Annotated in this window: 50 protein-coding genes and 1 pseudogene (1 of these 51 cut by a window edge); 34 read left to right on the top strand and 17 right to left on the bottom strand. The window is 60.3% G+C overall.

The features are described 5' to 3' along the window. The 7 genes and pseudogenes from AQUI_RS30235 to preA form a co-directional block, all read left to right on the top strand. Positions 1–223, top strand: a pseudogene (locus AQUI_RS30235) (IS5 family transposase) (it extends 734 nt beyond the left edge of the window). A 78-nt stretch (positions 224–301) separates the two neighbouring features. Then, complete coding sequence (locus tag AQUI_RS0120830; RefSeq protein ID WP_027259236.1) at positions 302–1,177, top strand: hypothetical protein; 876 nt, start codon at positions 302–304, stop codon at positions 1,175–1,177. 24 nt (positions 1,178–1,201) lie between these two features. Next, positions 1,202–1,603: an Ig-like domain-containing protein gene (locus AQUI_RS0120825; RefSeq protein WP_084294486.1), complete on the top strand. Its 402-nt coding sequence runs from the start codon at positions 1,202–1,204 to the stop codon at positions 1,601–1,603. 145 nt (positions 1,604–1,748) lie between these two features. Beyond that, positions 1,749–2,147, top strand: a complete 399-nt coding sequence (locus AQUI_RS0120820; protein WP_027259234.1) for a RidA family protein — start codon at positions 1,749–1,751, stop codon at positions 2,145–2,147. 88 nt (positions 2,148–2,235) lie between these two features. Further along, positions 2,236–2,874, top strand: a complete 639-nt coding sequence (locus tag AQUI_RS0120815) for a cupin domain-containing protein (protein ID WP_027259233.1) — start codon at positions 2,236–2,238, stop codon at positions 2,872–2,874. A 156-nt stretch (positions 2,875–3,030) separates the two neighbouring features. Then, positions 3,031–4,365 carry an NAD(P)-dependent oxidoreductase gene (locus tag AQUI_RS0120810; protein WP_027259232.1) on the top strand — a complete coding sequence of 445 codons (1,335 nt, stop codon included), beginning with the start codon at positions 3,031–3,033 and terminating at the stop codon, positions 4,363–4,365. A 52-nt stretch (positions 4,366–4,417) separates the two neighbouring features. Then, positions 4,418–5,722 carry an NAD-dependent dihydropyrimidine dehydrogenase subunit PreA gene (gene preA, locus AQUI_RS0120805; protein WP_027259231.1) on the top strand — a complete coding sequence of 435 codons (1,305 nt, stop codon included), beginning with the start codon at positions 4,418–4,420 and terminating at the stop codon, positions 5,720–5,722. Between the two features lie 187 nt (positions 5,723–5,909). Here the strand turns inward: preA and AQUI_RS0120800 are convergent, their stop codons facing one another. Further along, on the bottom strand, positions 5,910–6,524 hold the full coding sequence (locus AQUI_RS0120800) for a TetR family transcriptional regulator C-terminal domain-containing protein (protein ID WP_027259230.1): 615 nt from the start codon (positions 6,522–6,524) through the stop codon (positions 5,910–5,912). A 268-nt stretch (positions 6,525–6,792) separates the two neighbouring features. Between AQUI_RS0120800 and AQUI_RS0120795 the strand changes: the two genes are divergently transcribed. From AQUI_RS0120795 to AQUI_RS28550, 7 genes are all read left to right on the top strand, one after another. Then, positions 6,793–8,043, top strand: a complete 1,251-nt coding sequence (locus AQUI_RS0120795) for a Zn-dependent hydrolase (RefSeq protein ID WP_027259229.1) — start codon at positions 6,793–6,795, stop codon at positions 8,041–8,043. A 114-nt stretch (positions 8,044–8,157) separates the two neighbouring features. Next, positions 8,158–9,612, top strand: a complete 1,455-nt coding sequence (gene hydA, locus AQUI_RS0120790) for a dihydropyrimidinase (RefSeq protein WP_027259228.1) — start codon at positions 8,158–8,160, stop codon at positions 9,610–9,612. A 61-nt stretch (positions 9,613–9,673) separates the two neighbouring features. Further along, positions 9,674–10,513 (top strand): ABC transporter ATP-binding protein, encoded by an 840-nt coding sequence (locus AQUI_RS0120785; protein WP_027259227.1) that lies wholly within the window; start codon positions 9,674–9,676, stop codon positions 10,511–10,513. A 147-nt stretch (positions 10,514–10,660) separates the two neighbouring features. Further along, positions 10,661–11,578, top strand: a complete 918-nt coding sequence (locus AQUI_RS0120780) for an ABC transporter permease (protein WP_027259226.1) — start codon at positions 10,661–10,663, stop codon at positions 11,576–11,578. 85 nt (positions 11,579–11,663) lie between these two features. Next, the gene (locus tag AQUI_RS0120775) at positions 11,664–12,509 is read left to right on the top strand and encodes an ABC transporter permease (protein ID WP_027259225.1); all 846 of its coding nucleotides are present in this window, start codon (positions 11,664–11,666) and stop codon (positions 12,507–12,509) included. Positions 12,510–12,656: 147 nt separating this feature from the next. Beyond that, positions 12,657–13,643, top strand: coding sequence for an ABC transporter substrate-binding protein (locus tag AQUI_RS0120770; RefSeq protein ID WP_027259224.1), 987 nt, complete (start codon positions 12,657–12,659; stop codon positions 13,641–13,643). Between the two features lie 320 nt (positions 13,644–13,963). Next, positions 13,964–14,764 carry an ATP-binding protein gene (locus AQUI_RS28550; RefSeq protein ID WP_245596955.1) on the top strand — a complete coding sequence of 267 codons (801 nt, stop codon included), beginning with the start codon at positions 13,964–13,966 and terminating at the stop codon, positions 14,762–14,764. A 25-nt stretch (positions 14,765–14,789) separates the two neighbouring features. Here the strand turns inward: AQUI_RS28550 and AQUI_RS0120760 are convergent, their stop codons facing one another. The 8 genes from AQUI_RS0120760 to acs all read right to left on the bottom strand — a co-directional run bounded on the left by AQUI_RS0120760 (position 14,790) and on the right by acs (position 24,211). Further along, positions 14,790–15,290, bottom strand: coding sequence for a flavin reductase family protein (locus tag AQUI_RS0120760; protein ID WP_027259223.1), 501 nt, complete (start codon positions 15,288–15,290; stop codon positions 14,790–14,792). 60 nt (positions 15,291–15,350) lie between these two features. Then, the gene (locus AQUI_RS0120755; RefSeq protein WP_027259222.1) at positions 15,351–16,760 is read right to left on the bottom strand and encodes a 3'-5' exonuclease; all 1,410 of its coding nucleotides are present in this window, start codon (positions 16,758–16,760) and stop codon (positions 15,351–15,353) included. 2 nt (positions 16,761–16,762) lie between these two features. Beyond that, on the bottom strand, positions 16,763–17,281 hold the full coding sequence (locus tag AQUI_RS0120750; RefSeq protein WP_027259221.1) for a hypothetical protein: 519 nt from the start codon (positions 17,279–17,281) through the stop codon (positions 16,763–16,765). A gap of 88 nt (positions 17,282–17,369) precedes the next feature. Beyond that, the gene (locus tag AQUI_RS0120745; protein WP_027259220.1) at positions 17,370–19,193 is read right to left on the bottom strand and encodes a DUF294 nucleotidyltransferase-like domain-containing protein; all 1,824 of its coding nucleotides are present in this window, start codon (positions 19,191–19,193) and stop codon (positions 17,370–17,372) included. Positions 19,194–19,297: 104 nt separating this feature from the next. After that, positions 19,298–21,082, bottom strand: coding sequence for a sodium:solute symporter family protein (locus tag AQUI_RS0120740; protein ID WP_027259219.1), 1,785 nt, complete (start codon positions 21,080–21,082; stop codon positions 19,298–19,300). A 1-nt stretch (position 21,083) separates the two neighbouring features. Next, the gene (locus AQUI_RS0120735; protein ID WP_027259218.1) at positions 21,084–21,368 is read right to left on the bottom strand and encodes a DUF4212 domain-containing protein; all 285 of its coding nucleotides are present in this window, start codon (positions 21,366–21,368) and stop codon (positions 21,084–21,086) included. 190 nt (positions 21,369–21,558) lie between these two features. Further along, the gene (locus AQUI_RS0120730) at positions 21,559–22,242 is read right to left on the bottom strand and encodes an adenylate kinase (RefSeq protein ID WP_027259217.1); all 684 of its coding nucleotides are present in this window, start codon (positions 22,240–22,242) and stop codon (positions 21,559–21,561) included. A 7-nt stretch (positions 22,243–22,249) separates the two neighbouring features. Next, on the bottom strand, positions 22,250–24,211 hold the full coding sequence (gene acs / locus AQUI_RS0120725) for an acetate--CoA ligase (RefSeq protein WP_027259216.1): 1,962 nt from the start codon (positions 24,209–24,211) through the stop codon (positions 22,250–22,252). Positions 24,212–24,700: 489 nt separating this feature from the next. On the opposite strand from acs, the gene AQUI_RS0120720 reads away from it, so the two are divergent. The 7 genes from AQUI_RS0120720 to AQUI_RS30945 all read left to right on the top strand — a co-directional run bounded on the left by AQUI_RS0120720 (position 24,701) and on the right by AQUI_RS30945 (position 33,705). Further along, positions 24,701–25,717, top strand: a complete 1,017-nt coding sequence (locus AQUI_RS0120720) for a C4-dicarboxylate TRAP transporter substrate-binding protein (protein ID WP_027259215.1) — start codon at positions 24,701–24,703, stop codon at positions 25,715–25,717. A gap of 82 nt (positions 25,718–25,799) precedes the next feature. Continuing rightward, complete coding sequence (locus AQUI_RS0120715) at positions 25,800–26,465, top strand: TRAP transporter small permease subunit (RefSeq protein WP_027259214.1); 666 nt, start codon at positions 25,800–25,802, stop codon at positions 26,463–26,465. Positions 26,466–26,470: 5 nt separating this feature from the next. After that, a complete protein-coding gene (locus tag AQUI_RS0120710) occupies positions 26,471–27,874 on the top strand; it encodes a TRAP transporter large permease (protein ID WP_027259213.1) in 1,404 nt (467 codons plus the stop codon). A gap of 241 nt (positions 27,875–28,115) precedes the next feature. Further along, entirely contained in the window at positions 28,116–28,340 is a 225-nt protein-coding gene (locus AQUI_RS31330; protein WP_169730819.1) for a hypothetical protein, read from the top strand. An 884-nt stretch (positions 28,341–29,224) separates the two neighbouring features. Further along, positions 29,225–30,157: an IS5 family transposase gene (locus tag AQUI_RS0120700; protein WP_027259212.1), complete on the top strand. Its 933-nt coding sequence runs from the start codon at positions 29,225–29,227 to the stop codon at positions 30,155–30,157. A gap of 49 nt (positions 30,158–30,206) precedes the next feature. Further along, complete coding sequence (locus AQUI_RS0120695; protein WP_027259211.1) at positions 30,207–33,272, top strand: type I restriction endonuclease subunit R; 3,066 nt, start codon at positions 30,207–30,209, stop codon at positions 33,270–33,272. 181 nt (positions 33,273–33,453) lie between these two features. Beyond that, complete coding sequence (locus tag AQUI_RS30945; protein WP_027259210.1) at positions 33,454–33,705, top strand: hypothetical protein; 252 nt, start codon at positions 33,454–33,456, stop codon at positions 33,703–33,705. 249 nt (positions 33,706–33,954) lie between these two features. Here AQUI_RS30945 and AQUI_RS28545 read toward each other — a convergent pair whose 3' ends face one another. Both AQUI_RS28545 and AQUI_RS28540 read right to left on the bottom strand, forming a co-directional pair. Further along, positions 33,955–34,239 carry a pyocin activator PrtN family protein gene (locus tag AQUI_RS28545; protein ID WP_051371952.1) on the bottom strand — a complete coding sequence of 95 codons (285 nt, stop codon included), beginning with the start codon at positions 34,237–34,239 and terminating at the stop codon, positions 33,955–33,957. Between the two features lie 109 nt (positions 34,240–34,348). Then, a complete protein-coding gene (locus tag AQUI_RS28540) occupies positions 34,349–35,611 on the bottom strand; it encodes a tyrosine-type recombinase/integrase (RefSeq protein WP_245596954.1) in 1,263 nt (420 codons plus the stop codon). A gap of 277 nt (positions 35,612–35,888) precedes the next feature. Between AQUI_RS28540 and dusA the strand changes: the two genes are divergently transcribed. The 3 genes from dusA to AQUI_RS0120665 all read left to right on the top strand — a co-directional run bounded on the left by dusA (position 35,889) and on the right by AQUI_RS0120665 (position 38,633). Further along, a complete protein-coding gene (gene dusA / locus AQUI_RS0120675) occupies positions 35,889–36,884 on the top strand; it encodes a tRNA dihydrouridine(20/20a) synthase DusA (protein ID WP_027259209.1) in 996 nt (331 codons plus the stop codon). Positions 36,885–36,970: 86 nt separating this feature from the next. Beyond that, complete coding sequence (locus AQUI_RS0120670; RefSeq protein WP_027259208.1) at positions 36,971–37,825, top strand: sulfite exporter TauE/SafE family protein; 855 nt, start codon at positions 36,971–36,973, stop codon at positions 37,823–37,825. Between the two features lie 10 nt (positions 37,826–37,835). Continuing rightward, the gene (locus tag AQUI_RS0120665; RefSeq protein WP_027259207.1) at positions 37,836–38,633 is read left to right on the top strand and encodes a hypothetical protein; all 798 of its coding nucleotides are present in this window, start codon (positions 37,836–37,838) and stop codon (positions 38,631–38,633) included. A gap of 24 nt (positions 38,634–38,657) precedes the next feature. Here the strand turns inward: AQUI_RS0120665 and AQUI_RS0120660 are convergent, their stop codons facing one another. From AQUI_RS0120660 to ccmI, 4 genes are all read right to left on the bottom strand, one after another. After that, positions 38,658–39,059: a rhodanese-like domain-containing protein gene (locus AQUI_RS0120660; protein WP_027259206.1), complete on the bottom strand. Its 402-nt coding sequence runs from the start codon at positions 39,057–39,059 to the stop codon at positions 38,658–38,660. A 370-nt stretch (positions 39,060–39,429) separates the two neighbouring features. Next, on the bottom strand, positions 39,430–39,663 hold the full coding sequence (locus AQUI_RS0120650; protein WP_027259205.1) for a DUF1289 domain-containing protein: 234 nt from the start codon (positions 39,661–39,663) through the stop codon (positions 39,430–39,432). Between the two features lie 3 nt (positions 39,664–39,666). Then, positions 39,667–40,140: a Holliday junction resolvase RuvX gene (gene ruvX, locus AQUI_RS0120645; protein WP_027259204.1), complete on the bottom strand. Its 474-nt coding sequence runs from the start codon at positions 40,138–40,140 to the stop codon at positions 39,667–39,669. Next, positions 40,137–41,375 carry a c-type cytochrome biogenesis protein CcmI gene (gene ccmI / locus AQUI_RS0120640; RefSeq protein ID WP_027259203.1) on the bottom strand — a complete coding sequence of 413 codons (1,239 nt, stop codon included), beginning with the start codon at positions 41,373–41,375 and terminating at the stop codon, positions 40,137–40,139. The genes ruvX and ccmI overlap by 4 nt, the downstream gene beginning before the upstream one ends. A gap of 198 nt (positions 41,376–41,573) precedes the next feature. Here ccmI and AQUI_RS0120635 point away from each other — a divergent pair, with 198 nt between their 5' ends. The 8 genes from AQUI_RS0120635 to rarD all read left to right on the top strand — a co-directional run bounded on the left by AQUI_RS0120635 (position 41,574) and on the right by rarD (position 49,845). Next, positions 41,574–42,818: a sarcosine oxidase subunit beta family protein gene (locus AQUI_RS0120635; RefSeq protein WP_027259202.1), complete on the top strand. Its 1,245-nt coding sequence runs from the start codon at positions 41,574–41,576 to the stop codon at positions 42,816–42,818. A gap of 85 nt (positions 42,819–42,903) precedes the next feature. Then, positions 42,904–43,245: a sarcosine oxidase subunit delta gene (locus AQUI_RS0120630; protein ID WP_027259201.1), complete on the top strand. Its 342-nt coding sequence runs from the start codon at positions 42,904–42,906 to the stop codon at positions 43,243–43,245. A 49-nt stretch (positions 43,246–43,294) separates the two neighbouring features. Beyond that, a complete protein-coding gene (locus tag AQUI_RS0120625) occupies positions 43,295–46,327 on the top strand; it encodes a sarcosine oxidase subunit alpha family protein (protein ID WP_027259200.1) in 3,033 nt (1,010 codons plus the stop codon). Further along, positions 46,320–46,886, top strand: coding sequence for a sarcosine oxidase subunit gamma (locus tag AQUI_RS0120620; protein WP_027259199.1), 567 nt, complete (start codon positions 46,320–46,322; stop codon positions 46,884–46,886). Before AQUI_RS0120625 ends, AQUI_RS0120620 begins: the two co-directional genes overlap by 8 nt. A 190-nt stretch (positions 46,887–47,076) precedes the next feature. Continuing rightward, a complete protein-coding gene (locus AQUI_RS31585; RefSeq protein ID WP_027259198.1) occupies positions 47,077–47,520 on the top strand; it encodes a hypothetical protein in 444 nt (147 codons plus the stop codon). 132 nt (positions 47,521–47,652) lie between these two features. Further along, complete coding sequence (locus AQUI_RS29455; RefSeq protein ID WP_051371951.1) at positions 47,653–48,075, top strand: hypothetical protein; 423 nt, start codon at positions 47,653–47,655, stop codon at positions 48,073–48,075. Between the two features lie 146 nt (positions 48,076–48,221). After that, a complete protein-coding gene (locus AQUI_RS0120605) occupies positions 48,222–48,821 on the top strand; it encodes a superoxide dismutase (RefSeq protein ID WP_027259197.1) in 600 nt (199 codons plus the stop codon). 112 nt (positions 48,822–48,933) lie between these two features. Beyond that, entirely contained in the window at positions 48,934–49,845 is a 912-nt protein-coding gene (gene rarD / locus AQUI_RS0120600) for an EamA family transporter RarD (protein WP_027259196.1), read from the top strand. Here rarD and AQUI_RS0120595 read toward each other — a convergent pair. Then, positions 49,782–50,333: an LOG family protein gene (locus AQUI_RS0120595; RefSeq protein ID WP_027259195.1), complete on the bottom strand. Its 552-nt coding sequence runs from the start codon at positions 50,331–50,333 to the stop codon at positions 49,782–49,784. The two genes, rarD and AQUI_RS0120595, sit on opposite strands and share 64 nt — an antisense overlap. A gap of 124 nt (positions 50,334–50,457) precedes the next feature. Between AQUI_RS0120595 and AQUI_RS0120590 the strand changes: the two genes are divergently transcribed. Together AQUI_RS0120590 and AQUI_RS0120585 are read left to right on the top strand one after the other, a co-directional pair. Continuing rightward, the gene (locus AQUI_RS0120590; protein ID WP_027259194.1) at positions 50,458–52,125 is read left to right on the top strand and encodes a LysM peptidoglycan-binding domain-containing protein; all 1,668 of its coding nucleotides are present in this window, start codon (positions 50,458–50,460) and stop codon (positions 52,123–52,125) included. Between the two features lie 97 nt (positions 52,126–52,222). Continuing rightward, positions 52,223–54,052: an ABCB family ABC transporter ATP-binding protein/permease gene (locus AQUI_RS0120585; protein ID WP_027259193.1), complete on the top strand. Its 1,830-nt coding sequence runs from the start codon at positions 52,223–52,225 to the stop codon at positions 54,050–54,052. Between the two features lie 97 nt (positions 54,053–54,149). Here the strand turns inward: AQUI_RS0120585 and AQUI_RS0120580 are convergent, their stop codons facing one another. Next, positions 54,150–56,321 (bottom strand): methyl-accepting chemotaxis protein, encoded by a 2,172-nt coding sequence (locus AQUI_RS0120580; RefSeq protein WP_027259192.1) that lies wholly within the window; start codon positions 56,319–56,321, stop codon positions 54,150–54,152. Positions 56,322–56,849: the final 528 nt, after the last annotated feature.

The following is a 56,849-nucleotide window of genomic DNA, read 5'->3' as shown; positions in this document are numbered from 1 at the left end:
AGGGAAGCGTTAAAAGACAAAGGAGCGCGGCTGTATCCCCGGTCGAAAGCAGCGCAAGAAGCCTGTGAAATACGGCAAACGCCGCTACAAGCGGCGCAACCGTATCGAGATCATGTCCGGCAGGCTCAAGGAATGCAGGCGCGCCGCAACACGCTGCGACTGGTGCCCCGAGGTATTCCTGTCAGCAATCGCCCTCGCGGCGTTAGTCATTTACTGGTTATGAATCCTGACCCTAGGGGACAGTTTCACTGATGGTTATCAGGTCGATCCCGAAGTCACGGTTCTCAGCAATGGCAATGTTGTGATCGGGTGGGGCAGCAACTACGACGCCGATGATGCCAAGAATGAGTTTCCGATCCGTATTTTTGACAAAGAAGGCAACGCAGTAACTCAGGAATTGGTGGTCAATGAAGCTGCTGATGAAACTGTCAAGGACGCGGACATAACCGCACTGAAAGGCGACGGCTTCGTCGCAGTTTGGACGACTTCTGCTCAGGAGACCGATTTTCGCATAGCTTTGTATGACAACAATGGCAGCAAAATCGGGGACGAGGTTGTTTACAATCTGCCTGATATAGGTGCCCCCAGCGTTCCTTCGGTGATCGCTCTTGAAAGCGGCGGGTATGCAGTTGCTTGGTCTCAGCCAGATTATGAGCCTTATTACCGTTCCGGAGGTTCAAAGACGATCAAGGTTCAATTGTTCGATGAAACCGGCAACACCACTGCTGCCGAAGTTGATGTCACGAAGCCCGCAGGCCAACTGGACAGTTTCCCGGAAATAACGGAAGGGCCAGACGGGCAGTTGCTTGTTGTTTGGAAGTTCTATGACCCTGATGTTTCCGGCAGTACTGCCTATTTTGCAAAAATCATCGACCAGGAGGGAAAGGTTCTGGTCGATGAATTCCAGGTCCATCAGGATGCGGCCGGCGGGTCCGGCGACAGTCCTCCAAAAGTTGCGTGGCTTGATGATAGCAATTTCGTTGTGGTCTGGGGCGCACCGGGAGACAGTGAACCGGCAGGGGGTGCATGGGGCAGGCATCCAGGTGTTTGGGCGCGGGTTTTCAGTTCAGAAGGCGAGCCGCAAGGTGATGAATTCGTGGTCAACCAGCAAACCAAGGATACACAAAGCTATTACGAAATCGAGGCACTTGAGGGTGGACGGTTCATCATCACCTAGGGGGATAACCACAATGATGACTCGGTGCAGTACAGTGTGTCCGAAGGCGATGGCTCCCCCGTCGAACTGCCTTATGGTTTTGAAGATGAAGTCGCTGAAATTGCAGTGCTTGATCTGCTGGCCAATGACACCGATCCGGATGCAGATGCTCTGACGTTTACTCTTGCTGCCAGTTCCCGTGAATACGGTGCTGTGGTGTCCTGTGATGCGGAAACTGATACCCTGTTTTACGATCCGACCGCTGCCGGTGGCATCCAATCGCTCTCTGAGGGCGAGGTGCTGGAAGATAGCTTTACCTACACGATCTCCGATGGGCAGGGCGGCACTTCCGAGGCGACAGTGACCATCCTGGTCGGCGGCCTTGATGAGGCTGATGCAGGGGCAGTCCCACTGTTTGCACAGGAAGATTACGGCGTGCTGCTCTAAATGGGACCTTGGCTGTGCGGGCGTTCGCCCGTGCGGCCAATGACCGCTGGGTGATGAACTTCAACGTAATAAGTTTTAAGCTTGAAATAAATGTCGTGGCAGCGGTATGGTCGCTGGCAGGCCGCATCAGCAAAGGAGCCCCGTCATGCCAGCCATCAGCGTGCATCCCGAAGGGTGGAAGCCCGCCAAAGGTTATGCCAACGGTATGATGGCCGAGGGCAAGCTGCTTTTTGTCGGCGGCCAGATCGGCTGGACCGCGGATCAGGTGTTTGTGGCACAGGATTTTATTGGTCAGATGAGCCAGGCACTGCAGAATATTCTGGAGGTGGTCGAAGCCGCAGGCGGATCAGCGCAGGATATCACCCGGCTCACTTGGTTTGTGACCGACAAGGCCGAATATCTCGCCCATCAGGCAGAAGTCGGTAAAGCCTACCGTGCGGTGATGGGCTATCACTTTCCGGCGATGACCATGGTGGTTGTCTCCGCTCTGGTCGAAGATGAGGCCAAAGTGGAAATCGAAGCCACGGCGGTACTGCCCGCTTAACTCGAAGCGCCACACGGTTTCGTGAGCGCTCTTCCCATGGACCGTGCCGGACGCCACATTCAAAGGCGCAGAGCCAGGGGAGAGCGACATGCGGATCAACGCCGATTTCACCAAACGCGCAGCGGTGCATTTTGATGAAACACCTTGGGTGGCAAGCCCGGCGCCTGGGGTGGAGCGGAAAATGCTGGACCGCATTGGCGAGGAGGTAGCCCGCGCCACCACCATCGTACGGTTCGCACCGGGGTCTGCCTTTGCACCGCATGTGCATGACGGCGGTGAGGAATTTTTGGTGCTGGACGGCGTGTTCCAGGACGAACACGGGGACTTCCCCGAAGGCTCCTACATCCGGAACCCGCCGACCACCAGCCACACGCCTGCTGCGGCCGAAGGGGCGGTTATCCTGGTGAAGCTGCACCAGTTCGATCCAGCCGATCGAACCGAAGTGAAAACCCGCGTCTCCGGCAATGCAGCGCAGCAAGAGCTGTTCCAGGACAGTGTTGAAACGGTGGCCTTGCAAATCTGGGCGCCGGGGCAGGCGATCAGCCTGGAAGCCACTGGCGGCGTGGAGGTATTTGTGGTGCATGGCAGCTTTAGCGAAAACGATGAAGCGTTCACGCGCTGGGACTGGCTTCGGCTGCCGCCGGGCTGCCGTTTTGAGGCCATGGCTGGCGCAGAAGGTGCACATGTCTGGGTGAAAACCGGCCATCTTACGCAAATGACTGCCTAAGCCGGCATCGCTTTTTTCCCTGAAATCAAATCTTTGAATGCCGTTCCTGCAGGAACGGCATTTTTTTTCGCCAAGTAAAAATTTTACCAGTTGATAAAAAATCAGACTGTGGCAGTCTAATAGGCAAGAAGAATGTAATAATCAGGGAGACACCCAATGGCGACCAGCCATCAGGCATCCGGCATTCAGGTAGCGCGTTTGGACGCCGCCGGGATCGCCGAGAATTTCTCGGACCTGCACCCAGCCTATGACGCGCATGAGGCAGCCGTAGCGGCAGATCGCTGCTATTTCTGCTATGACGCGCCGTGCATGACCGCATGTCCTACATCCATCGACATTCCCCAATTCATCCGCGAGATCCAGGCAGGCCACCCTGAAAGTGCCGCCCGCACCATTCTGGAGCAGAACATCCTCGGCGGCATGTGCGCCCGGGTCTGCCCGACAGAGACATTGTGTGAAGAGGTCTGTGTACGCGAAACCGCAGAGGGCAAGCCGGTTGAGATCGGCCGTCTGCAGCGCTACGCCACTGACACTCTGATGGAGATGGGGGGGCATCCCTTCAGCCGCGCCGAGGCGACCGGCAAGACGGTTGCCGTCGTCGGTGCTGGGCCTGCGGGTCTCTCGGCGGCACACCGGCTGGCCATGCTGGGCCATGACGTTGTTCTTTACGATGCCAAGTCCAAGGCGGGCGGCCTGAACGAATTCGGCATCGCGGCCTATAAATCCACCAACGACTTTGCCGCGCGCGAGGTCGAGTGGCTGCTGCAAATCGGCGGCATTACAATGGATTATGGCAAGAAGCTGGGGGCGGAGCTGTCACTGGACGGGCTGGCGTCCGGCTATGACGCCGTGTTCCTCTCCATCGGTCTGGCCGGGGTCAACGCCCTGCGCGCCCCGGGTGAGGAAAAGGATGGCGTGCGGGACGCGGTGGAATTCATTGCCGAGCTGCGCCAGGCGGAGGATCTGACCGCGCTGCCCGTGGGCCGCAATGTGGTGGTGATCGGCGGCGGCATGACTGCGGTGGACGCCGCTGTGCAATCGAAACTGCTGGGCGCCGAAAACGTCACCATAGCCTACCGCCGCGGGCGCGAGGATATGGGTGCCAGCCGGTTCGAGCAGGATCTGGCCGCCTCGAAAGGCGTCAAACTGATGTTCAATGTGATGCCCAAGGCGGTACACGGCAATGGGGCTGCTGCCGAGATCGAACTGGAGTATACTGCGGTTGCCGGCGGCAAAGTATCCGGCACCGGCGAGACCGTGCGGCTGGTGGCTGATCAGGTGTTCAAGGCCATTGGCCAGACACTGGAGGGCCAGCCCGATGCGCTGGAGCTTGAGGGCCGCAAGATCAAGGTCAGTGACACGGGCCGCACCTCGATGGCCGGGGTCTGGGCCGGGGGCGACTGCGCCTCTGGCGGCGAGGACCTCACCGTGACTGCCGTGGCCGAAGGCCGCGACGCTGCAATGGACATTCACTCCAGCCTGATGGGCTGAGCCAGTCAGGACCGGGAAACCGTTCCAAGCTAGCCTTAAGAGGAGAGATCAAATGGCTGATCTGACAACAGAATTTCTGGGGATCAAATCCCCCAACCCGTTCTGGCTGGCCTCAGCGCCGCCGACCGATAAGGAATACAACGTCCGCCGCGCATTCGAGGCCGGCTGGGGCGGCGTGGTCTGGAAGACCCTTGGGGCCGAAGGCCCGCCGGTGGTCAATGTGAACGGCCCGCGATATGGCGCGATCTGGGGCGCCGATCGCCGCCTGCTGGGACTCAACAACATTGAACTGATCACTGACCGCCCCCTGCAGACCAACCTTGAGGAAATCACCAGGGTCAAGAAGGACTACCCGGACCGCGCCATCATCGTCTCGATCATGGTGCCGTGCGAGGAGCAGGCCTGGAAAGATATCCTGCCGCAAGTCGAGGCCACCGGCGCCGACGGGATCGAGCTGAACTTCGGCTGTCCGCACGGTATGGCAGAACGCGGCATGGGTTCCGCTGTGGGGCAAGTGCCGGAATACATCCAGATGGTCACCGAGTGGTGCAAGAAATACTACTCTAAACCTGTAATCGTGAAGCTGACCCCGAATATCGCAGACATCCGTCAGCCGGCGCGGGCGGCAAATGCGGGCAATGCCGATGCGGTCAGCCTGATCAACACCATTAATTCGATCACCTCGGTCGATCTTGACAGCATGGCGCCGGAGCCGACCATTGGCGGTAAGGGCACCCATGGCGGCTATTGCGGCCCGGCGGTGAAACCGATTGCGCTGAACATGGTGGCTGAGATTGCCCGCGATGCGCAAACCCGCGACCTGCCGATTTCGGCGATTGGCGGCGTTACCACTTGGCGCGATGCAGCTGAGTTCATGGCGATGGGGGCCGGCAACGTGCAGGTTTGCACCGCGGCGATGACCTATGGTTTCAATGTGGTCAAGGAAATGATCTCGGGCCTGTCCACCTGGATGGACGAGAAGGGTTACACCTCCACCCAGGACTTCATCGGCATGGCGGTTCCGAATGTGACTGACTGGCAGTACCTGGACCTGAATTTTGTGACCAAGGCCAAGATCAATCAGGACGATTGCATCAGTTGCGGCCGCTGTTTTGCGGCCTGCGAGGACACCTCGCATCAAGCGATTGCGATGAGCGAGGACCGGGTGTTCACGGTGAAGGACGACGAATGCGTCGCCTGCAATCTTTGCGTGAATGTCTGCCCGGTTGAAGGCTGCATCACCATGGAAGAAGTGGCCGCGGGTCAGATTGACGAGCGCACCGGCGAGGTGGTCTCGGACGATTACGCCAACTGGACAACACATCCGAACAACCCGGCAGCTACGGCTGCGGAGTAATCCGCCGCCTGGGCCCGGCCCCGGGTGTCCTCCCGCCCGTCGTCGGCCTCCTGCCGGAGGCGCTCCTCCCGTTGGGCCCGGCACCGCGCAAGGCGCGGTGCCGGGCCCAACGCCGTTCAATAAGCATCAGCAAGGCTGATGTATTTTGCGGGGGCGGGAGCGCTTTGCTGCCGTTGGCATTCCGGGGTCAGCTTTGCGGTGTAAGCATCCGCCGATACAAGGTTTCCAGGTATTGCGGCGCTGCATCGAAAGGGTCTTCATCCCCCATCAAAGTGCGTACCTGGGCATCGAAATCGGCGTAATGCTGGGTTAGCGACCAGATCGAAAACAACAGATGTTTGGGATGCGCACGGTTGATCCGGCCGGCATCCATCCAGCCTTGCAGAAGCTGTGCTTTTTCCTCCACCAGTCCGTTCAAGTCGCTGGCGATCACGTCGTGCAGCCGGGGTGCCCCCTGTACAATCTCATTGGCATAAAGCCGGCTTTCGCGCGGAAAATCCCGGCTCATCTGCAGCTTGCGCTGCACATAGGCGAGGATCTCCTCCAGCGGCTCGCCGTCGGGGTCCAGCGCCCGCAGCGGGTCCAGCCAGGTGTCCAGCAGCCCGGCCATCAGTTCGTTGAAAATCGCTTCCTTGGAGGGGAAGTAATACAGCAGGTTCGGCTTGCTGAGTCCTGCCGCTTTGGCGATCTGGTCCACGGTGGAGCCTCGGAAGCCGTGGCTGGAAAACACATCCAGCGCGGCCTCCAGTATGGCGGCGCGATTCTTTTTCTGAATTCGGGTTGGCGCGCGGTCTGCAGGCATGTCCGTCCCTGTCTGTTTCTGCCGCCTTCTGCCAGCTGAAGCGCGGAATTTCACCTGTTTCCGGCAAAAGAGCCGATTTTTTCAAGGGCTGTGCGGCAATTTCTTGACTGATAGTGAACCCGTGATAGCGTGAGTTTGACCAGTTGGTCAAATCATTGGCCGGAATCGAAAGAACCGGCGCTCTGAACCGGCCAGCACTCAAAGCCACCTAAACGGCGCAAAGCCGATTGAAGCCTGCAAAGACGGGCGCACAGGGAAGGAAGCTGAGATGACGTCGCTTGGACAGAATCTGAAGATCAATGGCGACCGTTTGTGGGACAGCCTGATGGAAATGGCCCGGATCGGTCCCGGTGTCGCAGGCGGCAACAACCGCCAGACGCTGACAGACGAAGATGGCGAGGGCCGCGCTCTGTTCCAGAAATGGTGCGAGGATGCCGACTGCACCATGGGGCTGGATCAGATGGGCAATATGTTTGCCCGCAGGGAAGGTACCGATCCGGATGCCCTGCCGGTCTATGTGGGCTCGCATCTGGACACCCAGCCGACGGGCGGCAAGTATGACGGCGTGCTGGGGGTGCTGGCCGGACTGGAGCTGATCCGTTCGCTCAACGATATGAACATCAAGACCAAGCATCCGATCGTGGCCACGAATTTCACCAATGAGGAGGGCACGCGCTATGCGCCTGCGATGCTGTCCTCCGGCGTGTTTGCGGGCATTCACACGCAGGACTGGGCTTACGGCCGCGAAGATGCCGAAGGCAAGAAATTCGGGGATGAGCTGAAACGCATCGGCTGGCGCGGCGAAGAAGAGACCGGTGCCCGCAAGATGCACGCCTTCTTTGAACTGCACATCGAACAGGGACCGATCCTGGAAGCCGAAGGCAAGGATATCGGTGTGGTGACCCACGGCCAGGGCCTTAGCTGGACCCAGGTGACGGTGACAGGCAAGGATGCGCATACCGGCTCCACCCCGATGCCGATGCGCCGCAACGCGGGGCTGGCAATGGCGCGGATCCTGGAAACCGTGGATGAAATCGCCTGGGGCCACGCGCCTCATGCTGTCGGGGCCGCGGGCCATATCGACGTCTATCCGAACTCGCGCAATGTGATCCCGGGCAGGGTGGTTTTCACCGTTGATTTCCGCAGCCCCGAGTTGGACGTGATCACCGACATGGAAAATCAGCTGCGCGAAAAAGGCACCCGGATTGCTGAGGCGATGGGCGTTGAAATCGCGTTCGAGAAGGTGGGCGGCTTTGATCCCGTTACCTTTGACGCAGGCTGTGTCACTGCTGTGCGCAGTGCGGCAGAGCGGCTGGGGTATTCGCATATCGATATCATTTCTGGCGCGGGCCACGATGCCTGCTGGATCAACCGGGTGGCGCCGACCGCGATGGTCATGTGCCCCTGCGTTGATGGTCTGAGCCACAACGAGGCCGAGGAGATCAGCAAGGAATGGGCCGAGGCTGGCGCCAACGTGCTGTTCCATGCGGTGGTCGAGACAGCGGAAATCGTTTCGTAGCTGGGGGCCAGCCCCCAGACCCCCGGGATATTTCCGGCCAGATGAACAAGGGAACTTGTTCTTCGAGAATAAGTGGAGGCGTGAAAATACGCCCCGATTCAGGGAGTTATAGTCATGAGTAAAGTCATCAGAAACGGCACCATCGTGACCGCCGATCTGACCTACAAGGCCGATGTGCTGATCGAAAACGGGGTGATAACCCAGATCGGCCAGAGCCTCAAAGGCGATGAGGAACTGGACGCCACCGGCTGTTTTGTGATGCCGGGCGGGATCGATCCGCATACACATCTGGAGATGCCCTTCATGGGGACCTATTCTTCGGATGATTTTGAGAGCGGCACCCGTGCCGGGCTCGCGGGCGGCACCACCATGGTGGTGGATTTTGCACTGCCCAATCCGGGTGAGAGCCTGCTGGATGCACTGAAACGCTGGGACAACAAATCGACCCGCGCCAATTGCGATTACTCCTTCCACATGGCTGTGACATGGTGGGGTGAGCAGGTCTTTGACGACATCAAGACCGTGATCCAGGAGCGCGGCATCAATACCTTCAAGCACTTCATGGCCTATAAGGGCGCGCTGATGGTGAATGATGACGAGCTGTATTCCTCATTCCAGCGGCTGGCAGAGCTGGGGGGCATTGCCATGGTGCATGCGGAAAACGGCGATGTGGTGGCGGAGCTGTCGGCCAAGCTGCTGGCACAAGGCAATACCGGCCCTGAGGCGCACGCCTATTCCCGCCCGCCGCAGGTCGAGGGTGAGGCCACCAACCGCGCCATCATGATTGCCGACATGGCGGGCGTGCCGCTGTATGTGGTGCATACTTCCTGCGAGGACAGCCATGAGGCCATCCGCCGTGCCCGGATGCAGGGCAAGCGGGTCTGGGGCGAGCCGCTGATTCAGCATCTGACCCTGGATGAGAGCGAGTATTTCAACAAGGATTGGGACCATGCCGCCCGCCGGGTGATGTCGCCGCCGTTCCGCAACAAACAGCATCAGGACAGCCTGTGGGCTGGTTTGCAGTCTGGCTCATTGTCGGTTGTTGCGACGGACCACTGCGCCTTTACCACTGAACAGAAACGCACTGGGGTTGGCGATTTCACCAAGATCCCGAACGGCACCGGCGGGCTGGAGGACCGGATGCCGATGCTGTGGACCCATGGCGTTGAAACGGGCCGGATCACCCCGAATGAATTTGTTGCGGTAACGTCAACAAACATTGCCAAGATCCTGAATTGTTACCCGAAAAAGGGTGCAGTTCTGGTAGGCGCAGATGCCGACCTGGTGGTCTGGGACCCGACAAAGACCAAGACGATCTCCGCCGCCAGCCAGCAGTCCTCGATCGACTACAACGTGTTCGAGGGGCATGAGGTGAAGGGCCTGCCGCGCTTTACGCTGACCCGCGGCCATGTGGCGGTGCATGACGGCGAGATCAAGTGCCAGGAGGGCCATGGCAAGTTTGTCTCGCGGGAGGCTAACACCACGGTCAACAAGGCGCTGTCGACTTGGAAAGAGCTGACCGCGCCGCGCCCGGTGGAACGCACCGGCATCCCGGCAACAGGTGTTTAAATTCAGGAGCGGGCTGCCGGTATCGGCGGCCCGTTTTCCTGTGTGAAATCAAGGCGAAGATATGAATATGGAAACGACCACCCAGGCAATCCGACCCGAGGCCGCCGCTTCCGACCCAGCCTCTGTTGAAACCGTGATTGAGGCCCGGAACCTGGATCTGACGTTTCAGACCAACGATGGCCCTGTGCATGCGCTGAAGGACATCAGTCTGGAGATCAACAGGGGCGATTTTGTCTCCTTCATCGGTCCCTCCGGCTGCGGCAAGACCACGTTTTTGCGTTGTATCGCGGCGCTGGAAACACCCACCGGCGGCAGCTTGTCCGTCAATGGTATGACCCCGGATGAGGCACGCCGCAACCGGGCTTATGGCTATGTGTTCCAGGCCGCGGGGCTGTACCCGTGGCGAAGCATTGCCAAGAACATCAAGCTGCCGCTGGAGATCATGGGATACTCCCGGGCGGAGCAGGAAAAGCGCGTTAATCAAGTCCTGGAACTTGTTGAATTGTCAGGCTTTGGCGGCAAGTTCCCCTGGCAGCTGTCGGGCGGGATGCAGCAGCGGGCCAGCATTGCGCGGGCGCTTGCATTTGATGCTGATATCCTCTTGATGGATGAACCTTTCGGGGCACTGGACGAGATCGTGCGTGACCATCTGAACGAGCAGCTGCTGAAGCTGTGGGCCCGGACCAACAAGACCATTGGCTTTGTTACTCATTCGATTCCTGAAGCGGTGTATCTGTCGACCAAGATCGTGGTGATGTCGCCGCGGCCGGGCCGTATCCATGATGTGATTGATAGCACCCTGCCGAAAGAACGGCCTCTGGATATCCGTGACAGTCCGGAGTTCATCGAAATAGCGCATCGGGTGCGCGAAGGGCTGCGGGCGGGTCATGGCGATGACTGATATCAACCTGCAAAATACGGCGGCATCTGACACGCAGTCCCTGAACACCGCTTGTACACTGACGGGCGCATCATTCACGGCATCGGAATATTCAAATTTACCGGTCAATTTCCTGTGCAGAAAATTGGTGCGGCGCGGGGGCGGATCATGAAAAGCCTTCTTGCTGTCCTCACCGTGCTCGCTGCCATCATCGCCTTCTGGTACGCCGCTTGCGTCCCGATGAATATCAAAGGTGTGCTTGATCAGGCAGAGCGGGCAGGGGCCGTGGTCACACCGGCTGCCGCCAAGGAGCGCCGGTACATGAGTGAAATCGGGCTGGTGGCGAAGAACACATTTGCTATTGGCGAAACCTGGGTGCAGGAGCGTCCGCGCTTGCCGGCCCCGCATCAGGTGGCGGTGGAGCTGTGGCAGACCACGGTGGAAAAGAAGGTCACCTCGAAACGCAGCCTGATCTATCATGCGCAGGTGACGCTGAGCGCCACGCTTCTGGGCTTTGCCATTGGCACCGGCCTGGGCATCCTGCTTGCGGTGGGGATCGTGCATAGCCGGGTGATGGATATGTCGGTGATGCCCTGGGCGATTGTCAGCCAGACCATCCCGATCATCGCTCTGGCACCGATGATCATCGTGGTGCTGTATTCCATCGGGGTGCAGGGGATTATCCCGAAGGCGGTTATCTCAGCCTACCTCAGCTTCTTCCCGGTGGTTGTCGGCATGGTGAAGGGCCTTCGGGCGCCGGATGCGATGCAGCTGGACCTTTTGAAAACCTATAACGCCAATACAAATCAGGGGTTTTGGAAGCTGCGGCTGCCGTCCTCGATGCCGTATCTGTTCGCCTCGCTGAAGATCGGCATTGCCGCCTCGCTGGTGGGGGCCATCGTGGGAGAGCTGCCGACCGGCGCGGTTGCGGGGCTTGGCGCGCGGCTGCTGGCCGGCAGCTACTACGGGCAGACCGTGCAGATCTGGTCGGCGCTGTTTGCCGCGGCGATCCTGGCGGCTTTACTGGTGGCATTGCTCGGGCTGATCGAGCGGCTGGTTCTGAAACGCATGGGGGTAAGCGCATGATCAAGCGATGGACAGAGGGCTCTGCCCTCGCCGCTGCGCGGCTCACCCGGGATGTTTCAGGCCAGAAGAACAAGGGGAGGCTGTCATGGTGATGGTTGTTCTAGCCGTGCTAGTCTGGTGTTTGGGGTGGTGGCTGAACAGCCGTCTGGCAAACAGTCCGGCCGCGAAAACCCGCGCTGTGCAGCTGTTGGTGCCCGCGACCTTCGGCATCACCGTTCTGGTGGTCTGGGAGCTGCTGGTGCGCGGACTGGCGGTGTCTTTGGTGATCCTGCCGGCTCCCTCCGTAATCGCGGTGCGCTTTGCCTCCAGCATCCCAATTCTGTGGGCGGATTTTGCCCAGACCATCCTGAAGGGTGCTCTTGGTGGTTACCTGATTGGCTGCGGCGCAGCGTTTCTGACCGCGACCCTGGTGGACCGCAGCGATTTTCTGCGGCGGGGTCTGCTGCCGGTTGGGAATTTCATTGCAGCGTTGCCGATTGTCGGCACCGCACCGATTCTGGTGATGTGGTTCGGGTTCGACTGGCATTCTAAAGCCGCTGTTGTGGTGGTTATGGTGTTCTTTCCGATGCTGGTGAATACGGTGGCGGGCCTGCGCGAGACCTCCGCCATGCAGCGCGATCTGATGCAGACCTATGCGGCAACCTATTGGCAGGCCTTTTTCAAGCTGCGTCTGCCGGCGGCGCTGCCGTTTGTGTTCAACGGCCTCAAGATCTCCACCACCCTGGCGCTTATAGGTGCGATTGTGGCGGAGTTCTTTGGCTCGCCCACCGTCGGCATGGGCTTCCGCATCTCCACCAGTGTCGGCCAGCTGGCACTGGATATGGTCTGGGCGGAGATCGTGGTGGCCGCGCTCGCCGGGTCGGCCTTTTACGGGCTGGTGGCGCTGATCGAAAAAAGCTTCACCTTCTGGCACCCGTCGCAGCGGGGCTGAAGATTGGGCCGTCCCGCCAGATGCGGGGCGGTTTTGCGGAAATCTTGCGCGGGGTGCCGTCAACGGCCGGCCTCATAAAGAAAAAACTTTGAACGAATGGTCAAACCCGGGCAAGCTTCAAGTCATAATCAATAGGGAGAACGAGACATGAAACATCTGATGACGGCGGCAGCGCTGGCACTGGGCGCTGCGGGGGCAGCGCAGGCGGCGGATGATGTGACGCTGCAGCTGAAATGGGTGACGCAGGCACAGTTTGCGGGTTATTACGTGGCGCTGGACAAGGGGTTCTATGAGGAAGAAGACCTGAATGTCACCATCTTGCCCGGCGGGCCGGATATTGCCCCGACCCAGGTGATTGCCGGCGGCGGTGCAGATGTGACGGTGGAATGGATGCCCGCGGCGCTGGCAGCACGGGAAAAAGGCCTGCCGCTGGTCAATATCGCCCAGCCGTTCAAGTCTTCCGGCATGATGCTGACCTGCTGGAAGGACACTGGAATCGCAGAGCCTGCCGATCTGGCCAACCGCACCCTGGGCGTGTGGTTCTTTGGCAATGAGTTCCCGTTTATGAGCTGGATGAGCCAGTTGGGAATTTCCACCGAAGGTAAAGGCGAGGCTGGTGTTGAAGTTCTGAAGCAGGGCTTCAACGTTGATCCGCTGCTGCAGCGCCAGGCCGACTGCATCTCGACCATGACCTATAATGAATACTGGCAGGTCATTGATGCCGGTGTTGGTGCCGACGAGCTGATCACGTTTAAATACGAGGACCAGGGTGTGGCGACGCTGGAAGACGGTCTGTATGTACTGGAAGAAAACCTGAGCGATGAGGCCTTCACCGGCAAGATGGAGCGCTTTGTGCGCGCCTCGATGAGGGGCTGGAAATACGCTGAGGAGCATCCGGATGAGGCGGCAGAGATCGTGCTCGACAATGATGCCTCCGGCGCGCAGACCGAGACCCACCAGAAACGGATGATGGGTGAAATTGCCAAACTGACTGCAGGCAGCAACGGCGCGCTGGATCCGGCGGATTATGAGCGGACAGTGTCAACGCTGATGGGCGGCGGCTCGGATCCGGTGATCACCAAGGCCCCGGAAGGCGCCTGGACCCATGCCATCACCGATGCGGCGCTGAACTAAGCAGGGCATAGTCATCGGAGATCCGCCGGGTCCTGGACACCGGCGGATCTTCTGCGTGATTTCAGAGAAGTATTGTTAAAAATTCAACAATTCGGCGGCAATTAAAAATTACACCCTTGGGGTGTGTGTTTTTGTGTTAGCGTTGCCTTATGGGAGAGATGCGTGCTCATATCCCTGATCGGCAAAGGCAATCCGGATATCCGCCGCAATACTTGTGCCTTTGTCCTCAGCCAGACGACACTGCGTGCCATGCACGGTACGCAGCGCACGGACGGCCTGCGTTGCTGGATGTCGCCAGCAGAAGTTGCGAACTGCCGCTGATGGATCTCTGTCAGGCAGCGCACCAGCGGAAGCTGGAGACCGGGCGGGCGCAGATGCTGCTGCTTTACGAGGTAGAACCAATTGGGCTGGAGGTGGCGGCGCCCCGGCAGGGCGACGTGATCCCGGTTTCGGTCTGCTGTCTCCAGCAGATCACCCACACCGATCTGCTGCACGCATTGGCCTGCGGTTTTGATGTCATCCACATGCAGGCCTGCGCCAGCTCTGCCGGCAGGCAGCATCAGCAGCAGGAGGTGGAATTGGTGCAGGTGCTGGGCGGGCTGGGCCGGATATTGCTGTTTGACGGGGCTGAGACCTTGGCGCGGCGGCTGGGGACAGGCGTTTTTCCGTTTCCTTCGGTTGCACCGGACATATTGGCGGTGGGTAGCCGCAGGGACACCGCAAGGGCCAGCGCCGCGGCTCTGCTGCCGGCCAGTGCGGACCATGTCGCCTTGCCGGAACAGGCGCCATACGGCTCCGTCAGCTTGGATGAAGACCTGTGCAATCAGTGCAGCAGCTGTGTCTGGGTCTGCCCGTCGGATGCCTTGAGCCTGACGGAAGACGGCGGCGCGCTGAGTTTTGTGGAATCCTTGTGTTTTCAATGCGGCTTGTGCATTTCGATCTGTCCGCAGCGGGCGCTCAGCATGGAACCGGGTATGGATTTGTCCGCATCAGCCGTGCTGCCGCACCTGCTGGCGGGGCAAGATGCGGAAGATGCAGGTACCCCGGGTTTGGTAGAGGAGATTGCCGTTCTGGGCAGCGCGAGTGCAGCAGTGCAAGCCTTGGGGCAAGCCCGGGGCTAGGCGGCTTGGCCAAAAACTGCGCCGTTCAGCTTTGCTCCAGGAACCCGCCATATTGGCCGCGCTTGAAGATCAGGCCTTTGCCGGGGCGGGTGGTGACGCTGGCCACTTCGCCGATGATGATGGTGTGATCGCCTGCCAGATGGGCGGCAAAGCGGCGGCAGTCAAACCGGGCAATCACCCCGTCCAGCGCCGGCGCCCCCTGGCCGTTGGACTGCCATGCTGCGGTGCTGAAGTCCTCGCCGCGGGCCGCAAAATGCTTGGCCAGGCCCAGCTGATCCTCCGCCATCACGTGAATGGCGAAATTCTCTGCCATGACAAAGGAATCATGGCGCAGAGAGGCTTTCGCCGGGCACCACAGCAATAACGGCGGATCCAGTGACACGGAAGTAAAGCTATTGACGGTAATGGCCAGAGGGCCGCGCGCTGTCATGGTGGTGACAACCGTCACCCCGGTGCCAAAGCAGCCGAGCGCATCGCGGTAGTCCCGGGCGGTCTCCGGCCCGGGGATAAAGCTGGTTTCGGCCATGTCGCGCGCCTTTTATCCGTTCCGGGCAGTGACCTGCCACGCATGGGCGTGATTGTCTACCTAGTTCATGTCTTCGATGAGGCGTCCGTGTTTGCGGGTCTCCTCCAGCGCCGCGCCAAAGGTGGCAAGCCCGCGCGCTTCCAGCATGGGCAGCATCTTGCAGAACACCTCTGCCGTGGCGCGCGCGTCGCCCATGGCAGTGTGGCGCAAGGCGGGCGGGATGGTGACGTCCAGCCTTTCGCAAAGCGCGTCCAGCGTGTGGTTTTGCGAGGCGCCGAACAGAACTGCGCTCAGCAGCACGGTGTCCAGCACCGGCTGGTCCCAGATGACGCCGGTGCGTTTGGAATGGCGGTGCAGAAAGGCCATGTCGAAGGGCGCGTTATGGGCAACAATGACTGCGTCCGAGGCAAAGCGGTGGAAGGCGCGGGCGGCCACGGCTATATCCGGCGCACCCTGCACCATGGCATCGTTGATGCCATGCACCCGTGCCGAAGCGGCGGGGATCGGCCGCCCCGGATCCACCAGGGTTTCAAACACCTCGCTGTCGATGATGCGGCCCCGCACCATCCGCAGCGCGCCGATCTGCACGATCTCGTCCTTGTGCGGCAGCAGGCCGGTGGTCTCGGTGTCGAACACCACATAGCTGAGATTGGCGAGCTTGCGGCTGTCCAGTTCCGCGTGATCCGTGTCCAGCAACGCAAAGTCATAGACCAAGGGCCGGGAATCCTCCGGGGCAAGACCCGCATGGCTGCCCTCGAACAGAATGATATAGCCCGGCGCGCCGCCCAGGGGCTTCAGCCGCAGATCGAACACCTGGGTGCCGCTGGCGCTTTTGACTTCGGCCTTCACCTCCAGGCCGCTGCGCACCAGCCGGCCATAGGCCGCCTCCAGCCCGGTCCGGTCCAGGTAATCGGACAAGGGCGCATTGAGCCGCGGCGGTGCCTCCTGCGCCAGCACCGCGGCGGCCTGGCCGTCGTACAGCACGATCTGATGGGCGGGGCCGGCCATCACGGTGGCAATGGGAATGTCGGTCAGCAGCGCCGCCAGGCGGGTCTTCTCCGCCTCCAAGTGTTCGGTTTCGCTGGCGATTGCCTCCGCCGCTGACAGTGCCGAGGCACCCAGCTGCCCGGCCAGGCCTTCAGCAGCGGCGGCAAGATCGCCCAGATAGCGGGCACCGTGGGTATCCAGTTCCTTTGACACTCCGGCATGGGCGCGGGCGCGCATACCCGCCGCCAGCCGCTCGATCGGTTTGGCGACGTTTTCGTCAAACAGCAGCCAGACCGCAGCGCATAAGCCAAGGATGGCAAACCCGCTGAGCAGGCCAGAAAAGACAAAGGCGTCCGTCAGCCCGGGCTGTCCGGAGCGGCTGTATCCCAGCCACAGCGCACCGGTGGTGACCGCAATGCCGCCGAGCGCCAGCAGGCAGAAGAACAGGAAGATCCGAAGCCGCAGGCTGAGGCGTGACAGCATCTTTACCCTCCGCAGGCTGTTGTCAGGATCGGATCGCTACTGCTGCCGGGTTCGACCCAGTCCAGACCGTCCGGCAGGCCGCCGGAAAACTCCGCATTGCCTGCCGCCAGCGCCCGCCGCCCGCCGCCGCAGTCCAGCCAGACCGGCAGCTTGCTGACCGGCGCCCAGCGGCCAAAGAAGTACAACTCGCCAAGAAAGATCTGCGGGTGGTCCGCATGGGTTTTCATCGTTGCGGTATCCAGCGCGGCAAAGCGGTCGACGTAGGGCACGGCATAGGTCCAGGGCCGGTAAAAGCTCTGGTTTTCCACCGTTTCCGCCACGACCAGCCCGTCGGGCAGGGCCGCAGCTGTGCGCGGGTACCAGCCGTATTCCGAGGTGATGGTGGCCGCGATCATCGCCAGCCCCGCTGCCACCGGCGCCAGCCAGCGCGGCAGCCGCCCGCCCAGGAACTTTCCCAGCAGCATCACCACGCCCGCGGTGGCAATGCCCGCAAAAATTACTGCAATCAGTTCCAGAAACATCCGCTCTCCTCCGGCATATGCCCGGTCGTTTTCATCTTTTCCAAAATACTCCCGCCGGAGGCTTCCTCCGCGGCACCACGCGCAGGTGTCAGCTCAGTATCCCTTTACCGTGCCCAACCGCCGATTGCATTGTTTTTACCACAACAAAGGCGTCGCGCAGATGACTTCGCTCAAAATCCGACAGATCCGAGGGCGCCAGATAGTTGTCCGGCGCGCTGCCGCTGCGGATCTGCGCCGCCTGATGCTCCAGCCGGGTTTGGGCGATCAGGTCGTAGGCATCCATCAGGTCGCGCGCGCCGGAGGGGCTGAGCACGCCTGCCGCCTCTGCCGCTTCCAGCCGGGCGCGTGTGTTGACCTCCGCCAGCTGGCCTTGCAGCGCATAGACCCGGCCCAAGTCCACCACCGGCACCACGCCGTTGTGCTTCATGTCCAGCGTGTTGCGGTGCTCGCCCGAGCGGATGGCGGCCAGCCCGCGCAGCAGGCCCAGGGGCGGCGTGTGCTTCAGGGAATTCGCGATCATATGCGCGGTGAAGATCGAATTGGCGCTGGCGGCCTTCAGGGTTTCCTGCTGCAGATCCGCAAACAGGGCGGCATCGCCGCCGATGGGCCGCAGGTCGAACATCACCGAGGCCAGCATCTGCGCCTCAGGGCTAGGCTTGGCAATCCAGCCGCGGAAGTAGTCGCGCCAGACACGCAGCGGCTGCCGCCAGCGCGTATTCGATGCCATCATGTCACCGGGGCAATAGACATAGCCGCAGGTGTTCAGCCCGTCGCAGACAAACCGGGCCAGTGCTTCGAAATAGGCCTCATCGCCGGGCGTCAGATCGTCAGACAGGATCAGGCAATTGTCCTGATCCGATACCCCGGTCTGTTCGCGCCGCCCTTGCGAGCCGCAGGCCAGCCACAGGTAGGGGACGGGGGCGGGGCCCAATTTCTGCTCCGCCAGCGCCAGCAGGCGGCGGGTTGCGGTGTCGGCGATGTCGGTGATCAACCGGGTCACCACTTCATGCCGGTTGCCGCCTGCCACCAGCTGAACCAGCAGGCGGGGGATTTCGGCAGCGGCCCTTGCCATCTCATCAGCAGATCCGGCGCGGGCAATGCTTGAGATCATCTCGCCGGAGCTGACCGCCTGAAAGCGTGTGAGGTCGGTCTGGGTGACGATGCCTGCGAGCTTCCCTGCCTCCACCACCGGGATGTGGCCGATGCCATGCTCCATCATCAAGTGCAGCACTTCGGAGCCGATGGCGGAGGGGGCGAGCGTCAGCGGGTCCGGTGTCATTACCGTACTGACGGGGGTGGAGATGGGCTTGCCTGCGGCTAGAATTTTTCCGGTCAGATCGCGGGTTGTGAGAATGCCTTGCAGCGTCCCGCCATCGGTCACGCAGACGGAGGAAATGCGGCGGTCGCGCATCAGCTGCGCCGCGCTTTGGCAGGTGAGCCCGCTGGAGCAGGTGACGGGATCACGGGCCATGATGGTTTCGACCCGCGTCGTGGCGAGGCTGCTGGTTTCCCGGCTGCTGGGGCGGCGGCGGTCGAAGAATTTTGCGACTTGCGGCTGGCTGGCCATCAGGGCGTGGAACGCTGCCTTGGGCAGCAGCAGCAGCAACGTGTCTGCGGTGGCTTGGGCTGATGTCACCGCCCGGCCGCTGCGGGTCAGGCCGCGCTCGCCGAATGAATTGCGGGGGCCAAGGATCGAGACAGGGATGCCGTTCTCATCCGTCACTTCAACTTCGCCGGTATGGACCAGGTAAAGCCCCTGCAGATCCTCGTCCAGCGTATAAACGGGATCGCCGGCGGCGGTTTCGATCTGTTGGAACCTGGCGGCCAGATCCTGCAGCAGCGCGGGTTCCAGGCTGTCATAGGGGTGGACCGACGTCAGAAAGCGGAGCAGGGCGGCGTCAGATAAGGGCATGGGCATACCTGCATGAAATCAGAGAAAAAATGGCCCCGCCAGTAAGAACCGGACGGGACCATGAGGAAAGAGGCAGGCCGCAGGGCAGCCCGCCCAGGGGAGGTTCAGTGGTCCTGCGCAACTCCGGCACCGCGCGGGATGCGAACGCTTTCCACCAGCTCTTCGATCTCGGCGGGGATGGCCGCGGTCGATTTCGAGACGATGAAGGCGACTGCAAAGTTCACCATCGCGCCAACCGCACCGAAGGAGGTGGATTTGATGGTGCCCAGCAGTGGGTCTGCGTCGGTAAAGGAGTTGGTGTCCGGGATGAACAGCCAGCCTTTGTGCAGGAAGATGTAGACCAGGGTCACACCAAGGCCGGCCAGCATGCCGGCCACGGCGCCCTTGTTGTTCACCTTGGTGAAGATGCCCATCATCAGCGCCGGGAAGATCGAAGCTGCTGCGAGGCCAAAGGCCAGCGCCACGGTCTGTGCGGCAAAGCCCGGAGGGTTGAGGCCAAGATAGGTGGCCACCGCGATGGCCACACCCATGGCGATACGGGCCGACAGCAGCTCATTCTTTTCCGAGATGTTCGGGTTGATCGAGCCTTTGATCAGGTCGTGCGATACCGCAGATGAGATTGCCAACAGCAGGCCCGCCGCGGTGGACAGTGCAGCCGCCAGGCCGCCGGCAGCAACCAGACCGATCACCCAGCTGGGCAAGTTGGCGATTTCCGGGTTGGCCAGAACCAGGATGTCGCGGTTGAACTTGGTCAGCTCATTGCCGGCCCAGCCATTGGCAGCCGCGGTTTCCTGCAGCGCTTCGGACTTGTCGTTGTAGTACTGGATCGCACCGTCGCCGTTCTTGTCTTCCCAAGCCAGCAGGCCGGTTTTCTGCCAGGTGGCCATCCAGTCGTACTGCGGATCGTTTTCGATCTGCTGCACGGTCACGGCGCCGCCTTCGATGCCGCCATTGGGCCACATCATCTCGGTGATGTTCAGGCGGGCCATGGCGCCAACTGCCGGAGCGGTCAGGTACAGAAGCGCGATGAACACCAGCGCCCAGCCGGCCGACCAGCGGGCATCCGCCACTTTCGGCACAGTAAAGAAGCGCATGATCACGTGGGGCAGGCCCGCGGTGCCGATCATCAGCGAGAGCGTAAACAGCACCATGTTGAAGGTGTCGGAATGATGCGCGGTGTACTCGTTGAAGCCCAGCTCGCGGACAATGGCGTCCAGCTTGGCCAGCAGCGGCTCACCGGATGCAGCGTGTTCGCCGAACAGGCCCAGAGCGGGGACCGGGTTACCGGTCAGCTGTAGCGAGATGAAGATGGCCGGGATGGTATAGGCCATGATCAGCACGCAGTATTGCGCCACCTGGGTGTAGGTCACGCCTTTCATGCCTCCGAACACCGCGTAGGCGAACACAACACAGGCACCGATCAACAGCCCCGCGGTGTTGGAGACCTCGAGGAAGCGGCCAAAGGCCACGCCCACGCCGGTCATCTGGCCGATCACGTAAGTTGTCGAGGCAACGATCAGGCAGATCACAGCCACGATGCGCGCGGTCGGGGAATAGAACCGGTCGCCGATGAACTCGGACACGGTGAACTTGCCGAACTTGCGCAGGTAAGGCGCCAGCAGCAGCGCCAGCAGCACATAGCCGCCGGTCCAGCCCATCAGGAAGGTCGAGTTGTCATAGCCAGTGAAAGCAATGAGGCCCGCCATTGAGATGAACGAGGCTGCCGACATCCAGTCGGCTGCAGTGGCCATGCCGTTGGTGACGGGGTGAACACCCCGGCCGGCGGCATAGAATTCAGATGTGGAGCCCGCGCGGGCCCAGATCGCGATGCCGATGTAGAGCGCAAAGGACGCGCCCACAAACAGCAGGTTGATGGTAAACTGGTCCATCTTATTCTTCCTCCACGCCGTATTCGCGGTCCAGCTTGTTCATTCGGAACGCGTAGAAAAAGATCAGCCCCAGGAACACCAGGATCGAGCCTTGCTGGGCGAACCAGAAGCCAAGATCGGCACCGCCGACGCTGATGCCCGACAGGGCAGGGCGCAGCAGGATGCCGAAGCCGAATGACACAACAGCCCAAATCACCAGGCTGACAAGAATGATCCGCACGTTTGCCGCCCAATAGCCCTTGTCGGCTTCGGCGGTCTGTGCGGAGTTGGTTGTTTGGTCCGCCATGGCGGCTCCTCCTTCTTCCTCCTGAGCTGCCTTGCAGGGTGATGCGCCAGGCAAACTCTCTCCATGTGCCTGCCGACGGGTTCACGTCGTGCAGGCATGACTCCTCCGGTCCGCCAAGGCGGTGCCTTCGGGTATTCCAATGTCCGGGGGGCGGGGTCCTGCGGTTCGCGCAGGCCCCGTTTCTTATTGGTTAGGCGGTGGCCTCGGTTACGATGGCCGCCATGTCCTGGGCGATGTCGTTGATGCCGCCCATGGCATTTGTTGTCTGCAGCACGTCCTTGCCGCCGTAATAGGCAATCAGCGGCGCGGTCTGCGCGTGATAGGCCTCCAGCCGGCTGGCAACGGTTTCGGCGTTGTCATCGGCGCGGCGCTTCATCTCGGTGCTGCCGCATTTGTCGCAAGTGTCCGCCACAGCGGGCTGCTTGAAGCTGTCGTGATAGCCTTCGCCGCAGCCGCCGCAGGTGTAGCGGCCGGAGATCCGCTCGACCATGGCGGCGTCATCGACCTCCAGGCTGATCGCGGCGTTGATCTTCTGCTGGGTTTCGGCCAGCAGTTCGTCCAGCGCTTCGGCCTGCACGGTGGTGCGGGGGAAGCCGTCGAGGATCACGCCCTTGGTGCAATCGGGTCCGGTCAGACGGTCGCGCAGGATGTTGATCACAATGTCGTCGCTGACCAGCTGGCCGGATTCCATCACGGCCTTGGCGGCGAGGCCGGCGGGGGTGCCCGCCGCAACGGCCTCGCGCAGCAGGTCGCCGGTGGACAGCTGCACATAGCCGAATTTCTCTTCCAGCATCCGCGCCTGAGTGCCCTTGCCGGCCCCCGGAGGACCCAGCAAGATCAGAACAGCGGGGCGGGTCAATACTGCCATATTCATCGGTCAATCACCCCTTGTTCGCACGGTTTTCGATCAGGTCGTCTACCACCGACGGATCGGCGAGGGTCGACGTATCGCCCAAGGAACCGAAATCGTTCTCGGCGATCTTGCGCAGGATGCGGCGCATGATTTTGCCGGAGCGGGTTTTCGGCAGACCCGGCGCCCATTGGATCACATCCGGCGAGGCAATCGGGCCGATCTCGGTCCGCACCCAGGTGCGCAGTTCCTTCAGCAGCTCGTCCGACGGCTCGCGGTCGTTCATCAGGGTCACATAGCAATAGATGCCCTGGCCCTTAATCTCATGCGGGTAGCCAACCACGGCAGCCTCGGCCACGGCGGCGTGTGCGACCAATGCGCTTTCGACCTCAGCTGTGCCCATCCGGTGGCCGGAGACGTTGATCACGTCATCGACGCGGCCGGTGATCCAGTAGTCGCCGTCTTCATCGCGGCGGCAGCCGTCGCCGGTGAAATAGTAGCCTTTGTAGTCGGAGAAATAGGTCTTCTCAAACCGCTCATGGTCGCCCCAGACCGTGCGCATCTGGCCCGGCCAGCTGTCCTTGATGCACAGCACCCCTTCGACGCCATTGCCCTCGATCTCAACTCCGGACTGGGGGTCCAGAACCACCGGCTGGATGCCGAAGAAGGGTTTCATTGCGGCACCGGGCTTCATCGCATGCGCACCCGGCAGCGGGGTCATCAGGTGGCCGCCGGTTTCGGTCTGCCACCAGGTGTCGACAATCGGGCATTTGCCCTTGCCGACAACCTCATTGTACCAGTTCCAGGCTTCCGGGTTGATCGGCTCGCCCACGGTGCCGAGGGTGCGCAAGGAGGACAGGTCGCATTTCTCGACCCATTCGTTGCCCTGGCCCATCAGTGCGCGCAGCGCGGTGGGGGCGGTGTAGAACTGGTTTACTTTATGCTTTTCGCAGACCTGCCAGAAGCGGGAAGCATCGGGGTAGGTCGGCACGCCTTCGAACATCAGCGTGGTGGCGCCATTGGCCAGGGGCCCGTAGACGATATAGCTGTGGCCGGTCACCCAGCCCACGTCCGCGGTGCACCAGTAGATGTCGCCGTCGTGGTAATCAAAGGTGATCTCATGGGTCATCGCGGCATAGGCCAGATAGCCGCCGGAGCTATGCACAACGCCCTTGGGCTGGCCGGTGGAGCCGGAGGTGTAGAGGATGAACAGCGGATCTTCGGCGTTCATCTCGGCCGGGGCGCAGTAATCCTCTGCTTCCAATGCCATTTCGTTGTAGTCAAAGTCGCGCCCGTCGACCCAGGTGGTCTGGCCTCCGGTGCGCTTGACCACCAGGCATTTCACCGTGTCCTTGGTGTGCAGCAGCGCGGCGTCGGCGTTCGACTTCAGCGCCGTCTTGCGGCCTCCGCGGGGGGCCTCGTCGGCGGTGATCACAACCTTGGCGTCGCAGCCGTTGATCCGGGCCGCCAGCGCGTCGGGGGAGAAACCGGCAAACACGATGGAATGAATGGCGCCGATGCGGGCGCAGGCCAGCATCGCATAGGCGGCTTCCGGGATCATCGGCAGGTAGATCACCACCCGGTCGCCCTTGCGCACGCCCATCTCATGCAGGATGTTGGCCATCCGGCAGGTGCGGCGGTGCAGCTCCTTGTAGGTGATATGCTGCGCCGCTTCTTCCGGGCTGTCCGGCTCCCAGATGATCGCGGTCTGGTCGCCGCGTGTGTCCAGATGGCGGTCGATGCAGTTGGCGGAGACGTTCAGGGTGCCGTCGGCGTACCAGTTGATCGAGACATTGCCGAAGCCGTAGTTCACGTCCTTCACTTCGGTGAAGGGCTTGATCCAGTCGATGCGCTTGCCTTGTTCGCCCCAGAACCCTTCCGGGTCGGTCAGCGAGGCGTCATACATCTCCTGGTATTTCGCGGCAGTCACATGCGCGCGGGCAACGGTTTCGTCGGACGGCGGATAGACAGCGTCTGCGTGCAGCGCGTTCATTCGGTTTCCTCCCAGAATTTATTGGCAAGACAAACGACAACGCTGTGCCGTGGCTGTCAAACCGTTTCCTCCTGGGCACCGATAATACCGCGGATTGAAAATTTGTGAATAAAACACAGATATCAAAGAGTTTATCTGTAAACGAATTTCAAAATTTTCGGCCATTTTGTAAATATGGGCGTATGCCAGCGCATACCACCCCATGTTTTCAGAGGCTTTTCTGTAAATTTCTCCAGCGGCCGTTTGCGGCTTCAATCGCCGTTCTGGGCTTGGGAGCGGCTTACTGCCGCAGCTGTCGGCGGCTTTGCACCTGCGGCATATTGTGCTGGCAATACTGGAAACTGCCGTTTCATCCCGCTGCGAGTCGCCACGTCATCTTTCCCGCCGGGGGCTTGGCAGGGGGGCTGTGTGCCGCTAGCCTGACGGGCAAGCGCACCGCGCCGGCCCGGTGCCGGGTTAAAAAGGAGCGCAATTCGGGAGAGTTACATAATGAACAGATTTCTGACAGCCGCTGTGGCGGCAACTGCTGGTTTCGCATTGGCAGGCGAGGCTGCGGCCACCGAGTGGAACGTGTCCCTGTGGGGCAAGCGCCGTGCCTTTACTGAACATGTGGAAAAACTGGCCGAACTGGTATCTGAAAAGACCGGCGGCGAGTTCACCCTGAACATCAGCTATGGCGGGCTTTCGAAGAACAAGGAGAACCTCGACGGCATCTCCATCGGCGCCTTTGAGATGGCGCAGTTCTGTGCCGGCTACCACCGCGACAAGAACCCCTCGATCACCGTGCTGGAGCTGCCGTTCCTGGGCGTGAACACGCTGGAGGAAGAGGTGGCGGTCGCCAATGCGGTCTATGCCCATCCGGCGGTGCAGGCGGATCTGGCGCGCTGGAACGCCAAGCTGCTGATGACCTCGCCGATGCCGCAGTACAATATCGTCGGCACCGGCGAGCCGCGTGATGAGCTGGCAGAGTTCAAGGACATGCGGGTGCGCGCCACCGGCGGCATCGGCAAGGCGTTCTCGGCCGTGGGTGCGGTGCCGACCTCGGTCACCGCAACCGAGGCCTATAACGCGATGGAATCCGGTGTTGTGGACACCGTCGCCTTTGCCCAGCACGCGCATCTGGCCTTCGGCACCATCAACCGCGCCGACTGGTGGACCGCCAACCTCAACCCTGGCACTGTGAACTGCCCGGTGGTGGTCAACACCGATGCCTATGATGCCCTCAGCGACGCCGAGCGTGAGGCGCTGGACAGTTCAGTTGAGGAGGCGATCGGTCATTACCTGAGCAATTACGGCGCGCTGCTGGAGAAATGGGACGGGGTGCTGGCCGAGAAGGGCGTGGAGAAGGTCACTATCTCTGACGACCAGCTGGCCGAGTTCCGCAAAGTGGCCGCCGACCCGATCCGCGCCCAGTGGATCGAGGACATGACCGCCCAGGGCCTGCCGGCACAAGAGCTGTATGATCTGGTGCAGAAGACCCTCAGCGATCACCGCTCAGGCAGCTGAGCCTGACGCAACACAAAGGGGGGCGGGCTGATCAGGTCCGGCCCCTTTTGCCTTTGATGACTACTAAAAGACGGGGGCGGGCATGGCAGGCAGCGCAGCAGTGCTGGAGGACGGCAGCCTGATCAGCAGGCTGGACCAGCGGTTATTGAAAGCGGAGCGCTTGCTGGCGCTTTTGAGCGGTATCGCAGTGTTTTCACTGATGATCCTGGCAGTGGTCTCGGTCGGCGGGCGGAATGCAATGAATGCGCCCTTGCCCGGCTATGTGGATTGGATCGAACAGATCATGCCGCTGATTGCCTTTATGGGTATTGCCTATGTGCAGCGCGACGGCGGCCACATCCGGATGGACATCGTTATCGCCGCGTTGCGGGGGCGGGCCATGTGGCTGTTTGAGCTGATCTCGGTCCTGCTGATCCTGCTGCTGATTATGGCTCTGGTCTGGGGCAGCTGGTCGCATTTCCTGCGCTCCTTTGATTTTGCTGCCCCCTGGTGGAGCCGTGACAGCTCCATCGATATCGGCATTCCGATCTGGCCAGCCAAGCTGCTGGCGCCGGTGGCCTTTGCGGTTCTGGGCCTGCGGCTGCTGCTGCAGATCTGGGGCTACGGCCGCGCCTTGGTGCTGGGGCTGGAGACACCCGTCGCCGTGCCGCTGGTCCTGACCGCGGCAGAGCAGGCGGCGGCAGAGGCTGAGCAACTGGAAGGCCATGACAGCAGTACCAGTGATAAGTCTGCTGGCGGGCAGGGGTAGGGCATATGGAACCCATTGATATCGGCCTGTGGGTCACGGGCGGCCTGCTGGCGATGGTGGTCTTGGGGATGCGGGTGGCCTTTGCCGCCGGCCTCGCGGGCCTCATCGGCCTCATTTGGATCTTCTGGGCCAAGTTCGGCTACGATCCGGCGCGCTTTGGCAAGGCGCTGACCGTTTCGGTCAAGATCGCAGGCCAAGTGCCACACTCCAAGGTCTCCAGCCAGGCGCTGAGCCTGATCCCGACCTTCATCCTGATCGGTTATCTCGCCTATTACGCAGGGCTGACGCGGGCGCTGTTCGAGGCGGCCAAACGCTGGATTGCCTGGCTGCCCGGGGGGCTCGCGGTCTCCACTGTCTTTGCCACCGCGGGCTTTGCCGCTGTGTCCGGCGCCAGCGTAGCCACCTCCGCCGTCTTTGCCCGCATCGCCATCCCGGAAATGCTCCAGATCGGCTACAACAAGCAGTTCGCCGCCGGTGTGGTGGCGGCCGGCGGCACGCTGGCGTCCTTGATCCCGCCCTCGGCGATCCTGGTGATCTATGCCATCATCGTCGAGCAGGACGTGGGTAAGCTGTTGCTGGCAGGCTTCATCCCCGGCGCCTTTTCTGCCGTGGTTTATGGCCTGCTGATTGTCGGCATCGCTGTGATCTTCAAATCCGTGGGCCCGCCTGTCAAAGGCTTCACATGGGGCCAGCGCTTTGCAGCGCTTCCCGGTGCCTTGCCGATCATCTTTGTGGTCGTGATCATCATCTGCTTTGTTTACAACCCCTTTGGCGGCGACGCCTGGGGCACGCCGACCGAAGGCGGCGCGCTGGGGGCCTTTGTGGTGTTCTGCATGGCGGTCCTGAAGGGGATGAAATGGGCTGAGCTTAAATCAGCACTTCTGGAAACGGCCAAGCTGACAGTGATGATCTTCACTATCATCTGGGGCGTGCTGATCTATGTGCGTTTTCTAGGGTTCGCTGATCTGCCGGGAGCATTTTCCGACTGGATCACATCGCTGGAGATGCCGCCGATGCTGATCCTGATCTGCATTCTCTTGGCCTATGCGGTGCTGGGGATGTTCATGGATGCAATCGGGATGCTGCTGCTGACGCTGCCGGTGGTTTATCCGGCGGTGATGGCGCTGAACGGCGGTGAGAGCGTGGCGGCCGCCGACAGCGCCTTTGGCATGAGCGGCACCATGTGCGCGATCTGGTTCGGAATCCTGGTTGTAAAAATGGCAGAGTTCTGCCTGATTACTCCTCCTATCGGTTTGAACTGCTTTGTAGTTGCGGGCGTGCGTGATGACCTGAGCGTGCAGGATGTATTTAAGGGCGTGACGCCGTTTTTCATTGCCGACGCTGTGACGATTGCGCTGCTGGTCGCCTTCCCGGGGATTGTGCTCTACCTCCCGTCCTTGGCGGGGTAGAGAAGGGCACTCATGTCTCACCAAAGCGGATCGGCCTGGCAGGCGGCGGCGCAGGACCTATATGGCGCGGCATGACTGATTTCGCCCCCTTGCACCAGGCCGCGCGCCTTTCTGTGGGGCCCATGATGGATTTGTGCGACTGAAGGTAAGGTATTGTTTTGTAGTTGTTTTTAGGGGGTGATTTCGGCGTGTAGCACATATGTAGCAATCGTCCCTACCTGATGGTGAAGCCGTGCTTCACGTGTTTGATGATGCCGCATTCTTGGTTCTTCGACAAGCGAGGGCGCCGAGCCAAAACCATATGTCGTTGATTGGCGTTTTGCCGATCCCGGTCGCGGAATGTCCCTTTTGTCCGGGGGCAACCTATGGAAACATCCCAAAGATCCATATCAAGACGATTTCAAAGAAAGACTACATTGGCAAATTCTCGATCGCCTTTAACCAACTTTGGACCTTCTTCGGGTGAAAGGATTCCTCCTTTTCTCCTCCGCATTCACAAGCTGGGGCATGTCGACATTTTCAAGAAGGGCCCGGATTCAAGTCTTGATCAGATTGTTCGGCGATGGATGAAAGTCAGTAGCGCATTGTTGGCCAACCAGGTGGAAACCATATTTGACGACACGCTCAACTGCCTTGCCGAATTGGCTCTGATGGAACTTAAACTTCCAGGAACCTTTCCTGGTATTGAAGCAATGCGTCCGTTCCTCAGACCACATCCTGTCGGAAAACTCCCAGGGCTCACTCCCTGGCCGGCGACGCGCCACCTCTATGTGCCCGAGGACTACGAAGATCTTCGAGAGATGATGGCAAGCCAACCCATTGGGGTCACCGCAGGAAAAAATCACAAATTCCTCGACTATCTTCGTCTGGGGGAAACTGATGGAGATGTCAGCGAAAGTTTTGATCTGAAGGCCCTACAAGAGCATCTCTACAGTGATGAGGCTGACAATCATGATGATGGATTCATTGATTTAAGATTGTCTGATCTGGGAACGCGACTGATTTCCAGTGAGGGCGAGATCAGATTGCTCCAAATTCTCATTCCTGCAGATGAGACCACCGACACATTGATAACCCGGCTGGCAGGGATGATGGGCGTTCCTGGGAATAGGTCACACTACAAGGTCGCGCATTTCACGGCACTCACCAAGGATGCTGAGGGGAATGACCAGGTCAAGACGTCCTTCTTACTGGTCGACAGCGACAAACTTATCGACGCATCCATTGGGTGGAGCGCGAAACCAGGTGGGCATCCCCTTTTGACCGACGAGCAGGCCTCTGTTGGGCGTTGTTGCAGAACTCTGAGTGCTAAGGATTCACATCACGAATCCATGCGGTTAGACGGGGCAGATGAGCAAGCCCACACCAGCCCGCTACCGTACGACGAATTGGTCCAGCTACAACGATGCGCTCAGAAAGCGCGGGTCGCTTCTGATCTGGTTGGACAAAGAGATGACCTGGCTCGCTCCGCATGATGACAGCCCCGGTCGCCCTGCGGTTTTCTCGGATGCGGCGATCCAGTTCTGCCTGTCGATCAAGGTTCTGTTCAAGCTGCCCCTCCGGCAGACCGTCGGGATGGTCACCAGCCTTCTGCACCTGGCGGGTCTGGACTGGCCCGTTCCGGATTTCTCTACGCTGTGCCGCCGACAGAAAACGCTGGCCGTCCAGATCCCATATCGCCGCGCCGACGGGCCGCTGAACCTGCTTGTGGACAGCACCGGGATCAAGTTCCTTGGCAATGGTGAGTGGCAGGCCCGCAAGCACGGCGTTCAGGGGCGGCGCCAATGGCGCAAGGTTCATCTTGCGATGGATGCTGCCACGTCTGACATCCGTGCCGTCGAATTCACCCCCAGCCGCGACGGCGACAGCCCGGTCTTACCGGACTTGTTGGGTCAGTTCCCCGAGGACGAAGACATCGGCACCGTGATCGCCGATGGCGCCTATGACACGCGACGCTGCCATGCCGCGATCCTCGAACGCGACGCGGCCCCGATCATCCCGATCCGCAAGAATGGTCGGTTGTGGAAAGAAGATTGTCCGGCTGCGCAGGTCAGAAACGAAACTCTGCGAGCCACCCGACACTACGGTCGAGCCTTCTGGAAGCGCTGGACAGGATACCACGTCCGGAGCCGGATCGAGGCAAAGATGCGCTGCTTAAAGGCATTCGGCGAGCGCATTGCCGCAAGAGACCCCGACCGCCAAACCGCCGAAATCCACATCCGCATCGCACTCATCAACCGCTTCAACGCACTCGGCGCCGCCGAGATCATCCGCGTCGCCTAAGTTCGGAGGGGAAAGGGGTAGTCAGGCCACAAGAGGGAGTTCTGCAACAATGCCCCTTGAAGCTGTCTTCATGGAAGACCTTGGGGCGCTGGGGTACTCCGTCCACCACGGTTCTGAAATTTCGCCTGAAATGCGCAATCCGATGCGAACGAGCTTCCGGGAGACCTTTCTTTTGCCGGTGTTCTTCGGTGCGCTGAAACGACTGAACCCTGAGCTGCCGGTCACTGCGGTCCAGGAGGCCGCGACGCGGGTACATGATGTCGTGTACGCCACTGACGTTGTCCAGGAAAACCGGCGTCTGCATGACCTTCTCGTCAATGGTGTGGCTCTGACCTATTTCGCCGATGGTGAAGAACGCAATGCGCGTGTTCAGATTGTCGATTGGGAAAACCAGAAGAATGACTGGCGTGCCGTCAATCAGGTGGATGTGGTCGGAAAGAATCCTCGGATACCGGATGTGGTACTATTCCTGAACGGCCTGCCACTGGTCGTTGTTGAGCTGAAGGGGACGGAAGGGGCCGGAATTGACGCCGCCTATCGGCAGATCGACACATACAAAGAAGATATCCCTGATCTGTTTCGCACATCGCTTCTTACCGTGATTTCAGATGGGCTGAATGCCCGCTATGGCTCGTTGTCGGCCGGACTGGATCGTTTCATGCGATGGCGTACCATCGACGGCGAAACCATAGTCGAAGAAAATACGTCTCTTGCCCTCCAAACTCTGACCCAAGGGCTTTTGGATCCACAGACGCTTCTGGACCTGATGCGCTGGTTTGTAGTGTTTGAGGATGAGGGTAGAGGACCGGTCAAGAAAATCGCCGGCTACCATCAATTCCATGCCGTACGGAAGGCCATCCAGACGATTCTGGCGGCTCAGGGAGGAGATGGCAAAGGCGGTGTCATCTGGCACACACAAGGGTCTGGCAAATCTCTGCTGATGACCTTCCTTGCCGGACGCGTTATGCGGCATCCTGGCCTTGAAAACCCGACCCTGGTTGTTCTGACTGACCGCAATGATCTGGATAATCAGCTTTTTGCGACCTTCGGTCGGTGCAGGGATTTGTTTGGCGAAGATCCAGTCCAGGCCGACAGCATCAGTGACCTGAAAGACCTACTTAATCGTGAAGTGGGTGGTGTTGTCTTTTCCACGATACAGAAATTCCGTCCGGAAACAGGTGAAGTTTTCCCAGAACTGACGGACCGGTCCAACGTGATCGTCATGGTCGATGAGGCGCACCGCACTCAATATGGGTTCGAGGCAAAGATGAAAAAGGAGACAGGGGAAGTCCGTCATGGCCTTGCATACCAACTTCGCCAGGCGCTCCCCAATGCTGTTTACATCGCCTTCACAGGAACTCCTGTTGAGTTGGTCGGAGCTAACACAAGGGGTGTATTTGGAGAATATATCGACGTGTATGACATCGCCCAAGCCGTCGAGGATGGAGCGACGGTTCCAATCTACTATGAAGCACGAGTTGCCAAGGTCGAGCTGGACGAGGAGTTTTCCAGGGAACTCGACGAGAAATTCGACGAAGCCACCGAAGTAATGGAAGAAAACGAGGCGGCGGCGATCGCTCGAAAATGGTCGCGTGTCGAAGCACTGGTTGGAGCCAACAAGCGCCTGGATACGGTGGTCGAAGATATCCTGGAGCATTTCGACGCGCGGCTTGAGGCGATGGACGGCAAGGCGATGATTGTGTGCATGAGCCGACGCATATGCGTTGAAGTGTACAATAGGATCGTGGAACTGAGGCCTGAATGGCATGGGGATACTGACGAAACTGGTCAGGTCAAAGTCATCATGACTGGCAGCGCAACAGATCCTGCAGAGTTTCGGCCCCATATTCGCTCGAAGTCCCGCCAGGAAGCGATCAGGAACCGCACAAAGGATCCAGCGGATCCGTTGAGGCTCGTCATCGTCCGTGACATGTGGTTGACCGGATTTGATGCACCCTGCATGCATACACTTTATGTCGACAAGCCGATGCGAGGGCATGGCCTTATGCAAGCTATCGCCCGGGTGAACCGTGTATTTCAGGACAAACCTGCAGGGCTGGTCGTTGATTACATTGGTATCGCTGCGGAATTGAAAAGTGCGCTTGCCCACTACAGTCAGTCCGACCAGCAACAGACAGGGATCAGTGAAGCCGAGGCCGTCGCGGCTTTCCTGGATGCGCTTGACGTGGCGCGCACCCAGTTCCATGGGTTTGACTATTCTCAAGCCTTGGGAGGGACGCCTGCGGAACGGCTTCGCGTACTACCGAGTGCTCTCGATCACATTTTGCAAAGGGAGAGACTGGGTGAAGGCGGGGCAGTAAAGCGCTTCAACGATGCCACTGCGGCCCTGGTAAAGGCCTTCAAACTCGCGTCAGGCAGTCCTCAAGCCACCGACCACACGGAAGAAGTAGCCTTTTTCTCTGCCGTCAGATCAGGCCTGGAAAAGGTTGGGGCGGCGCCGGTTGGGCGGTCATCCCGGAATCCGGATTTCGCAATTCAGCAGCTTGTGAATCGTGCAGTTGCGTCTACAGAAGTTGTTGATATCCTTGAAGCTTGCGGCTTCGATCGTCCTGATATCAGCGTTCTGTCTGATGCCTTCATGATCGAAATCCAAAATATGAAGTACAAGAACCTGGCGGTGGAAGCTCTCAAGAAGCTTCTCAACGGTGAGATCTCTGCGAAGACCAGAACGAATATCGTTCAGAAAGAGGAGTTTTCCTCTCGCCTGGAGCAAGCGATTGCCAAATATCACAATAGAAGTGTCGACGCCCTTCAGATCCTTCAGGAACTGATCGAAATTGCGAAGGACCTTCGGGATCAACCTGACGACGGTCTGTCTGCGGAAGAACGCGCATTTTATGATGCCCTGTCACAAAATGACAGCGCGGTTGAGATCATGGACAATGATAAGTTGCGTGTAATAGCCGCGGAACTGGTGAATACGGTACGAAAGAATTCAGGTACGGATTGGTGGCGCCGGGATAATGTGCGAGCGAGGATGCGCATTGCAGTGAAGAAAATTCTTCAGCGGCATGGATACCCACCTGATCTTGCATCTGAGGCTGTGAAGACCGTTCTTCGTCAAGCCGAAGCCCTGGCAGTCGAGTTGCATTGAGCGACACGTTGAGCAAAGAAAGAGGCCCCAAAGTCGTGTGGTGCCTCTTGAACTGTATCAGCTTGTTCAGTCGAGCGGTGAGCGCTCTGTAAACCCAGCCAACGCGTGCCGGTGCAAATCTCATTCCCCAGAATTTTCATGGTGGTATAGTTTGCGTGTGTTTAATGGAGAGAGATGAGCAATGGATGATAGAGCGCTGATTTCCGAAATTAGCAGAATTTTGGACACGCATGGTCTTGAGCATGGCAAGCGAGACGCGGCTTTTGGTGTGCTCTGGATCGTATTGCATCCAAATTCCACGCCGACATCAACAAAGAATATTTGCGACGATGGAAGTATCCTCAATGGTCAGCGCTGGACTCTATTCAACAATGAACGTGAGAGCGAAATGAAAGTCGAACTCCTTTATAATACTGACATAAAGTCGACTTGATGTGATCGGACACCGCCCCCTTCTCAGCAAGCTGAAATTGGGACGGCGCATCTCATGACGGAGAAAGTGAGGATCCTTCAACCATTCGAAAATGGGGTTCGCATTGACCGCATATCGCTGCGCCACCAGTGCCACTGAAATCCCCGGCGTCGTTGCCTGCGCTCAACTCTCGTGCTCTTCTTCGTCCGATTAAAACCCCTTCTTCCGCCTGCTCATAGAGGCATTCTTCAAGGCGCCGTCAGGTCGGGTTCAACGGGCGCTTGCGTCGAACGCGGCGTCTTCCCAGATAGAAGCGAATTTCTCCTGCGCAGCTGTGAACTGAACGTCAATCAGTCGAGCAAGATCCGTGAGCTGTATGAATTTCTGAGCCTTCTGGCTGTTGTTCTCAACTCCAGTGTAGGGCAAGCGGATGTCGCCGCCGTCGATTTTTTGCTTCAGCGTATCCGGCTTGTAGTTCAAATACTGCGCTACGTGTTCCAGCGGGATAATCGGATTTCCGCCGAAATGGGCGAGCAGCATGTCGATGGTTTTCATCTTTGTCTCCTTTGCTTGTGGAGAGGAAATGCGTTTCTGCTTCAAATGGCGGAAAACTGGTTTGATAGGAGTTTGATGGCCGATGCAAGGAACCCGGCCATCGGGGTTATCAGTGAAGTGACTTGCATTTCTCCAGGGTCAGTTGATGCCAGTCCCAGTTGGCGAATTTGTCGCCTTCTTCTTCGACGTGTTCGTAGCGGTAAAGGCATCCACCATTCTTGTGACCTGAGATCTTTCTGACGAATGAAGCAGACTTTCCCATCTCGAAAAGCCGACTGATGGCTTCGTGCCGAAAGTCATGGAAGCGCAGATCGACGACTCCGACCTTGTCCCGGTGGCGGCGGTATGCCGTCCCAACCGAGCGCGGATTGTAAGGGAAGATGAACTCAGACGTCCTGGGCATTGCCAGGATAATCTCCAATGCTTCGCTCGGAAGAGTGCACCAAACGTTGTTTCCCTTTTTTTGCCTGGGATGTTTCATATCGCGCACGAGGATTGTGCCACTATTCACGCGCAGATCATCCCACCTCAGTCTGCAGATTTCGCTCAGACGACGCGCCGAATAGATTGCAAAGACCGCCAGGATGTCGGCGGGGATCTTCTGCCGAGGATTTTCCGAGATAGCAGTCAGGATTTTGTTTAGCTCACAGAGTTCTGGTCGGCGATCTCGCTCTTCGGATCGAGCCAGAACTTCATCTTCCCAAAGAGTTCGCATGGCCAGACTGACCACTTCGATCGGAATCAAGGCACCTCGGTCCTTGGCCCAGGAGAGTGTCCTCGCCAGGTGAGTCATGTATCCCGCGACAGTCTGTGGCATTCTTTCACCAGCCGACAATAGATCCGCATAGTCGTATAGTTGTTGCTGGGTCAGCGTTGATACCCTGGTCTTTCCGAACTCGTCGGCCTTGATGAACGTCAGCACTTGAAGGGCAGATCGGCCAAGGGTTTTCCCGCGCTTCAAACGATCGTCGATGACATCTGAGATTGTAGTTTCCGTCACGATTTGAATTGGAAACCCGTTTAGCTCGATGTCGCGGAGTTGGTTGTTTCGCCATTTTTTTGCGTTTGGCAGGTGCTTGAAGGTTTTCGTGAGGCTGTGCTGTTTGCCATCCACACGCTTTCGGATTTGTACCCGGTAGGAGAACTTTCCATTCTTGCCTTCAAACCGAGTGATGTTCTGTTCCTCGAATTTTTTCCCTGGGATCTCCTTGCGAGGTTTCTTTTCTTTCTGCTCGGTCGACGAGACCGGCATGGTGCTTTCTGAAACCCCGGCAGCAGCCACAGCGGTTGCTTGAGAAGGAGAGCGCTGGAAGAGGTTCTGGGCAGTAATCGCTGCGAGCACATCCGTTGTGCTTTTGTTGATAGTGGTCATGGAATTCGTCCCATCTTGATTTCGATGATAGGGAATTCGGTTCGGCCGCACGAAAAAAGATTCCGGGGTTTGATAGCCAAATTCCGAGAGAAGCACGGAAGATGGAACCGGCGGTGCCCGGGCCAGGAACCAGCTGCATTTGGGCCGCTGTTTGTAGGCTATGGATGTGCTACACCGTAGCACGCTCGAATCGAGAACCTCCGAAAATCCCCGGAAAAACGGTGAAATCAGGGGAAATCGTGCTACGCGAAGTTTGAAGCTAAATGGGGTTAAAGCTTTGAAAAATAACGCACAAAAAGCGGCGCGTTTAAGCGTGGCACCCATGATGGATTGGACGACGTCCGATTGCCGGTATCTGCACCGGCTCTTGAGCCGGGAGACGCTGCTGTACACCGAAATGGTGACCGCGCCTGCGCTGGTGCGGGGCGGAGCGTTGCACTTGCTCGACTTTCACAACGACGAACATCCGGTGGCCTTGCAACTGGGCGGCTCTGACCCGGTTGAGCTGGCAGAGGCTGCAAAGCTGGGATCTGATGCAGGCTATGACGAGATCAACCTCAACTGCGGCTGCCCCAGTGACCGCGTGCAATCCGGCGCCTTTGGCGCGGTTCTGATGCAGACGCCGGAGCTGGTGGCGGACTGCGTTGCAGCCATGCGTGAGGCCGTGAAGGCCGAGGTCACGGTCAAATGCCGTATCGGCATTGATGAGCAGGAGCCGCAAGAGGTGCTGCCGGACTTTCTGGACAAGATCCGCGCGGCGGGTTGCCGGCGGGTGACGATCCATGCCCGCAAGGCCTGGCTGCAGGGGCTGAGTCCGAAAGAAAACCGGGACATTCCTCCGCTCGACTACGAGTTAGTGCACCAGATGAAGGCTGCCTTTCCGGATCTGCATATCTCGATCAACGGCGGCATCGCCACGCTGACCGAAGCCAAGCTGCATCTGGACCGCGGTCTGGACGGGGTGATGGTGGGGCGTGCAGCCTATCACCAGCCGGCCGAGGTACTCTGCGGTGCTGATCCGGAGATCTACGGGACGGGTTCTGTGAGCGATCCTGCTGAGGCGGTGCGGCAGATGCTGCCCTACATCGAGGCTCGGCTTTCCGATGGCGCCAAGTTGAACCAGATCACCCGGCATATGCTGGGTCTGTTTGCCGGCCGCCCCGGCGCGCGGCAATGGCGGCGGATGCTGTCCGAGGGGGCCTGCCGCGCCGGGGCCGGGCCGGAACTGGTGGAGCAGGCGCTGGCGCAGATGGCGGACCGCGCGGCTGCGTGACGCGGCGGCGCGCGGGCTATTGCCTTGTGCAAGCGGATTGCGGCGGCTAACCCTTTGCCGGTGAAGCCCAGCCTGAGGTGCCCTGCATGACTGATCCTGCCGTGACCGCCGCATTGTGGCCGGAGCCTGCGCTGCTGATGCAGATGGCGGGGCTGCTGCTGGTGATCGGCGCATTTGCCGGGGTATTGGCGGGGCTTCTGGGGGTTGGCGGCGGTATCGTGCTGGTACCGGCCTTCTTCTATGCCTTTCAAACGCTTGGATATGGCAGCGATCAGCTGATGCAGATGTGCCTTGCGACCTCCCTTGCGACGATCATCGTGACCTCTGTGCGCTCCGTCCTGAGCCACAACAAGAAGGGCGCGGTGGATTGGGAGATCCTGCGCAGCTGGGGGCTGGGCATTGCCTTGGGGGCAGTGGTTGGCGTGCTGGCAGCCTCGGCGCTGCGCTCGACCGTGCTGCAGGGGGTGTTTGGCGGGCTGGCACTGGTGATCGGCTGCTACCTGGGGCTGGGCCGCGCGGACTGGCGGCTGGCTGAAGCCATGCCTAAGGGCGGCAAGCGGCTGGTGCTGTCGCCTGCGGTGGGGTTCCTGTCAGTGCTGATGGGCATCGGCGGCGGCAGCTTTGGCGTGCCTTTGATGACCTTGCACGGGGTGGCTGTTCACCGGGCGGTGGCGACCGCTGCGGGCTTTGGCGTGATCATCGCGGTACCGTCGGTGGCGGGGTTCCTGCTGCTGGATCTGGACCCGGCCACGCGGCCGCCGTTCACGATCGGGGCGGTTAACCTGGTGGCATTCTTCATTGTGATTGCGATGACGCTGATCACTGCGCCCTGGGGGGTGAAACTGGCCCATGCGATGAACCCCAAGCCGTTGAAACGGGTGTTCGGAGCGTTCTTGGTGCTGGTGGCACTGAACATGCTGCGCAAGGCTTTCGGATATTAAGAGGGACATCATGCCGGAGAAATTCGAGCAGTTTCAGGACAAAGGCTGGGTGCGCTTCGCCCGTGACCCGCAAATCTCTGCCTGGGCAACGGATGCACTGCAGCACGGGATCCGGGCGCTGGATGACCCGGCCTGCGCCGAGTGGTTCCAATGCGAGCGCACCTGGTTCATCGGCGTTGATGCGCTGCCCAATGACGCTGCGGGCCGTCTGCCGGATGGCCCGCCGCTGGCCGGCGCGCCGGTGGACTTCATCACCCAACACCTTGGCCCCATCCCTGGACTACACCGGGCGCAGGTGTCCTCGGTCTTTCCAGGTTATCCGCGCCCGCGGCCGGGCGAGGGCGAGGCCGCCTTCCGCTACCGCGTCAAACGCGATGCAGCGCATGTGGACGGGGTGAAGATGTTTGGCGCGCACCGCCGCCGCAAGGTGGAGGAGCCGCATGCCTGGGTGCTGGGCATTCCGCTCAATGAAAGCAGCCCCAATGCCTCGCCCCTGGTGATCTGGGAGGGCAGCCACAGGATTATGCGCCGCGCCTTTGCTGCGGCCTTTGAGGGCGTGCCGCCGGAGGCCTGGGCGGAGGTGGATGTGACCGATGCCTATACTGCCGCCCGCGCCGAGGTGTTCGAGACCTGCCCGCGGATCACCCTGCCGGCCAGGCCCGGTGAGTCCTATCTGATGCACCGGCTGTGCCTGCACGGAGTTGCGCCCTGGGGCGAGGCGGCATCTGCGCCGGAAGAGGGGCGCATGATCGCCTATTTCCGCCCGGAGCTGGCGGATTGGACCAAAGGGTGGCTAGCGGAGGGGTAGGGGCTGTGTGATTCCCAGGCAATTCTAACTTGTACGCTGCTTAGTCTTCATCCCAGCTGCGAGCAAAGCCTTCATACCGCCTTCCACGAAACTGACGTTCGCAAAGCCCATGCGCGATAGGATATTTGCTGCGGAAGCGCCCCTGTAGCAGGGGGGCCCCCCGCAAGTTGTCAGAACCCTGCGGGACCGGTCCTGGAGTTCTTGAGACTTATACTCGCTGTCCAAATCAGCCATCCAAGCAATTGAGCGGCCAGGCGCATGGATGGCCTGCAGACCTAAACCTGTGGCGTCGACTTCAGACTCATCGCGAACGTCGACGAGGAGGACCTCCGGGCCGCTTTCGAGTATATTGAGCGCTTCCTCGGCTTCAACGGCCTGGGCTTGGGAAATGGCTTGCTGTTCCATTTGGGCGAAAGTCTCAGCCATGGTGTTCTCCTGTATTGAAGCTGGGTTTGCAGTGCTTGAAGCGGGTGACCCAGAGGGAAGTTTCCGGGAAATTGCCGGGATACAGAAAACCGGCAGCGGGCCGTCCGGCAGGTCCGGTTCCTAGGGCGATCGTTTAGATACATCCCCTTTGCGGGCATTGGCCGAATGCGTATGACTTAGCTGGCGCTAAGGCAAAGTCCAGATTCTGTAATTATGCAGAGGGTAAGAATGCGCTTTAGTTTGGGAGAGTGAGTGCCTGCACGCCCTTCGGGGATAGGTCAGCAACTCTGTCTAAATGTTTCGCGCGCGAAACATTTAGACAGCGGTTATTCCGCATGGTTGCCAGGCGCTTACCTACCCGCGCGCCGCGTTAACTGCGCTTGAGCCTTGCGCTGCGGCCGCCGCGGCGCTTGACCAGTTTGCTGGCGCGTTCCGGCAGGTCGTTCATGATGCCGGCGCGGTCCTCGTTGGTCATTTTCGACCAGTCGCGGATCTCGTCAATTGTGCGGTAGCAGCCGGTGCAGATCCGCGATTCCGGATGGACGACGCAGATTTTGATGCAGGGGCTTTGGATTTCGTCCCGTTTCCATACGTCGTCAGTCATCGCTTATCCGTTCTTCAAATGCCGCATCCGGTCCAATGCGCCTTGGAGAATATAGGAGGCCGCGACGTGGTCGATAACCTCTGCGCGGCGTCTGCGTGTCGTATCTGCTTCAAGAAGCGCTTTTTCTGCCGCCACGGTGCTGAGCCGCTCGTCCCAGAAACCGATCGGCAGGTCAGTGAGCTGCATCAGGTTGCGGGCAAAGGCGCGGGTGGACTGGCAGCGGGGGCCTTCACTTCCGTCCATGTTGCGCGGCAGGCCGAGGAGGATGCCGTTTATATCGCGTTCCCTGATGATCTCCAGAAGACGCGCGGCGTCCTGGGTGAACTTTTTGCGCTTCACGGTTTCCAGCGGGGTCGCCACGGCACCGATGCGGTCGGAGACAGCAACGCCGATGGTCTTGGTGCCCAGGTCCAGCCCCATCAGCGCGTGCATCGGCGGCAGGGCGGCGGCGAAGCCTTCGAAGATGTCGTGGATCATTGTGCAATCCCCGCCTGTGCGGCGATGGTTTCCAACAGCGCCAGCGCCTCTTGATCGGCGGCAAAGGCGTCGCGGGCCTCGCCATAGATGGTGCGGGCGCGGTCGGTGTCGCCCAGAACCGAGAGGGCGCCGATCAGCCGGGCCCATTCCTCGGCTGAGCCGCCCTCGGTTGCCAGCCGGTCCGACAAGCGGGTGACCATGCCGCGGATCATCTCCTGCCGGTCTTCTGCACTGAGTTCGCTGGCGCCGGCCATATCCTCGGCGCTTGGGCCGGGCAGGGCGGGGGCGGTGCTGCCGCCGGGCGCAATCGGCTGGTATTCAACACCGGCGCGGAAGGCCATTTCCTCGATCTGGCCCTGGATGCCCTTGATCCAGGGGGCGTCCGCCGGGCCGTCACGCAGGGTTGCAGCCCATTCGCGGTAGGCCAGGTCCGGGCGGCCGATCTGGCCCAGCATCAGGCCCCAGTAATAGCGGGCCGGCCCGTGCGCGGGGTCAATGGCGCGTGCTTTCTGCAGGTCGGTCTGGGCCTCGGGCGAGATATAGCCGCCGGCGGCCATGATCTTCAGCTCGGCCAGTTCGGTGAAGTCGCGGGCGTTGACCTGGCCCTCGGCCAGCCGGATGTAGTTGGTTTTGGCTGCATAGGCGGCTTGGAAATTACCGAGGTTCGCCTCGTGCTGGGCCAGCAGGGCCTGCCCCTGAGCGTCGTCCGCACGTTCCCTAGCCGTCTTACGCAGCTGCTCCACCAGTGTGAAGTAGCCCTCTTCAACCTGCGGCTTGGGCAAGGCGGGAACTTCGGCTTCGGCCTCCGCCTGGGAGGGGCGGTTTTCGGCGCGTTCACCTGCCAGCTGGATACGGTCCTTCAGGCCCAGGTCGCCATACCCGGGCGCGCCCAGCTGCCAGTAGATCCCCATAGTGCCGCCGGTGATCAGCAGCGCTGTTGCTATGCCGAATACCAGCGACAGGGTCCGGGGCTGCGAGCGGCCTGACTGCGCCTGCTGCAGCTGCGTGTCTGCGGCCAGGATGCGGCGGGAAATCTCGGTGCGGATGCGGTCGGCGTCGCCAGCGTTGATGACGCCGCGGGCCAGATCCTTGTCCACCTCGCGCAGCTGCTGGCGGTAGACACGCAGGTCGTAGGCCGCGGCCGGCTCGCCCGCAGAGCGGGCGCGAATGAGGATCATTGCCAGCAGAAAGGCTGCCGAGAACGCGATTAGGGCGGTGACTGTCCAGAAAATCATGCCGTCTCCGTGGTTTGGGTTTCATCTATATCCGGGGGCGGGCGAACAAAAGGGCCAAACTGCCGCGGCCGGGCGCCGCCTGTCGTAATCTGTTCGTTACATATGTCGCAATAACGCAGAAAGAGGACGATAAACGGCACTGGTCAGCCATGCGTTTCAGGCATACCCGCTATCAGACACGAACCATCGGATTCGCTCATGAAACGCTATTCAGCTTTTGCCGTCGCGCGGGAAGCCCTGCGCTATCACACCGGATGGGAGCGCGCCTGGCGCTCGCCGGCCCCCAAGCGCCACTATGATGTTGTCATCGTCGGTGCCGGCGGGCATGGCCTTGCCACTGCCTATTACCTGGGCAAGAATTTCGGCATTACCAATGTCGCAATTATCGAGAAGGGCTGGCTGGGCGGCGGCAACACCGGCCGCAACACCACCATCATCCGTTCGAACTATCTGCAGGATCCCTCGGCTGCGATCTATGAAAAGGCGCGCAGCCTGTATGAGACCATGTCGCAGGACCTGAACTATAACGTGATGTTCAGCCCGCGCGGCGTGATCATGCTGGCCCAGACCGAGCATGAGATCCGCGGTTACAAGCGCACCGCGCATGCCAACCTGCAGCAGGGTGTCCCGACCGAGTGGATCACCCCGGAGCGGGTCAAGGAACTGGTGCCGATCATCAATCTGCACGGCCCCCGTTACCCGGTTCTGGGCGGTCTGTGGCAGGAACGCGGCGGCACTGCCCGCCATGATGCGGTGGCTTGGGGCTATGCGCGTGCGTGCTCCGACATGGGCATGGACATCATCCAGCAATGCGAAGTCACCGGCGTGCGCACCGAGAACGGCCGCACCGTGGGGGTCGACACCACCAAGGGTGCGATTGACTGCGACAAGATCGGCATGATCGTGGCGGGCAACGCGTCGGTGCTGGCGGATCTGGCAGGCTTCCGTCTGCCGATGGAATCCGTTGCCTTGCAGGCGATGGTGTCCGAGCCGATCAAACCGTGCATGGATGTGGTTGTGATGGCCAACACCGTGCATGGCTACATGTCCCAGTCCGACAAGGGCGAGATGGTCATCGGCGGCGGTACCGACGGGTTCAACAACTACACCCAGCGCGGCTCGTTCCACCATATCGAGGAAACCGTGCGGGCCCTGGTCGAAACCTTCCCGATGGTGTCGCGCCTCAAGATGCTGCGCCAGTGGGGCGGCATTGTGGATGTCACCGGCGACCGCTCACCCATCATCTCGAAAACCCCGGTGCAGAACTGCTTTGTCAACTGCGGCTGGGGCACCGGAGGCTTTAAGTCGATCCCGGGATCCGGCTGGGCGATGGCAGAACTGATGGCCACCGGCCATTCGCCGCTGACCGAGGAGTTCTCGATGATGCGCTTCAAAGAAGGCAAGTTCATCGACGAGAGCGTCGCTGCGGGTGTGGCACACTGATGCCGCGCGCCGCCGCAAAATTCGTCGAAGAATTTTGCCAAGGATTTTTGAAAATCCTTGGCCCCCAGTTGGAGAGGTCCGCAAAATGCTGATCCTTGAATGCCCCTATTGCGGCGTCAAAGCCGAAGAAACCGAACTGGCCGCGGGCGGCGAAGCGCATCTGAAGCGCTTTGGTCCGGGCTCCTCGGATGATGAGTTCCATGACTACCTGTTCATGCGTGAAAACCCCAAAGGCGTTCACTTCGAACGCTGGCGCCATGCCAACGGCTGCGGCAAGTGGTTCCATGCCGCCCGCTGCACCATGACGCTGGAGGTCTTTGGCACCTACACCGCCCAGACCGCCGTGCCGACGCAGGAGATCATGGACAAGATCACTGCCAAACGCCCCGGCTGGACCTGGCGCGAATTCTCGGACGGTCAGAAATGATCCGCCGCCTGACTGAAACACCTGCTTTTCTTTTGAAAGGTCTGCGCACATGAGCACGCGTCTTGCCAAGCACGGCCGGCTGATCGACCGCTCCAAACAGATCGCCTTTACCTTCAACGGCAAAACCATGAAGGGTTTTGCCGGCGATACACTGGCCTCCGCCCTTCTGGCCAACGGCCAGGTGATGATGGGCCGCTCGTTCAAATACCACCGCCCCCGCGGCGTTGTCGCATCCGGTTCGGAAGAGCCCAATGCGCTGATGCAGCTGGGTACCGGCGACCGCTACGAGCCGAACCAGCGTGCCACCACCACCGAGCTGTTCTCGGGGCTGTCGGCGAATTCGCAGAACCACTGGCCCAGCCTGGAGTTCGACGTTCTTTCGATCAACAACAAGCTGTCGCGGTTCCTGACGGCCGGTTTCTATTACAAGATGTTCATCCACCCGCGTCCGCTGTGGAAACACGTCTATGAGCCGATCATCCGGAAGTCTGCCGGTCTGGGCAAAGCGCCCGACGCAGAGCTGAAGGACGCCGACACCTACGAGCATTTCTACTTCTTTGCGGATGTGCTGGTGATCGGCGGCGGCGTTGCCGGCCTGCAGGCGGCCAAGGCGGCTGCGGCCACTGGCGCCAAGGTGCTGGTGATGGAGCAGAACAACCATTGGGGCGGCCGCGCGCCGGTTGACGGTGGCACTATCGACGGGGAAGCCCCTGACGCCTGGATCGCCAAGACCCTGGCCGAGCTGGGTGCGATGGACAACGTCACCCTGCGCGACCGCTGCATGGGGTCTGGCGTCTATGACCACGGCTATGCTCTGGGTTATGAGCGTCTGACCGATCACGCGCCGGGCCAGGGCGGTCCGCGCCACCGTCTGTGGCGGGTCCGTGCCAGCCAGATCGTCACCGCAACCGGTGCGATTGAACGACCGCTGTCCTTTGCGGGCAACGACGTGCCGGGCGTGATGCTGGCCGGATCGATGCGCGACTATGTGGTCAACTGGGGCGTGAACCCGGGCCAGAAGGTCGTGGTTGCCACCAACAACGACGACGCCTACCGCACTGCCTTGGTGCTGCACGAGGCCGGCGTTGAAGTGGTGCGTGTGGTTGATACCCGCGAAACCGGCGGCGGCGAACTGATGGAAGCCGTCCGTGAAAAGGGCATCCGGGTTGAGCTTGGCCGCGCCATTGCCAAGGTTAAGGACGGCAAATGCGTGACCCAGGTCGCCATCTGCGCCCAGAACGGCGAAGGCGGCGCCCGCGAAGAGGTTGAAGCAGACGCGGTTGCCATGTCCGGCGGCTGGTCGCCGGTGGTCCACCTGTGGTCCCACTGCGGCGGCAAGCTGACCTGGGATGAGAAAAACGCTAACTTCCGCCCCGACGCCTCGCGTCCGCCGCTGGGCCACGACGGCAACGGCTTTGTGGTTCCGGCTGGTGCCGCCAATGGCGAGTTCGGCCTGGGTGCGCTGCTGGAAGACGCGGCTGCGGCTGGAGCCAAAGCGGCTGAGGCTGCTGGCTTCCCGGCGAAATCCGTGGCGGCTGCCAAGGGTGTCTCTGAGGGCGAAGTACAGATGGAAGCGGTCTGGCTGATGCCGGCCAAGGCGGACATCAAACTGCGCATGAAGTCCTGGCTGGACTATCAGAACGACGTGAAAGTGTCGGACGTGCAGCTGGCTGCGCGCGAAGGCTACGAGAGCGTCGAGCACACCAAGCGTTACACCACGCTGGGCATGGCCACTGACCAGGGCAAACTGTCCAACATCAACGGTCTGGCCATTCTGGCCGACAGTCTGAATTCGGAAATCCCATCGGTGGGCACCACCACCTTCCGTCCACCGTATCACCCGATCTCCATCGGTGCGATCGCGGGCGAGGCGCGGGCCGAAATCTTCCAGCCGGTGCGCAAAACGCCGATCTATGACTGGATGGACAAGAACGGCGCAGATTGGGAACCGGTTGGCCAGTGGCGCCGCCCGTTTGCCATCACCCAGCCGGGTGAGGACCGTCATGCCGCGGTGAACCGCGAGGTGAAAAACACCCGCGAGAACCTTGGCCTGCTGGACGCCTCGACCCTGGGCAAGCTGATTGTCAAAGGGCCGGATGCAGGCAAGTTCCTGGACATGCTCTATACCAACATGATGTCCACGCTGAAGGTCGGCAAATGCCGCTATGGCCTGATGTGCTCGGAGAACGGTTTCCTGATCGATGACGGCGTTGTTGCCCGCATCGACGAGGACACCTTCCTCTGCCACACCACCACCGGCGGTGCCGAAAGCATCCATGGCCACATGGAAGAATGGCTGCAGACAGAATGGTGGGACTGGAAAGTCTATGTCGCCAATGTGACCGAGCAGTATGCGCAGGTTGCCGTGGTCGGCCCCAACGCCCGCAAGGTGCTGGAAAAGCTGAACGCGCAGGCAGGCGGCGGCATGGATCTGTCGAAAGAGGCACTGCCGTTCATGGAATGGCGCGACGGGCAGATCGGCGGCTTTGATGCCCGCGCTTACCGGATCTCCTTCTCGGGCGAGCTGTCCTATGAGATCGCGGTTGCAGCCTCGGAAGGTCAGGCGTTCTGGGATGCGCTGATGGAAGCAGGCAAGGAATTCGGCGTCATGCCTTACGGCACCGAGACCTTGCACATCCTGCGGGCTGAAAAAGGCTTCATCATGATCGGCGACGAGACCGATGGCACCGTGATCCCGCAAGATCTGGGTCTGCATTGGGCGATTTCCAAGAAGAAGGAAGACTTCCTTGGCAAACGCGCCCAGCTGCGCAACCACATGGCGGATCCTGACCGCTGGCAGCTGGTTGGCCTGGAAACGGTAGACGGATCCGTGCTGCCGGATGGCGCCTATGCATTGGGTGAAGGCGTCAATGCCAACGGCCAGCGCAACATGATCGGCCGGGTGACTTCGACCTATCATTCCGCGACCCTGGGCCGCGGTATTGCGATGGGCCTGATCAAACACGGTCCCAAGCGGATGGGCGAAGTGGTCGAGTTCCCGGGCACTGATGGCAAGACCTACAAGGCCAAGATCGTTGATCCGGTCTTCTACGACAAGGAAGGGGAAAAGCAGAATGTCTAAGGCTGTTTCCGTACTGAACGGCGCGCAATTCTCCGGCCTGGCCAAGGTCGAGGACGCGGGTCTGCAGGGCATGATCACCCTGCGCGGCGATTTGGAGTCATCGGTGCTGAAGGCGGCTGTCAAAGCTGCCACCGGCGCCGCGGTTCCAGCCCAGGGCAGTATCTCGGTTGCCGAAAACGGCGCCGTTGCCTGGATGTCGCCGGATGAGCTGCTGCTGTTGGTGCCCTATGAGGATGCGGTTTCCAAAACTGCTGAATTGGCAGCGGCGCTGAAAGGCGAACATGCGCTGGCGGCGAATGTCTCTGACGCCCGTGCCTTCTTCCGCGTGTCGGGCGAAGGTGCGCGCGAGGTGCTGGGCAAGGTGAGCCCGGTGGACTTTGACGCAGCGGCATTCAAACCCGGCCAATTCCGCCGTTCGCGCCTGGCGCAGGTGGCTGGCGCCTACTGGTTGAACGAAGACGGCAGTTTTTACATCGTCTGCTTCCGCTCTGTTGGCGAATATGTGTTCAAACTGCTCAGCACAGCGGCGCATCCGCAAAGTAAAGTGGGTGTTTACTAAAATTTTCACTCGCTTTTTGCTTGTGACGCCATCACGCGTCATTTACGGTGCCCTGGAGACCTTCCGGGGCACCGTTTTTGCATTTGAATTTCCTTGGAAATGACCCTTTGCATTGATTGCAACAGATTGAATTTGATGCCTTTCCGTGGCGGGAGGAGGGGCAGTGCGAAACTGTTTCAGGGAGCGACTGATGCGCCTGCCGGCATGCGGAATTCTAGCATTGGTTTTAACGTTTTCCGGGGCGAGCGCCCTGGCGGAAACCAGCTTTAGCTGCAACCTGAAACCAATTTCCGGCGCGTTCTGGGTTCCTGGCCGTATCACCGTGCGGTTTTCTGATGATTTCACCACTGCACAGGTCACCGATGCGGCGTTTGGGGTGTCCGTTGCGGCCAAGGTTTCGCAACGCAGCATGACAACTTATGCGCTTAGCTGGTCGTTGCCGGGGCTTGCAGTACTGACGGACAGCGGGCAGGCAGAGCCGCGCTTCAGGGCTGTGCTGAACACTGCAAACCTGAAGATGAGCATTCAATCAATCCGTACAGGCAGAGCAGTGCAACCGCCGCGCGGCTCGGGGACTTGCCGCCGGGAGCCCTCTTTGTCACTGCTGGCCCAGAACCACATCAGGTTGAACTAAGCGCGTGTATTGACTTGGCGAGCAATCTATTGATTGCCGTGCAGCTGCAGATTGCCGTGCAACTGCAGATTGCGATTGCATCGGAACTGGCTCCCTTGCATCACTGCGCTGCAAAACAAGGGAACCATCTGAATGAAACGATATCTACTGGCTGCATCCATTGTGCTGGCAGCCGCGTCCTCTGCAGCGGCGGGAAGAAAAGCCACCATCACATATGATTGCGCGATCAAGGTGTTCACTAACAATGGCTGGATAGCCCCGCGAGTGCTTGTCATATGGGACGAAGAAAACCAGTCTGCGCAGATCTATGACGGGTATATACACAAACTGATCGGAGAGCCTATTCCGGCTAAAGTCGAACCGCGAAACGAAATTTCCTACAACTTGGACTGGCGGGTGAACAACATCCCGGTCAGCAATGCCCGGATGACGCTTGATGGGCTGTATTCAGGTGTTTTGAATACCAAGCAGAACACTCTGTCGATCCGCGGCGTCATCACGGGTGTCGCCAATCAGCCGCGCGGCAAAGGTAAATGCATAGTCAAAAAAGACTGAGGCCAGCATCGCGCCAACCGGGCGGGGCAGGCATAATCTTTTTGCACATAGACCTTGCGCGGAAATGGAGCCTTGGCTCTTGACCTGATAGCGCGCACACAGCATGTATCTGCGCAGGAACGCAAACTTTTTCACAGGGGGCCCAAATGGCTTTTGAACTTCCCGATCTTCCTTATGCACATGACGCTCTGGCCGCCAAAGGCATGTCGGCTGAAACCCTGGAATACCACCACGACTTGCACCACAAGGCCTATGTCGATAACGGTAACAAGCTGATCGCCGGCACCGAATGGGACGGCAAGTCGCTGGAAGAGATCATCAAAGGCACCTATGACGCCGGTTCGGTTGCCCAGAACGGTATTTTCAACAACATTTCGCAGTTGTGGAACCACAACCAGTTTTGGGAAATGATGGGTCCGGGCGAAAGTGCAATGCCGGGCGAGCTGGAAAAGGCACTGGTTGAGTCGTTTGGCTCGGTTGACGAGTTCAAATCGCAGTTCTCCGCTGCAGGCGCCGGCCAGTTCGGTTCCGGCTGGGCCTGGCTGGTTAAGAACGCCGATGGTTCGCTGGCAGTGACCAAGACCGAAAACGGTGTGAACCCGCTGTGCTTCAACCAGACCGCGCTGCTGGGCTGCGATGTGTGGGAACACTCTTATTACATCGATTTCCGCAACAAGCGTCCGGCGTATCTGACCAACTTCCTGGACAATCTGGTGAACTGGGAAAACGTCGCCTCGCGGATGTAAGTCCTGAACGGCATGAATTCTGGAGCGCCCGGTCTTTTTTGACCGGGCGTTTCTTATTTGAACCGGCGGCAGGCGCGTATTGCGCACGAAGGGCCGGAGCAGGGGAACGGCGATGACAGAGGCAGCCAAAGGCATATTGGCAATGGTTTCGGCCTGCGTGGTCTGGGGGCTGTCGGGGATCTATTACAATGCGCTGTCGCATGTGCCGCCCGAACAAGTCCTGTCGCACCGGGCATTGTGGTCGTTCCTGTTCTTTGCCGGCGTGTTGTTTTTTCAAGGCCGGATCGGCGCCTTAGGGGCCGCTTTCAGCGGCAGGCGGAACACAATGTTTCTGGTTCTCGCAACGGCGATGATCTCGCTCAACTGGTTTGTGTTCATTTCTTCTGTACAGACCGGCTATGCGACCGAAGCGAGCTTGGGGTACTATATCTTTCCGCTGCTGAGCGTGCTGCTGGGGCGGCTGGTGTTCGGTGAACAGCTGACCCGGGCGCAGGTCGCGGCAGTTGGGCTGGCGGCACTGGCAGTTGCGGTGCTGTCCTTCGGGCTGGGCGCAGCCCCCCTGATTCCGCTGGTGCTGGCGATTAGCTTTGCCCTTTATGGTGTTGCAAAAAAACAGATTCCATTGGGTCCGGTGGTGTCCGTCACCGCAGAGGTGCTGCTGATCCTGCCCGTAGCGCTGGCGGTGATCTGGCTGACCGGCGGCGCGGGCTTTCTCGACAGCAGTGCGACCGCTGTGATGCTGGCGTTCTCCGGCATCCTGACCGGACTGCCGCTGATCTTGTTCAGCTATGCCGCCAAGCGGGTGCGGCTGGGGACGGTGGGTGTGTTGCAGTACCTGAACCCGACACTGCAGTTCCTGGTGGCGGTGCTGGTCTTTGCCGAGCCATTCACCCCTTGGCACGGCGCGGCCTTTGCGCTGATCTGGAGCGCAGTTGCGGTGTTCTCGTTCTCGGCCCTGCGTCAGGAGCGGGCGTCGCGCAGGGCGGCAATGGCCGCTACCGGGGTGTCGGCCCAGATCAGATAATCCGCGGTGTCCTGACCAGCAAAGCCCTGAGCGACAACATGGTCCAGAAGGTCGCGCAGCTTGTCCCAGTAGCCTTCGGTATTCAGGATCACGATCGGTTTTGAATGCAGGCCCAACTGGCGCCAGGTGAGCGCCTCGAACAACTCATCCAGCGACCCGGCGCCGCCGGGCAGTACAACCACCGCATCAGCGTTCCACAGCATGACCTTTTTGCGTTCATGCATGGTTTCGGTGACAACATAGGTGCTGAGATCGGATTTGCCGACTTCCCGCTGTTCCAGGTGGCCGGGGATCACGCCAAAGGTTTCGCCGCCTGCTGCCTGGGCAGCGCGAGCGACCTCTCCCATCAGCCCGACATCGCCGGCGCCATAGACCAGCCTCATGTCGTTCTTGGCGAGTGCCGCGCCGAGATCCTGTGCGGCCTGGGTATAAGCGGGCAGTGCTCCGGCGCGGGAACCGCAATAGACACAGACGGATTTGATGCTCATCGGCCAGCCTTTCCGTGGAATTTCAAGATGAAACGCAATTGGTGTTTTGACCCGTGATAGCGGGATTGGTAGGTTTGCTCAACTAAGCGGAAGGCAACATTCCGCAAATGCCGAAGGGATCGAAATGGCGGAAGCATCTGGAAGCGGGGGCCTGGGGGCCCTCACAATTGGCGGTATTGCCGGCGTGGCCGCGGTGCTGGGCGGCGTGGCGTTGTTCCAGCTTGGGGTGTTCGGCAGCGGCCAGCCAGGCAGCGGGGCGCCGGACGGACAGGCGAGCGGCCAGGCGGCAAACGGGAGCAGTGCGTTTTCAGGGGATGGCGATGAATCCGGCCAGCCGCTGCAGAACCGGGCACGATCCGAAGCTGAAACTGCTGTCTCTGAAACTGCGGCAGTTGTTCCAGACACCGGTGGAGCTGAGGCTGAAACAGGTATGCCGGCAGCGGCCTTGACGGTTGCGGATCCGGTGTCTGAAGATCAGCCGGTAACTGTCGAATCTGAAACAGAAATATCCCCGGAGGAAACTGCCGGGGCCAAGGTGCAGCCGGAAGAAATCGCCTTGGCCCAACCTGGGGGAGAAGTGCAGGACGCCCGTCAAGCAGCACCGCAAGTGCCAGACGCCAAGGAAGACGTCTTTGTTCTGGAAGCACCCGAGCTGGACTTGGTGCGTGTCGACAACGAGGGCGCTGCGGTGATTGCAGGGCGCGCGCAGGCGGGGGTGCGTATTTCAGTCTTGCTGGACGGCGAAGTGCTGGAGCAGCTGGAAGTGCCGACGGGCGGTGAATTCGTCTCTCTGACCACGATCGCGCCAAGCGCCGATGCACGGGTGGTGTCGCTTCTGGCCGAACATGAAGGGCAGAAAAATGCCTCCGGGGCGTCCTTTATTCTGGCGCCGGTCAGCCCGGTCGCGGTCGCAGCGGCGGGCGACGCGGCCCAATCGGCGCAGGCTGCGGAAACCGGGGCTTCGCAGGCAACGGATGCGGAACAAGGCGTCACAGCGCCAGCGCAGGAACAAGTTGCCGCCCTGGACCCTGCAGAGGATGCCGGCGCAAAACAACCCATGGTTGAAGCGCCATCTGCTTCTCTGGATCAGGCCGCTGGCTCAGTTGCAGGAACGGCGGACGCAGATGATGATGCTGCCAGCGCCGGGCAGACAACAGGCAACGCCGCAGCCGAGGCGCCGGCTGCAGCAGGCCCGGCACCTGCCGTCGAACCCGGAACGCCGCAACCTCAGGGGCAGGCTGTGGCCGTTCTGAGGGCTGATGCGGAGGGCGTCGAAGTGGTGCAGCCCGCAATTCCTGCCGATCCAGGGTTGATTGACGAAGTGGCATTGGATTCAATCAGCTACAATGGCAGCGGCGGGGTTGAGCTGTCGGGACGGGCGCAACCGCAATCACAGGTGCGGGTCTATGTCGACAACCGGCCGGTGGCGGAACTGGGCGCCGCGACAGACGGGCGCTGGAGCGGCCGGCTGGAGGATGTGGCGCCAGGCATTTACACCCTGCGCCTGGATGAGGTCGAACCGGCAACCGGCGCTGTGGTCAGTCGCCTGGAAACCCCGTTCAAACGCGAAGCGCCTGAGGCGCTGCCGCAACCGGGCGGCGACGCAACGCCGGAGCAGCCAGTGCCATTGGTTCAAGCGGTAACAGTGCAGAAGGGCGATACGCTTTGGGCCATTTCGCAACAGAAATACGGCAGCGGCTTTTTGTACGTCCGGGTTTTTGAGGCCAACCGCGGTGCGATCCGTGATCCGGACCTGATTTACCCGGGGCAAGTCTTTACCGTGCCGGAATAACACCAGAGAACCGGGCCCCTGCGTCGCGTTTTTCCTGTTTGACCCTCGCAAATCCGTGAACAGGTGAATATCTGAAAGGGTCAAGCCAGGAACCGCCATGACCCAGACAGACCAGGCCGCCGCGCCGCTGCAAGCCGATACCGCCGAAGACGAACGCCGCTCCGGCCTGCGCACGTTGCGCAAAGTCGGACCGTATTTGTGGCCCAAGGATAACCACGCCGTGAAGGTCCGGGTTGTGCTGGCACTGGCGGTGCTGGTCCTGGCCAAGCTGATCGCGGTTTATACACCGATGCTGTACAAGGGCGCGGTCGACAGCCTCGCTGGAGAAGGTGTGCCGCCGCTGGCCCTGGGCGCCGTCGGGCTGACGGTCGCCTATGGCATGTCGCGGATCCTGACCACCGGCTTTCAGCAGCTGCGGGATGCGGTGTTTGCGCCGGTCGGGCAGCGGGCGCTGCGGCGGCTGGCGCTGGAGACCTTCACCCATATCCACCGGCTGTCGATGCGCTATCACATCACCCGCAAGACCGGCGGGCTCAGCCGGATCATCGAGCGCGGGGTGAAGGGCGTCGACTTCCTGCTGCGCTTCATGCTGTTTTCCATCGGCCCGCTGATCCTGGAGCTGACGCTGGTGGCGGTGATCCTGACGGTGCTGTTTGATGCCTGGTATCTGGCGGTCGTGGCCGGCACCATCGCTCTATATGTCTGGTTCACTTTTGCGGTGACCGAATGGCGGGTGAAGCTGCGCCGCGAGATGAACAAACAGGACACCGATGCCAACCAAAAGGCCATCGACAGCCTGCTGAACTACGAGACGGTCAAGTATTTCGTCGCCGAGGAGCGCGAGGCGGCGCGCTATGACGGGGCGATGCGGGGCTATGCGCAGGCGGCTCTGAAGACCGCCTATTCGCTGGCAGCGCTGAACTTCGGCCAGAGTATGATTATCACTGCGGGTCTCATCGGTGTTATGGTGATGGCCGCAGTCGGCGTGGAGCGGGGCGCGATGACTGTTGGCGATTTCGTCATGGTCAACGCCTATATGATCCAGATCACCGTGCCGCTGAACTTCCTTGGCACCGTTTACCGCGAAATCCGCCAGAGCCTGGTGGATATGGGTGAGATGTTTGATCTGTTAGAACAGCCTGCCGATGTCAGCGACCGGCCGGGGGCTGGCGATTTGCAGGTCAACGGCGGCCGGATCACGCTGGAGGATGTGCGGTTTTCCTATGATGCCGGGCGGGAAATCCTGAAAGGCGTCTCGCTGGAGGCGGAGCCGGGGCAGACCGTGGCCATTGTCGGCTCCACCGGATCGGGCAAATCGACCATCGGACGGCTGTTGTTCCGGTTCTATGACGTGACTGGCGGTGCGCTGAAGATCGACGGGCAGGACGTGCGCGATGTGAGTCAGGAAAGCCTGCACCACGCGATTGGCGTGGTGCCGCAGGATACCGTGCTGTTCAACGATACGATCCGCTACAACATCGCCTATGGCCGCGACGGGGCCACTCAGGATGATGTGGAGCAAGCGGCGCGCGACGCACAGATACATGACTTTATTGCGGCCCTGCCAGAGGGCTATGACACCCAGGTCGGCGAGCGCGGTTTGAAACTGTCCGGCGGTGAGAAGCAGCGGGTCGGCATCGCCCGCACGCTGCTGAAAAACCCGCCGGTACTGCTGCTGGACGAGGCAACCTCGGCGCTGGACACCGATACTGAACAGGAGATCAGGGAAGCGCTGGCGCGGGCCGGGCAGGGGCGCACGGTGATCACCATCGCACACCGCCTGTCAACGATTGCCGAAGCCAACCTGATCGTGGTGCTGGAGCAGGGGGAAATAGCCGAAACAGGCACCCATGACGAACTGCTGGCACGGGGCGGCCGCTATGCCCGGCTGTGGCAACGCCAGCAGGCGGACCAGGACGCCGCATAGCAGCAGGCGGCAAAGCGGTCTGATGAAACAGGCTTCCCACGAAGAAAGGCCGGCTCTGCAGCCGGCTTTTCCTGGTTCCTGCACTAAGGAGACGGGTTTAGAAATCGTGCCAGCCGGCGTTGGCCGCCTTGGCTGGCATTGGAACGGCCGAACCGAACTCGATTTCTCCGCCATGGGCGCTGGGGCCTGCCGGTGCCGTGTCTGCAGGCGTGCTGCGGGCCGCCGGGGCGGCAAGTCCGGCAATCTTGAACTGTGCCATCAGCTCCGCCAGCTTGCCCGCATCGGTGTGCAGCATGTGGCCGGCAGCAGTGGCTTCTTCCACCATGGCGGCGTTCTGCTGAGTAACCTGGTCCAGCTGGCTGACGCCGGTGTTGATCTCACTCAGGCCGGTCGACTGCTCGGCCGCACCCTCGGCAATGTTGGAAACCAGTTCTGAGACAGTACTGACACGGCCCACGATGCTGGTCAGCGCCTCGCCGGTTTCGCCAACCAGATCGACCCCTTGCTTCACATGTTTGGAGCTGTCGCCGATCAGCGTCTTGATCTCGGTTGCCGCATCAGCCGAGCGCTGCGCCAAAGCCCGGACCTCTGAGGCGACAACGGCAAATCCTTTGCCGGCCTCGCCTGCACGGGCGGCCTCGACACCTGCATTCAAGGCCAGAAGATTGGTTTGGAAAGCGATATCGTCGATTACCGAGATGATCTGCGAGATCTTGGCCGAAGACTGCTCGATCTCATTCATTGCGGCAACCGCGTTTCGCACCACTTCACTGCTGCCTTCGGCTTCCTGGCGGGCCTCCTGCATCGTGTGCTCGACATCGCGGGCGCCGTCTGCCGAAGATTTTACCGACGCGGTCAGCTGTTCCAGCGCCGCGGCGGTTTCTTCCAGCGTGGCGGCCTGGCTTTCGGTACGGTTCGACAAATTGTCCGAGGCGGTGCTGATTTCGGTCGCGCCGCTATGAATACTGCCAGTGGCCGTGATTACCTGTTCGATGGTCTCTTTCAGTGTGGCCACTGTGGTGTTGAAGCTTTGGCGCAGCTGGTCGTATTCTTCCGGGAATGCCTCGTTGATAGTGCATTCGAGATCGCGGTTGGAGAGGCGGGCGAGATTTTCTTCAAGCTTGCCCACAACGGCGCCGCGGTCGGCGATGCGGCTGGCCTCGATGGAATCGAGCTTGTCTTCGGCCTCTGCAAGGGCGGCACGGGTTTTCTCCATTGCGCGGCTGAGTTTTCCGACTTCGGTCTTGGACTGCAGAAATGCCGGTTCGAAATCGAACTCCTTACTGGCGAGCCTGTCGAGGTCCGCCTGCAGGGCGCCGAACTGCTTGGTGAATGCCATGATCAGGCGCAGGCCGATGGCTGTGCTGACAGTCAGCGACACGGCGACAGCAGCCAGGGTCAGGATCAGTGCCTGGCGGGCATTGCTTGCCTCCTCGGCTGTAAGGGCAATCATTGCGCCGGTGACAGAGTTTTCCACATCTCTAAGAGAACTGACCCAGCGGGTTGCCCGGTCAAACCAGTTCTTTGAGGCGTAGCCGGGTGCCGGGTTGCCTGGGCCCGCCTCCAGAACTTCGGTGCGGATGCCAGGCAGTCCGGTTGGTTCCAGGCCCTGGCGGATGTTCAGTTCAGGCAGCATCTGGCCAAATGCAAGGCCCGCGATGTCGAGAAGCTGTTTCTCCACGGCATTTGTTCCGGTGAACCAACGGTAGATGTTCAGGTTGAAACTGCCTTGGCCAAAGCCCGCAGCACCGGCAGCCCGCTGCTGGCCTGCAGCTTCCTTGGCGTAGGCGAGGCTGACGAGACCGGCGCTGAGCTGTATCAACTCTGCGTTTTTCTGATGCAGAAGCTGGTTGCCTGTGTCTTGTAGAATGCTGGCGATCATTGCGGAATAGCGGGCCCCCATCTGGCCCGGTGTCAGCTCTTGCGAAGTGACTGAGCCGCGCAATGCCGCAAGCTGATCCAAATGTTCTACGATGCTGGCCGCCGATTGCGGAACATTTTGCACAGCAGCGTCCACTTCGGTCCTGGTATCAGTCAGATCAGCCGTGCCGGCTTGCCCGGCCGAGGACAGGTAAACTGCTGACAAGCCGCGCTCAACCTGCAGGAAGTGGACAACTTTCATCAGAGCCACGGATTCGCGGGTCTGTTCCTGCGAGACCTGTGCACTTTGGAAGCGGTCCCAATCCGTCAAAGCTTTGAAGCCGCCGATACCAGCCAGCGCGATGAACGGGACAGCGATCAGTGCAAGGATTTGCGATCGTAATGACATTTTTTTCCCCAAACAAGAATACACGCAAAACGCAAGTGTACTTCAGTGCAAACCCACTTAAGGAGGGGCATATAACATATAGTGAATGTTATATTGGATACGGAGTTTCTCATGCGTGAGAAATATTGAGATTGCCTTTATATGCGGCAGATTTCGGCAGTTCCTGACGCAAAACGCTGAATTGATAGGCTGTAAATGCCGGATTATTTTTTTGAGAATACTGATTTTTTGAGAAAAGTGTTTTTTTACAGTGTTTTACAGGTGTTTTAGGGACTTAAGGCCGACTGGATGCTTTTTGCTGCAGAGTACTTAAAACTTTAGCGTTCAACGGACAGCGGGCCGGTTTGGAATTTGCCGGGAGACACTCAGTTTGTTTCCCGGTTCATGGAGCTGGCGGCGATGCTGCAACAGGCTTGCATCCCGGCGGTGGTGGAGGATGGGCTGCGAGCCTGACGGGGACACTGTCCTTCCGGCAGCTCATTGTCTTCAGGCCGTGCAGCCGGAAATCCCGTGTCACGCAGCCGGGGT

The sequence above is a fragment of the Leisingera aquimarina DSM 24565 genome (assembly GCF_000473165.1).
GTDB classification, from domain to species: domain Bacteria; phylum Pseudomonadota; class Alphaproteobacteria; order Rhodobacterales; family Rhodobacteraceae; genus Leisingera; species Leisingera aquimarina.
The sequence above is the reverse complement of the archived record's forward strand: the minus strand, read 5'-3'. Positions and strand labels throughout refer to the sequence as shown.

What these genes read in the sequence shown, in the direction of transcription:
- AQUI_RS28545 (WP_051371952.1), bottom strand. Translation starts at nt 34,239, where the DNA reads ATGAAAACCATCGACATGCTGCTCGCCCATTTCGGCGGAAATCCGATT.
- AQUI_RS0120755 (WP_027259222.1), bottom strand. Translation starts at nt 16,760, where the DNA reads ATGCTGTCACGCCTCAGCCTGCGGCTTCGGATCTTCCTGTTCTTCTGC.
- ccmI (WP_027259203.1), bottom strand. Translation starts at nt 41,375, where the DNA reads ATGATTTTCTGGACAGTCACCGCCCTAATCGCGTTCTCGGCAGCCTTT.
- acs (WP_027259216.1), bottom strand. Translation starts at nt 24,211, where the DNA reads ATGAACGCGCTGCACGCAGACGCTGTCTATCCGCCGTCCGACGAAACC.
- AQUI_RS0120625 (WP_027259200.1), top strand. Translation starts at nt 43,295, where the DNA reads ATGAGCACGCGTCTTGCCAAGCACGGCCGGCTGATCGACCGCTCCAAA.
- AQUI_RS31585 (WP_027259198.1), top strand. Translation starts at nt 47,077, where the DNA reads ATGCGCCTGCCGGCATGCGGAATTCTAGCATTGGTTTTAACGTTTTCC.
- AQUI_RS0120695 (WP_027259211.1), top strand. Translation starts at nt 30,207, where the DNA reads ATGCCCCTTGAAGCTGTCTTCATGGAAGACCTTGGGGCGCTGGGGTAC.
- AQUI_RS0120745 (WP_027259220.1), bottom strand. Translation starts at nt 19,193, where the DNA reads ATGCCCTTATCTGACGCCGCCCTGCTCCGCTTTCTGACGTCGGTCCAC.
- AQUI_RS0120780 (WP_027259226.1), top strand. Translation starts at nt 10,661, where the DNA reads ATGAAAAGCCTTCTTGCTGTCCTCACCGTGCTCGCTGCCATCATCGCC.
- AQUI_RS0120820 (WP_027259234.1), top strand. Translation starts at nt 1,749, where the DNA reads ATGCCAGCCATCAGCGTGCATCCCGAAGGGTGGAAGCCCGCCAAAGGT.
- AQUI_RS0120580 (WP_027259192.1), bottom strand. Translation starts at nt 56,321, where the DNA reads ATGTCATTACGATCGCAAATCCTTGCACTGATCGCTGTCCCGTTCATC.
- AQUI_RS0120720 (WP_027259215.1), top strand. Translation starts at nt 24,701, where the DNA reads ATGAACAGATTTCTGACAGCCGCTGTGGCGGCAACTGCTGGTTTCGCA.
- AQUI_RS0120660 (WP_027259206.1), bottom strand. Translation starts at nt 39,059, where the DNA reads ATGGCTGAGACTTTCGCCCAAATGGAACAGCAAGCCATTTCCCAAGCC.
- AQUI_RS0120735 (WP_027259218.1), bottom strand. Translation starts at nt 21,368, where the DNA reads ATGGCGGACCAAACAACCAACTCCGCACAGACCGCCGAAGCCGACAAG.
- AQUI_RS0120605 (WP_027259197.1), top strand. Translation starts at nt 48,222, where the DNA reads ATGGCTTTTGAACTTCCCGATCTTCCTTATGCACATGACGCTCTGGCC.
- AQUI_RS0120715 (WP_027259214.1), top strand. Translation starts at nt 25,800, where the DNA reads ATGGCAGGCAGCGCAGCAGTGCTGGAGGACGGCAGCCTGATCAGCAGG.
- AQUI_RS0120710 (WP_027259213.1), top strand. Translation starts at nt 26,471, where the DNA reads ATGGAACCCATTGATATCGGCCTGTGGGTCACGGGCGGCCTGCTGGCG.
- hydA (WP_027259228.1), top strand. Translation starts at nt 8,158, where the DNA reads ATGAGTAAAGTCATCAGAAACGGCACCATCGTGACCGCCGATCTGACC.
- AQUI_RS0120730 (WP_027259217.1), bottom strand. Translation starts at nt 22,242, where the DNA reads ATGAATATGGCAGTATTGACCCGCCCCGCTGTTCTGATCTTGCTGGGT.
- AQUI_RS0120585 (WP_027259193.1), top strand. Translation starts at nt 52,223, where the DNA reads ATGACCCAGACAGACCAGGCCGCCGCGCCGCTGCAAGCCGATACCGCC.
- AQUI_RS28540 (WP_245596954.1), bottom strand. Translation starts at nt 35,611, where the DNA reads ATGACCACTATCAACAAAAGCACAACGGATGTGCTCGCAGCGATTACT.
- ruvX (WP_027259204.1), bottom strand. Translation starts at nt 40,140, where the DNA reads ATGATCCACGACATCTTCGAAGGCTTCGCCGCCGCCCTGCCGCCGATG.
- AQUI_RS0120620 (WP_027259199.1), top strand. Translation starts at nt 46,320, where the DNA reads ATGTCTAAGGCTGTTTCCGTACTGAACGGCGCGCAATTCTCCGGCCTG.
- AQUI_RS0120700 (WP_027259212.1), top strand. Translation starts at nt 29,225, where the DNA reads ATGAGCAAGCCCACACCAGCCCGCTACCGTACGACGAATTGGTCCAGC.
- AQUI_RS29455 (WP_051371951.1), top strand. Translation starts at nt 47,653, where the DNA reads ATGAAACGATATCTACTGGCTGCATCCATTGTGCTGGCAGCCGCGTCC.
- AQUI_RS0120635 (WP_027259202.1), top strand. Translation starts at nt 41,574, where the DNA reads ATGAAACGCTATTCAGCTTTTGCCGTCGCGCGGGAAGCCCTGCGCTAT.
- AQUI_RS0120630 (WP_027259201.1), top strand. Translation starts at nt 42,904, where the DNA reads ATGCTGATCCTTGAATGCCCCTATTGCGGCGTCAAAGCCGAAGAAACC.
- AQUI_RS0120650 (WP_027259205.1), bottom strand. Translation starts at nt 39,663, where the DNA reads ATGACTGACGACGTATGGAAACGGGACGAAATCCAAAGCCCCTGCATC.
- AQUI_RS0120810 (WP_027259232.1), top strand. Translation starts at nt 3,031, where the DNA reads ATGGCGACCAGCCATCAGGCATCCGGCATTCAGGTAGCGCGTTTGGAC.
- AQUI_RS0120750 (WP_027259221.1), bottom strand. Translation starts at nt 17,281, where the DNA reads ATGTTTCTGGAACTGATTGCAGTAATTTTTGCGGGCATTGCCACCGCG.
- AQUI_RS0120800 (WP_027259230.1), bottom strand. Translation starts at nt 6,524, where the DNA reads ATGCCTGCAGACCGCGCGCCAACCCGAATTCAGAAAAAGAATCGCGCC.
- AQUI_RS0120815 (WP_027259233.1), top strand. Translation starts at nt 2,236, where the DNA reads ATGCGGATCAACGCCGATTTCACCAAACGCGCAGCGGTGCATTTTGAT.
- AQUI_RS0120670 (WP_027259208.1), top strand. Translation starts at nt 36,971, where the DNA reads ATGACTGATCCTGCCGTGACCGCCGCATTGTGGCCGGAGCCTGCGCTG.
- AQUI_RS0120770 (WP_027259224.1), top strand. Translation starts at nt 12,657, where the DNA reads ATGAAACATCTGATGACGGCGGCAGCGCTGGCACTGGGCGCTGCGGGG.
- AQUI_RS0120665 (WP_027259207.1), top strand. Translation starts at nt 37,836, where the DNA reads ATGCCGGAGAAATTCGAGCAGTTTCAGGACAAAGGCTGGGTGCGCTTC.
- AQUI_RS30945 (WP_027259210.1), top strand. Translation starts at nt 33,454, where the DNA reads ATGGATGATAGAGCGCTGATTTCCGAAATTAGCAGAATTTTGGACACG.
- AQUI_RS0120740 (WP_027259219.1), bottom strand. Translation starts at nt 21,082, where the DNA reads ATGGACCAGTTTACCATCAACCTGCTGTTTGTGGGCGCGTCCTTTGCG.
- AQUI_RS0120785 (WP_027259227.1), top strand. Translation starts at nt 9,674, where the DNA reads ATGAATATGGAAACGACCACCCAGGCAATCCGACCCGAGGCCGCCGCT.
- AQUI_RS0120775 (WP_027259225.1), top strand. Translation starts at nt 11,664, where the DNA reads ATGGTGATGGTTGTTCTAGCCGTGCTAGTCTGGTGTTTGGGGTGGTGG.
- preA (WP_027259231.1), top strand. Translation starts at nt 4,418, where the DNA reads ATGGCTGATCTGACAACAGAATTTCTGGGGATCAAATCCCCCAACCCG.
- AQUI_RS0120760 (WP_027259223.1), bottom strand. Translation starts at nt 15,290, where the DNA reads ATGGCCGAAACCAGCTTTATCCCCGGGCCGGAGACCGCCCGGGACTAC.
- rarD (WP_027259196.1), top strand. Translation starts at nt 48,934, where the DNA reads ATGACAGAGGCAGCCAAAGGCATATTGGCAATGGTTTCGGCCTGCGTG.
- AQUI_RS0120590 (WP_027259194.1), top strand. Translation starts at nt 50,458, where the DNA reads ATGGCGGAAGCATCTGGAAGCGGGGGCCTGGGGGCCCTCACAATTGGC.
- AQUI_RS28550 (WP_245596955.1), top strand. Translation starts at nt 13,964, where the DNA reads ATGGATCTCTGTCAGGCAGCGCACCAGCGGAAGCTGGAGACCGGGCGG.
- AQUI_RS0120795 (WP_027259229.1), top strand. Translation starts at nt 6,793, where the DNA reads ATGACGTCGCTTGGACAGAATCTGAAGATCAATGGCGACCGTTTGTGG.
- AQUI_RS0120595 (WP_027259195.1), bottom strand. Translation starts at nt 50,333, where the DNA reads ATGAGCATCAAATCCGTCTGTGTCTATTGCGGTTCCCGCGCCGGAGCA.